Below are 56,322 nucleotides of genomic sequence, written 5' to 3'. Positions count from 1 at the left end.
GGTGTAGGTCACGCCCATGGCGGCCAGGTGCTCCTCCAGCTCGCCGACGAGGATGTCCCGCAGCGACATGGTGGTGGCCCCGATCTCGGTGCGGACCACTTTGAACTTGCCGGCGATCGCTCTTGCTGCTTGTGCCACCTGTGCGTTGCCCAGGGCGGAAAGCAGATCCGCGTGCTCGCAGATAGCGGAGATCACCGACATCAGGTGTGACTTACCGGTGCCGTAGTTGCCCACCACAAGCAATCCCTTATTATCAGCAGGTTGCTCAAACTGCATTTGAGGAATCACCATGCCAATGAGCTTCTCAGCCATCTCATGGGAAATGACATAACTGCTTACCAGCTGACGGGCAGCAGAGGCCTTATCGGCATCCCTTAACTGAACAATAGTTTCAATGGGGTTAAATTGAATCAAATTTTGATATTTCATCACACATACTCCCTTGTAGCTTCCTTGTTGTTCTATTTATTTCACATTTGCATTGACTACTAAAAAATTTTCAACCGAGTAACTACGGTACTCGGAGTGTTCTGGAGTTGCGTAAATCAAACAATTCTTCATCACATATCCGTTCCATGCAGCCACAATGGTCTTATTCCGAGATAGTTTCTGCAAAAGGTATAAGGGATTTTGCTTTAATTGAACATGAAAAAGCATCTCAATGTTGTCCAGTAAAACTACTTCACCTGCTACTTTATTCACAATTTCACTAAGTAGCTTTGAAACCTGTAACACTCGTTGGCGCTCGGTCAAATCCAGCATTACACGAGATAACTCTAGATTTACATTAATCAACGGTGCAGAGAGTTTTTCTGAGACCTCATTTAATACAGATGTTTTCCCACTTCTTCTCAAACCTACCAGCAAAATCAAGCGATAATAAAGGGAATATACTTCCTCGAACTTGAACAAAACCTGTTGAGCCAGAATTTCACTCTTAACCTGAGACATTTTTTCTATTTTAAAGTATCAATTATACTCAATTAAAAACCTTCCAAAAACAAACAATCCAAACCTTGATAGAATTCAGATATCTTGGATAGCCAAGATTATACCTAACATATTATACCAACTTTTAATTAACTATCTCCAATTACAAGCCATATTTTATTTTTCTGCTTTTGACAATAATAAGAGGGCTTAAAAATAGACCTAAAAATACTTACAATAACTATAAGTACTTTTTTTATTCAGGTTAACTTATTTTGGGGTATTGAGTTTACAGACAAAATTAAAAATTTTAGTCTTAAGACTAGACACTAAGAAGAAATATTTGACTGAAAAAAGCAAAAAACCCCGCTGTTTCCAGCGGGGTCTAGTGACTTGTTCTGGCTCCCCGGGACGGACTCGAACCGCCAACCTAGTGGTTAACAGCCACCCGCTCTGCCGATTGAGCTACCGGGGAGCAATGTGATGAGGAGTCCTTTTAAGGAAAACTCAACTGTTCGTCAAGTTTTTTTTCACAATTTTGCAGCAATGGGCATTCTCCAGCCCGTACCAAAGGCTCTATCGGTTATTTTTAGGCCTGGAGGCGCTTGCTTGCGTTTAAACTCAGCCAGCCGAACCATGCGATAAACCTTTTTTACCACCTCTTCTGCATAGCCCAGACTCACAATCTCTTCTACTTCTCTATTTTCTTCAATAATTAATTTTAAAATCTCATCCAAAAGTTCATACGGGGGCAAAGAATCTTCATCCCTTTGATTGGGAGCAAGCTCAGCTGTAGGTGGCTTGCTCAGTACTCTGGAAGGGATTATCTCTTTTTCCCTATTAACCCAGTGAGATACTTTATAGACCATGGTCTTGGGCAAATCAGAAATCACGGCCAGCCCTCCAGACATATCTCCATAAATGGTGCAATAACCTACAGCCAATTCTGACTTATTTCCAGTGGTAAGTAGAAGTGCCCTTAGCTTGTTGCTAATGGCCATCAACAAGTTGCCCCTGATTCTGGACTGAATATTTTCCTCAGTAACATCCCTGGGAAGGCCAGAAAACACCTCTGCCAAAACCTTATCAAAGGCCTGCATTAAAGAATCTATAGGTAAGGTATAGGTTTTTATCCCTAAATTTTTAGCTAACTCCAAAGCATCTTCTATGCTTTCCTTACTGGTAAAAGGAGAGGGCATAAGCACTCCCAGGACCTTTTCCCTGCCCAGGGCCCTGGTGGCAATCACTGCAGTCAAAGAAGAATCTATGCCTCCAGAAAGGCCCAGCACCACTTTGTCAAAGCCACACTTATGCACATAGTCCCTTACCCCTAAAACCAGGGCCTGAAAAATCTCCTCTTCTGAGCCTAAATTGTCAGCATATACCTTTTGCCTTTCCTGTAAATCCACCACCACTCTGTGCTCAGCAAAGCTTTTGGCCCGAAAAATCATCTCTCCTTGCCCATTCCAAACCATACTCCTACCAGCAAAAATCAAATCATCATTAGCTCCCACCTGATTTACGTAAACCAAAGCAAATTTATACTTCTGGCTGAGGTGAGCCAACATCTTTTCCCGAAGTTTTTGCTTGCCCAGGGTATAGGGAGAAGCAGAAAGGTTAATTAAGATATCCAGGTTTTCCCGGGCCAACTGCTCTACAGGGTTGGTAGGATAGAGTTCTTTTTTCCAGAATTCCTTGTCATTCCAGATGTCTTCGCAAATAGTAATCCCCATATTTTTGCCCTGAAAGTTAATTTTTTTACTGCCAGTAAAAGGGCAAAAATAACGCTGTTCGTCAAAAACATCATAATTGGGAAGCAAGGTTTTGCCTACCCAGGAAACAATTTGCCCCTTTTCCAAAAAAAGAGCTGCATTAAAAAGCTTATTGCCTTCACTCCAGGGCGTTCCCAAAAGTAAAGGAGCGTAACCCCTTAGGCTCTGGGCCAGCTTTAGAGCCACCTGTTTACAACGAGCTATAATACCTGGTCTCAGGAGCAAATCCCTGGGAGGATAGCCTATAAGGGCTAGTTCACTGCTGACTACTAAGTCTGCCCCTTTCTGGCTGAGTTCCTTAACTCCTGCTTCTATTTTGCTAGCATTTCCCTTGAGGTCATTTATCCAAGGATTTAACTGGATAATCCCAAGTCTCACTTCAGATACTCCTTTATTTTGGCCTCCAGAATATCCTTGGTAAAGGGCTTGTACAAAATATCTGTCACCCCTGCTTCTTTAGCAGCTTCATTGTCTGTAGCTTCGTTTTGAGTGGTCACCATGATAATGGTTAACTCTTCTGGCTTATAAATCTGCCTGGTCTTGGCTGTAAGTTCTATGCCGGTAAGCCCTGGCATATTTAAATCTGTAAACATTATATTGGGCTTATTTTCCTTTAACCACTCCAGCGCCTCTTCTGGCTTGGCAAAAAGCCTGGGTTCAAAGCCCAATTCAAAAAGACTGGCTTTGTAAATGGAGAGAATCATCTTAGAATCGTCCACAGCCAGGGCCACAGGTTTTTCTTCTTTTTCTTCCTCTGCCCTGGGTACTAAATCCTTGTAACCATACTTCTCAAGCAATTCAAAATAGTAGTTACGTAAATCTGGTGGACACTTCTTTTGTAAGAAGTCTAAAGCCAGTTTTTTAAAATTATCTTCAGGCAATAGGTTTAAAAACAATTCTTTAGTTTGGGCAGTTATAATGGCCTTGACTACATTTTTAACCTCTTCATCCTCACCTTTGACCATATTCCTAATGCCTGCAATCAAAACAGGACTTAAATTGCGCTCAATAGCAGAAGCAGCAGCAACTCTTACCTGTTCGTCTTTATCTGTTAAACCAGCAGCTAAAGTGTAAGCTCCCTTATCTACAGGTAAAAAGCCCAAAGCCTCATAAGCAGCAAAACGCACATTGGAGTCTTTGGGCTGATTACTTAAGAGCTTTCTAATGGGTAAAACTGCAGCCTCATCACCTATTTCACCCAACACATTTAGGGTATGAATCACCAGGTCTGGATCGTCAAAATTTAAATTTTCCACCAAAAAAGGAACCGCCTTGCTGCCAATACGTACCAGCTTATTCTTGGCATAGTTACGCAAGTGGGCATAATGAGAACTCAAGGTTTCATTTAACTTTTGTAAACTCAAGGTATCTTGAATCTGACTAAAAATATCCAGAATAAGTAAATCCAGATGAGTATCGTGCCCCATCTTTTCCGCCAGACGCTTAATGGCTGTGGGCGAACCTATCTTGCCCAGGGCATTAATGGCTGCCAGGATAAGGGTCCTGTTATTGGAGTATAAAAACTCACTAACCGGAGTAGTGGCTTGAGGATCACCAATATTGCCCAGGGCTTCAATGGTGCATTTTAAGATATTTTCCTCTTCTGTGCTGGTAAGTATTTCTGTTAGATAGGGAACCAGCTCTGGAAGTTTGGTCTCTCCTGCTACTTGAAGTAAAATTTCTCTGGGCTCCACCCCATTTTTCAAATAATCGCCCAGAAGATGAGGGTCTGCAAAGACCACTTCTAAAAGAGCTGTCTTAAATTCTGTATCTTCAATTAATTTTTTATCCTTTTGCAAAAAATCCAAAAAATAGGGTAAACTAAAATCTGGCTCTCCTGTGGCCAGAATCCTTAACACCTGTGCCCTGTGCTCAGGCTCCAAGTCAAAAAAATAATTTAAAACCAATCCTGCCTTAATCTTGTCCTTTCTTTCTACATTATAGGCTATTTCCTTAATCAGGTCCTGAGGATCAAAATCCAGCATTTTTCCTCCTCTTTTAAGGTAAGGCTTTAATAAAAGATACCAACAACCTAGACAATTGAACATTACTCTTTTTAGCCTGAGCCAAAATCTCTTCCTCACTGGTTTCCTGCATACAATCTGGCAAATTTTTATTGGTTAGGCAAGAAATACCCAAAATTTTTCTTCCCATATGTTTAAGCGCAATGGCTTCCAGAGAAGTGGACATACCTATGGCATCAGCTCCCAGAAAACGAAAGGCCCTGGTTTCTGCAGGTGTTTCCAGGCTGGGTCCTTTCACCTGAATATAAACCCCTTTATGCAGGGTAATCTTTTCTTCCAGGGCAACCTTTAAAGCCAGTTGCTGTAATTCTTTGGCATAAACAGCACTCATATCTGGAAACCTTGGTCCCCATTCACTTATATTTTCTCCCACCAGAGGACTTTCGCCTGTAAAATTGATATGATCCGTAATAAGCATGAGCTCTCCAGCCTCAAATTGAGGATTTAAGGCTCCAGCAGCATTGGTCAAAATAAAAGTTTTACAACCCAAAAGACTGGCCACCCTTACTCCAAAAACCACTTCTTGCGCAGAATAGCCTTCATAAAGATGAAAACGGCCAGCTAACACCAAAACCCTTTTTTCTCCCATTTTAGCCAGAACCAATTTTCCTGCATGCCCAGGAGCTGTGGACACAGGAAAGCCTTCTATTTCTGCATAGGCAAAGCTCCTATCCACCTTAAGACCATCCAGAAAATCCCCCAAGCCACTTCCCAAGACTACAGCTACTTCTGGCTGATAAGAAATATTTTTTAGTAGCCACTTATAAGACTTGAATATTTTTTCTTTTTGCATAATACTTCCTAAAATGTTAAAAGATTTTTTTATTGTTTGGCTCTAGGTAAACCTTAATTTTTGATTTTAAAGGGAAGTTATGGACATTGCAACTTTTTTTGGCATTATCGTAGGTTTTTCCCTGGTCATTGGAGCTATTTTTTTAGGGGGAGCAGTTGATATCTTTATCAACATTCCAGGACTGATGATTGTCCTGGGCGGTACCTTTGCTTCTACTTGCGTCAACTTTCCCCTTTCTGACGTGTTCAAAGCCATTAAAGCAGCCTTTTACATCTTTACCCGACGCAAAATCACTTCCAACCAGGTGGTAAACACCATGGTACGCATAGCTGAGATAAGCAGAAAAGAAGGACTGCTTGCCCTAGAACACGTGGAAACAGAAAACAAGGTGCTCAAAAAAGCCTGTCAGCTTATAGCAGACAATGCAGACCCCTTTTTAATCACAGAAACCCTTCGCATTGAAATCTCCTCTTTAAAAAGCAGGCACGCTATTATTCAAGATGTATTTAAGAAAATGGGCGCTTATGCCCCTGCCTTTGGGATGATTGGGACCTTAATTGGTCTGGTCCAGATGCTAACCAAGCTGGAAGACCCTGCCAGCATTGGGCCAGCCATGGCTGTAGCTATTTTAACCACCTTTTATGGAGCTTTGCTTTCCAATTTACTCTTTTTGCCCATTGCAGGCAAACTCAAAAGCAGAAGTTTAGAAGAAATTTTGCATCTGGAAATCATTTTCCAGGGAGCCAAAAGTATTTTGGAAAACAACAACCCCACTTTTGTTTATGAAAAGCTTTCCTCCTTTGTAGCCCCAGGAGAAAGAAAAGATGCTCGAAGATGATTTTTTACAAATAGAAGAAGAAAAAGAAGAAGAGGCAACCTGGCTGGTCACTTTTGCTGACCTGACCATGCTGCTCCTGGTGTTTTTTATTCTCCTTTTCTCCATGTCCAACTTAAACCAGGAGACCTTTAAGGAGACCTTATTTTCTGTAAAGCAAGCCCTGGGGCAGGCTAAAAAGGGCATTTTGAGTGTCACTCTGGGGCAGGAAGGCCCTGGAGTGTCTGTAACTGAAATCAAGCGCTATCGGGAAATGATTGAAGGCCAAAAAAAGGTCTTTTCAGACCTGCAGTACTTTTACACAGAAAAAGGCCTAGAAGGATTGGTAGGAGCTTACCTAGAATCAGGTAAAATTATCCTGCGCCTGCCTGCAGAAGTACTTTTTGAATCTGGCCAGGTGGAATTAACTCCTGCAGGGAAAAAGGCCCTGCAGGAGTTAAAGGATTTTTTTATTATGCACCCGGATCAAAAGATAAATATCATTGGCTATACTGATGATACTCCCCCCAGGCCTGGAGGAAGGTTTAAAGACAACTGGGAAATTTCTGCCCTGAGGGCCATCAATGTCTTGCGTTATCTTCTAAGCTTGGGCATAGAGCCAGAACGCCTTACTGCTACTGGTTTTGCGGATTTAAACCCCTTATATCCCAACAATAGCCCGGATAATCGGGCCAGAAATAGAAGGGTGGAGTTTGTTTTAGAAAAAATTATAACCCCCTAAAAGAGTGTAAATTATGGATGAATTTTTAGATGATTTTGAAATCAAATATGAAAGTAAAACTCCCAGAAAAGCTTATAGAGTGGCCTTAGACAATCTGCAGGTCCAGTTGGGGACAAAGCTTTTTAAGGCTAGAGATATTAGTGCAGCAGGAATATCCTTTTATTATTCTCCGGCTGAAGAGAGTTTTCAAAAGGGAGATATCCTGGAGATAGAAATAATTTATAATGAAAAAAAACTCTTAAAACTCAATGCTACTGTAGTGCGCATACGGGATGAATACATTGCTTGCGCTTTTGAAGATATCTCTTTAAGAGAAGAGCGCTTATTGGATAAGCTCATCCTGGAAGCTCAAAAGGAAGAAATAGAATTAAAAAAACTTGCTGAAAAGGAGTCCTCAGAAGACCATGAAAAAGCATAAAATTCTTGTAGCCAATAGAGGAGAAATTGCCCTCAGAATCATGCAGGCCTGTCTTAACCTGGGACATGATTTTGTAGCTGTGTACACAGAAGAAGACAAAGAGTCCTTGCACTGTAGATTTGCCCAGGAAAAGGGAGGAGAAAAAAGCCTGTTTAAAATTAGTTCCTATCAGGACGCCAATGAGATCTTGGCTGTAGCTGATTATAGCCAGGCCACAGCTATCCATCCTGGCTATGGTTTTTTTGCTGAAGACTATCGTTTTGCTCGCAGGGTGGTTACCAGGTCCAAGCCACTTATTTTTATTGGGCCCAACTGGAAAATCATCAAAGAACTGGGAGACAAAATTCAGACCAAAAGGCTGGCCAGAAAACTGGATGTCCCCACTGTGCCAGGTTCAGACCGTCCCATTTACGATGAACTGGAAGCAGAAGAACTGGCACGAGACCTCTTTATTTTCCAAAAAGAGCAGGGAATAGAGCATCCAGTCATCCTGATTAAAGCCTCTGCAGGCGGTGGAGGCATGGGCATTGAGGAAGTGGGAGATATGGACCGCTTCCGCAGCGTCTTAAGGCGGCTTAGAAACTATGCCCAACGCCAGTTTGGCAATGATGGGGTTTTGATTGAACAAAGAGTGTTTGACTTTAACCATCTGGAAGTGCAGATTGTAGCTGACCGCCACGGCCAGGTGGTCCATTTTGGCACCAGAAACTGCACCATTCAAAGTACAGGCAGACAAAAACGCATAGAAGTTGCCCCTGGTTTTTACCCCAAAACCATCAATTATGCCTTTGACGCCCAGAAGGTACTCCAGGATATCGTAAAATACTCTTTGCGCATTGCCAGAGAAGTAAAATACGACAACGTGGGCACCTGGGAATGGATTGTCAGCCCCACTGGTCAACCCTTTTTAATGGAAGTAAATACCAGAATTCAGGTGGAAAATGGAGTCTCAGCTATTATTTCCAGGGTTAAAGGCCAGGAAGTAAACCTCATAGAAGAACAAATCCGTTTAGGTCTGGGAGAAAAGCTAAACTATTCCCAGAAAGACATTTCTTTTCAGGGAGTAGGCATTGAGTATAGAATTATTGCCGAATCTCCAGAGGAGAACTTTACTCCCTGGGTAGGCACTATTACTCGCTTTAGCTATCCCAATTATCCCTGGCTCCAGGTCTTTAGCCATGTGCCTCAGGATAAACCCTATGAAATCCCCACTGACTTTGACCCCAACCTGGCCCTGGCCATTGTCTGGGGCAAAGACCTGGAAGAAGCCAAAAGGCATGGCTTAAAGTTTTTAGAAGAGGTGGTTTTGGAAGGCGAAAACAAAAAGGGAGAAAAGTTAAAATCCAATTTAAACTTCCTCAAAGCCAAAACTTCCGAAATTTTAGTCTTCTAAAAAACTCCTAAAAAAATAAAAAAGAGAGAGGCATATGTTGTTATTAGATATAGAAAAAGAACTACAGTTTTTAGAAGAAAAGCTTACTTACATTAAAGACATTTTTGCCCATAAACAAAATGAAAATATTCTTCTGCTGGAAAGCAAGTTAAAAGATTTTAAAAATTCTTATAAAAACATCAACCTGGAAGAAGCCAAACGCAAACTAAACTCTTTAAAAGACCTCTTTACTTTTCTGGAAAACAAGCTGGATCGCCAACTAACCCCCATGGACAAAGTACGCATTGTGCGCCACCCCCAACGCATTTGCCTTAAAGACATCCTGGAAAATGTGTATGACAATTACACAGAAATCGGTGGTCAAGACGAGTATAGCATAGACCCTTCCATGCTCATTGCCAGAGCCTATATTACCCGTAAGGTAGGGAAAAAAATCTACAACCAGCCAGTTATGGTTATAGGCCAGGAAAAAGGGCATGGAGAAGAATTTAGAAACGGTGGCTCAGTAAAGCCCTGGGGTAATGCCAAGGCCTTACAATACATGAAAGTAGCAGAAAGGGAAAACATCCCCATTCATACCTATGTCTTTACTCCCGGAGCTTATCCCATTGAAGACTATCCTGGGGCAGCCCAGCAAATTGCCCGCAACCTCTATGAAATGGCCGGGCTAAAGGTGCCTATCATTGCTGTCTTTTCTGAAGGCGGTTCTGGAGGGGCAGAAGCCATTGCCCTGGCAGATATGCGCCTTATGCTTTCCCATGGCTATTATTCAGTCATTTCCCCGGAAGGGGCCGCAGCTATTGAAGGTAGGATCAGGGGTAAAGAAAAAGCCAGTCCAGAACTCATTGAACAGTGTGCTTCCCAACTCAAAATGACTGCTGATGATAACCTGGTCATGGGTTATATAGACAGAATCATCAAAGAGCCACCCTTGGGAGCAAGGCCAGAACACTTTGATTTCTTTAAACAACTTAGAAATGAAGTCATTAAAGCCACAGATGAAGTGGTCTTACGGGTCAGAGGTATTAGCCTTTTTCGTTACCTGGTCTTAAGAAAGCTAAAAAATCCAGAGATTTATGTGCGCTGGGCCCTGGGAGCCAAGGCCAAGGAAAGGCTGCTGGAAAATCGTTATCGTAAATTCCGAAAAATGAGCCAACACGCCTATATTGATGGTCGCAACAACCTGACCAAAATCAAAGACAAAAGTGAAGAACTTTTCTGGGCAGGCTATAGTTTACTCCACTACGATATTTTACGCAGGCATAAACAGGTGGTTTCGCAACTAACAGAAGATATCAAAGGAGAAATCCATGTTCTTTTAAATAGAGCTAAAACTTCCTATCACAAGTTTATGTGCAGATTTTCCTGGTTTCATAAACGCAAGGCCAATGTCTGCCAATTACTGTCTCTTTCTGACTGGGATGGCCACAAACAAGAAACCACTCCCTACCTAAGCCCCCAGGCCAAGGTGGATAAAACCATTACCTGTCCCAATGCTTCTAAAGAAGGTTGCCTGGACCTCTGGGCCCCAGACCTCTTTGGCGAAATGGCTGGAGTGTGTAGTTATTGCGGCCACCACTTCCCCATGGAGCACGAATGGTATCTTTACAATGTCTTTGATGCTCACTCCTTGCGAGAATTTAACCAGGATATAGAAGCTACCAATCCCCTGGATTTTGCCAACTTTTCTCATAAACTGGAAACTGCTAAAAAGAAAACTGGCCAAAAAAGCGCCTGCTTGACCTTTGAAGGCAAAATTAAGGGCATAGAAGTGGTGGTGGCTGTGCTTACGGCCAAGTTTAGAGGAGGCACCGTGGGTGCAGCAGAAGGCGAAAAGTTTATCCGTGCCGTGGAAAAGGCCAGGCTCAAACATCGCCCCTTTATCGCTTATGTTCACGGCACCGCAGGTATTAGAATCCAAGAAGGCACCAATGGAGTTATCCAGATGCCCCGTTGCACCCTGGCCATACGCAATTACTTAGAAGCAGGCGGCCTTTATATTGTGGTTTATGACACCAATTCCTATGCTGGTCCTGTGGCCAGCTTTTTGGGCTGTTCGCCCTATCAGTTTGCCATTCGCTCTTCTAATATTGGCTTTGCAGGTCCTGGAGTAATCAAAGAAACCACAGGCCTGGAAATTCCTCCAGACTATCACAAAGCTTATCACGCCCTGAGCAGGGGCCATATTCAAGGTATCTGGGACAGAAGACAGATGCGGGCCAATCTCTACCAGGCCTTACTTACCATGGGAGGAAGATATCTCTATTATCGTTAACCTGAAGGAGCAAATATGAAGACAAGCAATATTAAAGAGTTGCTAGATAAAATAAAGGAAAATCCTTACAAGACCATTGTGGTAAAAACCCCTCATTGTGGCACCATTGAGTTTGTCGTGGGAGAAGGAGAAGAAGTAAAGGGACCCAGGGGCAAGTACAAGGAGCAACCTGGTACCCTTCTGGCCTACCTTACCAGAGAAAACAACCAAAAACCCCTCTATGCCCAGGAAAGGGGCATTATCTCCAAAATATACCCCTTTCAAAAGGGAGATTTTGTAGAAGCCAATACTCCTATCCTGGAGATTAAACACTATTTAACCAAAGAAGAGGTCCTGGAACTCATTCTGAAGGAGACCCTTTATCTTTTCCGGGCCCCAGAAAAGGGAAAGTATTATTTTGTCCCGGAAATAGATAAACGCATCAAAGCCAAGGGTTGTCAAAAGGTAAAACTACACCCTGGAGAGGAAGTACTCATCTTGAGCAGAATGAAAAGAGAAACCTTTTTACCCTATGAAGGACCAGAAGGGATTATTTATCACCTCTATTTTAAGCCAGGCCAGAGTCTTAATGCTGAAGACATTCTCTTTGGTGTCTGTCCGCCAGAAGACCTGGAAAGTATTAAAGAAGTGGTGCTCAAGGTAAAAAGCGAGTGGGAGGAAAAATAGCTTGGGAAGAGTACTACAAATAAGAGTCAGCGCTTATACCTTTGACCCTTCAGAGGTGGAAAAAAATTGGCCACATCTCTTTGAAGTAGTTTTTGCTCAAGATCAAAAAGTAAGTAATCCTGGAGTAAGAGAACTTCTTAAGCGTTTAAAAGAAAAAGTGCTTTTTGAAGATTTGGATCCCCGAATAGCAGCCTTTTTAGAGCCTCAAGTCAAGGAACTGGAATCCTGGCAAAAAAAATTAGATACAGCTCTAGCCAACTGGGAACCTCAAAAAGCCAATGAAATTTCTTACCTTTTAGAAGAAAAGTTAGACCAGATAGAACAAAAGCTAAAGGAAATTCTTTAAGAAACTGGCCTTTGCTTTTTTTAATTTTCTTGGCTAAGAAAATATTACTTTGTTTTTCAAGGAGGAACCTAAAAATGGCTGCAAGTCTAAATAAAGTGTTTTTAATCGGCAGGTTGGGACAGGACCCCAAACTTGCCTACACCACTTCAGGCATGCCTGTGGTTAACTTCTCTGTGGCCACAGATGAAGGCTACACAGATAAAAGCGGCAATAAAGTGGAAAAGACTGAATGGCACAGAGTGGTAGTTTTCAACAAACAGGCCGAGTTTTGTGCCAATTATCTAAGCAAGGGAAGATTGATCTTGGTAGAAGGACGGTTGCAAACCAGACAATGGCAGGATCAGCAGGGGCAAAATCGCTATACTACAGAAATAATCGCTTCTCGTATCCAGGCCTTAGATCCCAAAGGAGTAACAGAAAGCACACCTGATTCCCAACCCAAAGCAGAAGTTTTACCTGAAGAAGAAGATCTTGGCCCCACTTTTCCTTCAGAAGTAGCCAATCTGGATGATACGCCTTTTTAATTAAAGGGAAAGCACAATGGGAATGGTGATGGGGTCTCGGCCCAACACCTTTTTAAAAAACTTGCGCAAAACAGAGCGAATGCGCTCTTCCATCTTTTTGGGCTCATGCGGGGGGGTATTTTCATAAATATCCAGGATAATGCACTTGGCATCCTCTAAAATATGGGCAAAGTGTTGCTCAAAGACAAATCCTTTAGAAATGACTTCCGGACCATAAACAAGCTCTCCTGTGGCCTTTTCCAAAATAAGCAGACAAATCACCAGACCTTCCCCGGCTAAAATCTGTCTTTCCTTAAGCACTGTTTGCCCCACATCGCCAACACCCTTGCCATCCACATAAATGGCCTCTAAATCCAGCTTGTCCCCTGGACTAATTCCTTTTTCATCTAAAATGAGACTCTGCCCGTCTTCTAGCACTATGGCCTTTTCTGCAGCTACTCCTTCCTCCCTGGCCAATCTCGCATGCTTAACCAGATGTCTATATTCACCATGAATGGGAATGAAATATTCTGGCTTAACCAGCCTAATCATCTCCCGCAACTCTTCTTGATGGGCATGGCCAGAAGCATGAATGGCCCCTACCTTTTCATAGACCACTTCTGCTCCCAGGCGATAAAGGTCATTAATCACTCTCGTAATGGCCCTGGTATTGCCAGGAATAAAGCGGGAAGACATAATCACCAGATCACCTGGATGAACCTTTAATTGTTTATGCTCTTCTTTAGCCAGGCGAGTTAAAGCAGATAAAGGCTCTCCTTGAGAACCAGTAAGTAAAAATAAAACCTTATTTTCAGGAAGGGTAACAGCTTCTTCTAATGGAATATAAGTATCTTCGCCAAAATTCAAAAACCCCTGCTCTCTGGCCAGGTCTATGTTTACAAACAAACTTCGTCCACTCACAGCCACTTTACGACCAAACTCTTCTGCTAAATCAAAAACTTCCTGGATGCGCTGAATGTGGCTCGAAAACAAAGTAATTAAAACTCTTCCCCTGGAGCAGGCAATCAGTTCTCTTAAACTGGCTTTTACTTCTTTTTCAGTCAAGGCCCGACCTTCTCGTTCCACATTGGTGGAATCAGAAAGCAGGAGTTTTACCCCGTCCCGGGCAAACTCTTGAATGGCCCTGGTGTCTGTAAATTGATTGTCTAAAGGATTTAAATCAATTTTAAAATCTCCAGTATGAAAAATTTTACCCACTGGAGTCTCAATACCCAAAGCAAATCCTTCAATAATAGAATGGCAAACCGGAATAAAGGTAAAAGAAAAGTCTTTTATTTTCAGTCTATCATAACGCTTTACTTCTTTTAGGCGGACATAGCTTAGCAAGTTAAATTCAGTAAGTTTATTTTCCAGAATTTTTAAAGTAAATCCAGAACCATAAACAGGAGCATCTACATAAGGCAAAAGCCAGGGAAGTGCTCCCAAGTGATCTTCATGTCCATGGGTAAGGATAATGGCCTGTAATTTGTCTTTTTTGTTCAACACATAATTAAGACAGGGAATAACCACATCAATGCCAAAGAGATAATCGTCTGGAAACATCAAGCCACAATCTATCAAAACCAGAGAATCATCGGTTTCCAGGGCCAAACAGTTAAGCCCTATTTCACCCAGACCACCTAAGGGAATAAGTTTTACTTTTTTCATTTCAGCCCTAAAATCTTCTTAAAATCAAAGGTGTTAATTTAAACCAAGGTGAAGTTAGCATAACCTAAAACACCCCAAAGGACAAGCTAAATAAACAAAAAAGGGTCTCTTTTTTTGTAAAGAGACCCTTTTTAACTACAGACAAAAGATAAAACCAGTTTTTAAGCTTCTTCGCCTTTGCTCTCCGCAATAACCTTTTCTGCTATCTGACTGGGCACTTCTTCATAATGGTCAAACTCCATTGTATAGGTTCCCTGGCCACTGGTCATGGCTGTTAGGCTCTGGGCATAGGTAAGCATTTCAGCCATGGGTACCTGGGCCTTTACTTCTGTGATGCCATTTTGAGAATCAGAGCCCAGCACCTTTCCTCTACGGCTGGAAATATCACCAATTACATCGCCCATATATTCATCTGGAATGTAAACAGTAACATTCATAATCGGCTCTAACAACACAGGTTTACACTTTTCCACTGCCTTTTTAAAGGCCATGGAGCCTGCAATCTTAAAAGCCATTTCAGAAGAGTCCACACTGTGATAGGAGCCATCGTATAAGGTAACCTTAAAGTCCACCACTGGATAACCAGCCAACACACCCTTTTTAGCTGCCTCTTGAATACCAGCGTCTACTGCAGGGATGTACTGCTTAGGAATAACCCCGCCAACAATGGCGTCCACAAATTCGTAGCCGCCACCCCTGGGTAGGGGCTCCAGACGAATCCAACAATCACCATACTGGCCACGACCACCAGTTTGTTTTTTGTACTTACCCTGGACTTCAGCTTTACCTTTAATGGTCTCTCTATAGGGGATTTTAGGGGTTTTGAGCACAATGCCCACTTTATACCTTCTCTTTACCTTTTCCACAGTGGTTTCAATGTGTAGTTGCCCCATACCAGCTAAGAGCATATCTCCTGTTTCTTCATTGCGGGTAAGCTCCAGGGTAATATCTTCATCCAAAAGTTTTTGCACAGAGGCAAAAACCTTATCCTCTTCTCCTTGTTTTTCTGCAGCCAGGGCATAAGAAATAATACAGGGAGAAACTTCTGGTTTTTTCAATTTAAAGGGACTTTTTTCATCACAAAGGGTGTCCCCTGTGGAAGTATCTTTTAACTTGGCTACAGCTACAATAGCTCCTGGTCCCACTTCATCTTTTACAGGTACCTGTTTTTTTCCTTCAAAGGTCAAGAGTTGGCCCAGCTTTTCTTTACTATCCTTGTTCACATTGAGCACAGTCAAATCAGAGCTAAGTTTACCAGAGAGCACGCGCATTACACTGAGCTGTCCAGTAAAAGGGTCCACTATGGTTTTAAAAACAAAGGCAGCTAAGGGCTCTTCTTCTGAAGACTTGCGCTCACTACCATCTTCTCCTTCAAAAGGAGCGTGCTCTAAAGGAGAAGGCAAAAGCCAATTTATGGTATCCAGGAGAATATTTCCGCCTTTGTTCACCAGGGCAGCTCCCACAGTAACTGGAAAAAGCTCTCGGTTTAAAATACCTTTTCTCAGACCAGTTAAAAGCTCTTCCTTGCTTAATTCTCCTTCTTCCAGATACTTTTCCATAAGAGCTTCATCGCTTTCAGCAATATCTTCGATCAATCCCATTCTTAATTCTTCTACCTGGTCAGCAAGCTCAGCAGGAATATCGCCCTTTTTTACCTTGCCATCTTCTTCAAAAAACAGGGCCTTTTGTTCCAGCACATCCACTACGCCCTTAAAATCTGCTTCAGCACCTATGGGCAAAAACAAAGGTACAGCCTTAATCCCCAAAATAGAGCTCAAGCCTTCTAAGGCCTGTTCAAAGTTGGCCCGCTCTCTATCCATTTTGTTAATAAAAATAAGGGCTGGCAACTGGGCCTTTTCCACTTCCATCCACATCTTTTTGGTTAAAGGCTTTACTCCATCAATGGCGTCCAGCACAAACACAACCCCATCCACGCCTTTGAGTAAATACTGAATATCACCGTTAAAGTTGCCATCACCAGGGATATCTACCAAAAAATGGTCACTTTTTTGCCAGGAAAAATGGGCAAAACCAGGCTGAATACTTCCTCTTCTCTTAATCTCTTCAGGCTCATAATCCAGACAGGTGGTATCTTCTTCAATCTTACCCAAACGAGAAATCACCTTTGCTTGAAACAAAAGCATCTCGGCCAGAGAAGTTTTTCCACAACCACCATGGCCTACCAAAGCATAAGTCCGTTGTTTTTCTAATTTTTCCCGCATCAATTAGCCCCCTTTAGCAAATCTTTTTATTGCCTTGTTCAGGCTTTCTTCCTAAAAGCAGACAAATTACTTTTTTCACATATTATCTTTTAAGAGATTTTCGTCTATAGGAAGATAAAAGAAAAGATGTCAAGTAAAGGGATATGAGGGAAGCAGTTATGAAGGAGCCCAAAAGCCTAAAAATCCTTTCTCCTGAGGAGATAATTATAGATAATCCTTGGATTTTTTGGAAAGAACAAGGAGAAAAAAAATTTCTGCAGAACTTAAAAAAAATGGGGCAGCTAGAACCTGTCCTGGTCATCTGGCAAAAAGAAAATTACTTTTTAGTGCATGGCTATAAGCGAGTCCTGGCCCTCAAAAAGTTAGGGAAAAAGGTCCTGGCCCTGGAAATAGAAAAAACTTCGCCCAAAACCCTGGGGCTTATCTATTTTTTACTCAATGCAGAAAAGCGCAGTGAGTACCATCTGGTAAAGGCTCTGCGCTTTTTTTCTGCTGCTGACTCTACTCTGGCTAAAGAAGAATGGGCGCTTTTAGGCTTGAACCCTAAATCTCCCTTTTGGGACCATCTCCACTTCTGGCTTACCCTTCCTGAATACTGGGATGATTTGCTTCTGCAGGGACATCTGGAAATAAGCCAGGTGCCCTGGTTGAGCCAGTTTAGTACAGAAGAGCTGGAATTCTTTTATCCCTTCTGGCAAAGGATAAAATGGACCAAAAGCAATCTCCGCACCTTGCTTACCTTAAGTCTGGAACTAAAGGCCAAGGGACTCTTGGGAGCCCAGCTTAAACAAGAACTAACCCTTTTTTTAGAAAAAAAACTTTCTCCTCAAGACTTACAAACCAGCCTGCTTCAGCACTTGCGAAAGCTACGCTATCCTACCCTGACCCTGGCTCAGGAAAAGTTAGCCCGGTATCTTACAGAAATAAGTAAGGGAAGTGGCTGGAAAATCCAGCATCCCTACCATCTGGAAACACCAGGTTTAATCCTGCAAACCCAGGTAAACAATGCTGAAGAGTTAAACCAGGCCATCCAGGAACTCAAAGACATTCAAAAACAAAACCCCTGGCGCAAATGGGAGGACTTTTTACATGCCTAACCCTTCTCTTCCTGCCTATTTGCAAGCCATAAAAAAGGTTTTTATTGACCCAGAATTACCTTCAGATAACCCCATAGTGCAAAGGGTAAAAAAAACCTTACCCACAGCCACCTTGCTAAAGGGCCAGGCCCCCAAAAACCTTTCTTCCTCTGAACCAGTACTGCTTTTAAAAAAATTCAAGGGAAAGTTCCTGCGTTTTTGCCCGGGCACCAGGTTTTACAACTGTTGTGGCTATAAAATAATCCACTTTGGAGAAAACTGTCCTTTAGATTGCTCTTACTGCATCTTACAGGCCTATTTTCAGGACAAAATCCTCAAAATCTGGGGAAATATTGAAGACCTTTTTTTAGAACTGGACAAGACCTTAAAAGCCAACCCTAAGATGCGCTATCGCACAGGCACAGGAGAATTTACCGACTCCCTGGTCTTGGAGCCTCTAACAGGCTATGCCCATAAGCTCCTTGCCTTTTTGCAGGACTATCCCAACATAAAGATTGAGCTAAAAAGCAAAGTGGTGGACTTAAGCTGGGCCAAAAATTTAAAAAGAATAGACCACGTGCTTCCTGCCTGGTCTCTAAATAGTCCTAAGATAGTGGACACAGAAGAAAAGTTAAGCGCTTCTTTAGAGGAAAGACTCAAAGCAGCCCAAACCTGTGTGCAATGGGGAACCAAGGTAGCCCTGCACTTTGACCCCCTTATTTACTATCCTGGCTGGGAAAAAGGCTATCAACGCATTGTGGAGATGATTTTCGACTACTTACAGGCCAAAGATATTGCCTATTTAAGCCTGGGCTCCTTTCGGGGCATGCCAGACCTTTTTCAAAAAATCGCCCAAAACCATCCCCAAAGTAAGTACATCTACGAGGAATATGTGCCAGGCCTGGATGGTAAGCTGCGTCTCTTTTTACCCCTCAGGCTCAAGCTGTTTTCTTTTCTAATTAAAGCCCTGAAAAAAGGTGGGTTAAACCGCCAGATTTACTATTGTATGGAATCCAATCTGGTCTGGGAAAAGACTTTGGGTTATACTCCAGCCAGGTTGGGTGGCCTGGACAAACACTTAGAAAACCTGGCCTTTGCTTAAACGGGGACAATCTTCCTGCAGCCTGCAGACTTCACAACCTCCCTTATAGGGAAAATAGGTAAACACTGCATATTTATGACTCAGGGTGCCATTTTTCTTTATTTCCAGGCCTGTAGAAGCAATTTTGCGTCTAATTTCTTTATTTACCTTGGGAAAAGGAGCGCAACCCAGCTGGGCCAGCTGAGGCACAAACTCTTTTACGCCTGCCATGAGCATGGTCTTGGCCAGAGTATCCAGATACAGGGCTTCACTGGGACTACTTAACCACACACCTTCTATTTCCCTTTCTACTTCCTGGTCTAAAAAAATAGCTAAAAAACCTCTGGGCTCTCCCAGGGTATAGGCCTTAAAGTACTTAAACCACTTTTGCCAATAGGTAGTAATTTTACCCACTTCGCCTGGTTCTAAGGTGTCATAGCCACTAATTTGCAAATAAAAGGAAAGATCAATGGTTAAAAGCACGCCTTTTTTCTTTAATTCCAAAAGCTAACCTCCTCTCTTGACCCTCTTTAAATTCTACTTGCCCCGCAAAGCTTTTAATAGTAGAAAAAAATAAATTTGTTTGTCTAGGATATTTTTATGTCAGAAAAAAAATACTCTCTATCCCTAAATGAAGAACTCTATCAAACGGAAAAAAATCTTCTCAAACTTATCCAGAAACGGACGCGTTTACTTAGCAAAATAGCCAAAAATCGTTTCGAACAGGGCAAAAGTCCAGTAGATACCCTGGTGGAAAAAAAACTCTGGGACATCTGGAAAAGTAGTTTACAGGGAGAAAATCAACGCTTTTTTCGCCAGATCTTTTCCATTTTAAACAATACCAGTTATCTCAAAGCTGAGACCAAACAATTTGACAAACCCTTTTGCCTCTATCCACCCAGCAGTAAGGAGATAGATTTTCACACCGAGGCCCCTTTATCCAATTTTCAGGCCCGATTAAGTCTTATTTTAGCTACCCTTTCCACTACTGAAACCCATATCTCCCCCTTTCCCATAAATGACCCTCTAGTAGAACTAATCAAGGCTCTCAATCAAATGGGTGGAAGGGTTTCCTGGCAGGAAAACTCTTTGCACGTAGGTCCAGCAGACCTTTATTTTGAAGGTAAATCCATCTTTTTGGGAGAAGACGAATTTAACTTTTACCTCTTGCTTTCTTTATGCCTGACTCAAGCTGGTAGCTGCAAGTTAAATGGTGCTTCCAAGCTAAAAATGCTAAACCTAAAAGAATTGCAGGACTTTTTACCCACCCTGGGAGCCAGATTGACCTCCATTGAACCGCAAAGCTACAACTTGCCTGCCAGGCTAGAGTGTAGTGGGCATCTACCTTCAGAAGTAGTTCTTCCAGAAAGTATAAGTGAATACCTAGGTATTGGCCTTATCCTGGCCAGTTTTCTCAGGCAAAGGCCCTTAAAGCTTACCTGGAGCAAACCCTTTAGCAAACTAAAAGAACTGGAAAAATTGGCCAGGGATTGGAATCTTTCCCTAAGCATAGAGGAAGATACTATCCTGGTTCAGCCCCAGGAGATTAAAAGCCCTGCAAACTTTAAAATTGAGGCTGACCCGGTACTTTCCAGTTATGTTTTGGTCCTGCCCCACTTTTTAGGGGGTAAGATTCAACTTACAGGCCTCTGGCCTGCCTATTCCCTAGAAGCTCAAAGGGCACAAAAGATTTTTCAGGAAATAAATTTAGACTTTGATTCAGAAAATTTTCTGGCTCAAAAAAATAGGGAATTTTTAAAGGAACTTTCCCTGGATGTGGACCAGGCAGAGGATTTCTTACCTCTGGCCACAGCTCTGGTGCTTTCCTGTGAAAAAGGGGGCATTATCTATCACAATCTAAAGGGAGAGCCATTGGAATCTGCTCAAGAGTTGCTTTCCTTTCTGGGCTTAAAATACCATCTCCATCCAGAATATCTGGAAATTGAAAATTCTCAACTCAAATTTCAAAAACACAATGACAAGGTCTGGACCAGCCCTTCGCCCTTCTGGACCTTAAGTTATGCCTTAATTTCCTTTAAGTTCAAGGGCATCTGCCTTTCCAACCCAGGGATTATTACCCAAATCTGGCCTCGTTTCTGGAAACTTTTTCAAAGTTTACCCCTGGGGAAAATAGAAACCAAAGAAGAGGTAAAGAATGACAACCAGACCACCAAAAGACGAATCCGTATCCGCTGAGATAGAAAAACTTACTCAAGAAATTTTAAACCTAGAAAAGGAAATTAAAGAATGTGAACAAAAGATTCGGCAATTACGCGACCAAGAAGACCCCAGTAAAAATCTATTTTTCCCCCAAGAAATCTTTAATCTCCAGCAAAAAAAACTGATGCTAAAAACCGAAGTGGAAATCAGGCGTAAAAAGATAAACCGTCTTACCTTTACTGATTTTTAATCCCTAGCCATGCTTGGAAACTTTGCCCTAATTGGTCCCAGCAAAAAATTACTTAGCTTCATTAGAGCCTACCTGCGCTACCAGGAAGCCACCAAACCCATGGGCAATCTGGTAGCTTTAACTATAACCGATAGTAAACTGCTTAGCGTGGATTTTCCCCAATACTTTTCCTGGGAAGAAATGCTGAGCAAACACAATCTAAACAGTGTGCTCAATCTGGAAACTGACCCTGAGTTTTCCCTTCAGTTACGCAAAAAACTTCCTCCTACTATTCAACTTAGTGAAAATTCCCCTTCCTTTGCCTACCTTTCTCTCTATCTGGCTAAAAATCTCTATCAACAAAAAATTAGCCAAAAAGAATCTTTTTTAAGCCAAATCCTGGAAAACAGCCCTTTTGCTACCATTGTTTTTAACCGTAAAGGTGAAGTAATCTATTGGAACAAGGCCTGTGAAGAGCTTACAGGAGTAACCAGAAATAAAGTCCTGGGTAAAAGTAAGGTGGGTTTTGCCTTTTATGAACAGGAAAAACTCCTCCTGGGACAAAATGTTTTAAAATACAACCTGGAGACCTTAAAGCAAATTTATCAGGAACAGGACCCTTCTGCTTCCTTTAATGTCTTAAACAACGGAGTAGCTATTTCTGGTTTTTGGAATCTTAAGGGAAAATTAAAAGGTTTTTATCAGGTAATAGCAGTTAAGTTATCCCAGGGGAAAAAGATTTTAGGCTCTCTGGAAATAATTCACAACATCAGCAATATTTATGAACTGCGCTCTCAGGTAAGGGAATATCAAGAAGTCTTAGAAAGTTTACTCAATAATTTACCCTATCCCTTACTCTACTCCCTGAAAGATGGAAGAATTATTTACATCAACCAGGCAGCAAAAGAGCTTTTTAAGTCTCAACTTACCTCCACAGACTCCTTACACATAGCCAACCTCCTGGACTTATCTCCAATGGCATTAGAGCCAGGCAATTCTTCTTTTGAAGTAGAAATCAGTGAAGACCTCTGGGAAGTTATTAACATATCTTTAAAAGAAAAGGGCATGCTCTGGCTTTTTCGCAACTTAAGTGAAGAAGAAAGCAAAAATAAATTAAAACTGGTATTATCTGTGGCTGGCGCCATAAGCCATGAACTCTCCCAGCCTTTAACCGCAGTGGTCAATGCTGCTCAGCTTTTGGCCAAGAGTGATCCCAGCAATTTGGACCGTATCAAAAGACATCAGGAAATCATCTCCAAAGAAGGAGAAAAACTTTTCCAGATTTATACCAAATTGCGCAACATAGAAAAAGTAAACCTGTTACCCTATATCCAGAACGAACAAATTTTAGACCTAAAGGGAGGCAGTGAAGATTTTTTAAACCAAATTTTAGACCATAAAGGAGATAAAAGTGGGGCTTAGTATAGCACAAAAAATTATTAAACAACATTTAGTTAAAGGCGACCTAATACCTGGAGAGGAAATTGAGATAAAAATCGACCAGACCCTTACCCAGGATGCCACAGGTACCATGGCCTATCTGCAATTTGAAGCCATTGGTTTAAAAAAGGTGCAAACCGAACTTTCAGTAAGTTATGTGGACCACAATACCCTGCAAATGGGTTTCCGCAACCCTGATGACCATCAATACCTGCGCACTGTGGCTGCCAAATATGGCCTTGTCTTTTCTCCTCCTGGTACAGGCATCTGCCACCAACTCCACTTGGAAAATTTTGCCTGCCCAGGCAAAACCCTTATAGGTTCGGATAGTCACACTCCCACAGCCGGAGGCATTGGCTCTTTGGCCATGGGAGCAGGTGGTCTTTCTGTAGCTCTGGCCATGGCTGGCGAACCTTACACCCTTACCATGCCTAAAATTGTCAAAATTTACCTTAAAAACCAACTCCAGGGTTTTGCCTCAGCCAAGGATATCATTCTTTATCTCTTACAAAAATTTAGTGTCAAAGGTGGAGTGGGCAAAATCTTTGAATACACAGGGCCTGGAGTAAAAACTCTTTCTGTGCCAGAAAGGGCTACCATTACCAACATGGGCGCAGAACTGGGCTTAACCACCTCTATTTTCCCTTCTGATGAAAACACTTTGGCCTTTTTAAAGGCCATGGGCAGGGAAAAGGATTTCATTCCTCTGGAAGCAGACCCAGATGCCAGCTATGACCAGGAAGTGGAAATAGACCTGGCCCAGATTGAACCCTTAATTGCTACTCCCCATATGCCAGATAAAGTCAAAGCTGTTAGTGAACTGGCTGGCACCAAAGTAAACCAGGTAGCCATTGGTTCCTGTACCAATTCCTCCTATCTGGATTTAAAAAGCGTGGCCCTTATTTTAAAGGGCAAAAAAATCCATCTAGAAGTGGATGTACTCATTTCTCCTGGTTCCAAACAGGTTTTAAAGATGCTCATGGACGAAGATTTGCTCTGGCCCCTTTTGGACGCTGGAGTAAGGCTTCTGGAATGCACCTGTGGGCCCTGTATTGGCATGGGCGGCTCTCCCACTTCTGGAGGAATAAGTGTACGCACCTTTAACCGCAATTTTGAGGGTCGCAGTGGCACTCAGGATGCCAGGGTCTATCTGGCCAGTCCCATTACTGCAGCCTTTGCAGCCTTAAAGGGAGAATTAACTGACCCTGCTACCTGGGAACCACCTTTGCCAGCACTCAAACTGCCAGAAAAGTTTCCTTCCATAAGACACCTGTTTATTTTTCCTCCAGAAGATAATTCCAGGGTGGAAATATTACGGGGGCCCAATATCGTGCCCCTACCCCAATTTGACCCTCTGCCTGAAGAAATCTCTTTGCCTGTGCTCATAAAAGTGGGAGACAACATTACCACTGACCACATCTTGCCCGGCGGGGCAGAGGTCACAGCCTTGCGCTCCAACATCCCAGCTATTAGCGAATACATCTTTTCCAGGGTGGACAAGGAGTTCGTAAAAAGGGCTAAAAAACATAACCAGGGCATAATCGTAGGGGGTGAAAATTATGGCCAAGGCTCCAGCCGGGAACACGCAGCCCTGGGACCCAGGTATCTGGGAGTACGGGTGGTTTTGGCCAAATCCTTTGCTCGTATCCACCGAGCCAATCTTATAAACTTTGGCATACTGCCTCTTATCTTTAAAAACAAGCAAGACTACGAACTCTTAAAGGAAGAAGAACTTCTCCACTTTGACTTTAAAGACCTAAATCCTGGCGGAAGTTTAAAAATAAAAGGAAAAGAACACCTGGTGGAAGTGGAAAACGACCTTACAGCCAAAGAACTGGAAATTATTCGGGCTGGAGGACTATTGAACCTGGTCAAGAACAAACGAGCTTAAATAAAGGAGTGTTAAATGCTAGATAAAATGAGAAGTAATGCTCAGTCCTGGGGTATTAAAGTTCTTTTTGGCCTCATTATCATTGTCTTTGTCTTTTGGGGAGTGGGTAGCTTCCAAAGTAGACAGGCTTCTATTGTAGCAGAAGTAAATAACCAGCCCTTATCTTTGCAGGAGTTTACCTCTGCCTATGAAAGGACTGTGCAAAAATTAAGGCAACAAAATCCCAACTTAAGTGCTGAAACCCTTCAACAACTGAAGGTCAAAGAACAGGTCCTAAATCAGCTTATCAATGCTGAACTGTTAAGGCAAAAGGCTCAGGAACTGGGCATAGAAGTTACCCTGCCTGAGTTAAGTCAGGCTATTCGCTCCATTCCCTTTTTTCAAAACGAACAAAAACAATTTGACCCCAACCGTTACCAGCAAATCTTAAGGCAAAACAATCTTACTCCAGCTCAGTTTGAGGAAGATTTTAAGCACAACCTACTCATGGAAAAGGTAGAAAAGCTGGTTACCCTGCCCAGCAGGGTCAGTGCAGAAGAAGTTTTTGATGCCTATCAATTTGCCCTGGAAAAGGTCCAGATAGCCTATCTCAAGTTTAACTGGCAGGACTTTCTAAAGGAAGTCAAAGTGTCAGAAGAAGAGGTTAAAAAATATTATACAGACAATCAAAAGGAATTTATGCAGCCAGAAAAGATTGAGCTGGCCTACTTAGCCATTACTCCGCAAAAACTAGCGCCTTTACAAGAAGTAAGTGAACAGGAAATAGAAAACTACTATAAAACCCACAAAAACAACTTTTTTGAACCAGAAAAGGTAAAGGCCAGGCACATTCTGGTAAAACTTTCTCCAGAGGCCTCAGACCAGGAAAAAAAAGAAGCTGAGAAAAAGATTGCCGATATTTTAAGTAAGCTCAAAAAAGGGGAAGATTTTGCTAAACTGGCTAAAAAATACTCAGAAGGCCCCAGTGCCTCTAGAGGTGGAGAGCTTGGTTGGTTTGGCAAAGGCGAAATGATTAAGCCCTTTGAAGATGAAGCCTTTAAACTGAAAAAAGGCGAAATTGGCGGTCCTGTGCAAACTCAATTTGGTTTACATTTAATTCAAGTAGAAGACAAAAAGGCCGCGGGCTACCTTTCTCTGGAAGAAAGTAAGGATGCCATTAAGAAAATTCTGGCCCAGGAAAAGGCCTATGCCAAGATTCAAGACCTATTAGATACTGCACTTACCAGGGTAAATGCAGGCGAAAGCCTGGATAAGGTAGCTGAAAGTATTGGCTTAAAGGTAGAGACCACCCCTCTTTTCTCCCGGCAAAACCTTCCAGAAGGGTTGCAAGGCCTTAATCCCAAGGATATCCAGGCTCTTTTTGACCTGCCCTTACAAGAAACCACCAAAACTCCTCTGACTTTAAGAGAAGGATATCTTTTGGCTCAAAAAATAGAAGCTATCTCTCCTGCGCCTCTACCCTTTGAACAGGCCCAGGACATTATTCTTTCCAAACTCTCCCTGCAAAAGGCCAGGGAAAAGGCTCTAGCTAAGGCCACTGCCACCTTAAAAGAAATCCTGGAAAACAAAGCAACTCCAGAAACTACCCTATCTAAGCCCTTTGGCAGACAGGGTTTTATTCCTGAACTGGGCTTTAATGAAGAGCTGGCCAAACTGGCCCTGGAACTAAAAGATGGTGTGTGGATAGATAAACCCTTAGAAATAGGACAGGCCTATGTCTTGGCCAAGCCAGTTAAACACATCCTGCCCACAAAAGAAGACTTTGAAAAAGAAAAGGATAAATGGTTAAAAATCTATAGAGACTTTAAAGCCAAAGAGATGCTTTCTGCCTTTATTGAAAGATTAAGGCAAAAGGCCAAGATTGAAATTATAAACCCTCAATACTTAAAATAAAATACCAACCCAAAAGGCCAGGTAAATCCTGGCCTTTTTTATTTTTTCTCCCTTAATTAATAAACCTCTTTTATTTTTCATTTCTCTCTTGAAAATCTAAAAAAGATATGACATAATTATTCCTAATTAAGTTTTTTGTAATGTATTTTTGTTTTAACATCAAATACTAAAGAAATAGTTAATGCGGATAAAACTAAGCCTCATTTCAGAAAACAACACACTACAATTACCCCTCCACTATAATCACATTCTGCAGGGATTTATCTATTCACATCTAGCTCCAACCTTAGCTAACTGGCTACATGAAGATGGCTTTAAATACAAAAATAGAAATTTTAAGGCCTTTACCTTTTCCAGGCTTATTGGCAAATTTGAGATTAAAGAAAAAACTATATCTTTTAATGGTCCAATTACCCTAAAAATAGCCTCTCCTCACACAAAAATCTTGGAATCCCTTGCAGAGAACCTAATAAAATCACCCTATATTCACCTTGCCAATCAATCATGTTATCTTAAGGCAATAGAAATTGAGGCACCAATAAAACAAATCAATACAGCAATAATAAAGGCCCTATCACCAATAGTTATTTACAGCACGTTATTAGATCCTCAAGGAAAGAAAAAGACATATTTCTACACTCCATGGGAAAAGGAGTTCTCAAAACTTATAATAGATAACTTACAACGAAAATGGATGGCATTTTTTTCAACAGACATAGCTCCACCATTAAATGGGGCATACATAAAACCAGAAAAGGTCAATAATAAAAATTTGTCCATTTTAAACTTCAAAGGGACCATAATCAAAGGCTGGACTGGAATCTACAAACTCCACCTCCCCGAACCTTACTTTACTTTTGCCTATAGTGCAGGAATAGGATCCAAAAATAGCCAGGGTTGTGGGATGATTGAGGTTGTGAGGGAAATAAAATAGAAGGAGCTTTTATGTCACAAAAACAAATAAAAGTAACTTTTGAAACTATTACTCCTATTTGGACTGGGGATGCCTGGGGAGATAACAAAGAACTTAGGCCTTCGAGTTTAATGGGGAGTTTGAGGTTTTGGTTTGAAGTTATTTGTTATTTTGCGGAGATTACAGATAAGAGTAATTATAAAGATGGAAAATTAAAGGATGAAGTTAATGAAAAAAAATTTAAAGAAAAAATTGTAACTAATGGTAGTGATTTTGAAGGTATTGATAAAACACTTGCCCAAATGGGAATAAGTTTACCTTCAAGAATTTTTGGGTGTACGGGATGGAAAGGATGGGTGAGGATAAAAAATATTAAACCTAGTGATAAAGATTATTCTTTGGGAAATAGTTTAGACTTACCATATGCATTGATCCTCAATAAAAAAAATATCAATGAAATAGAAGAGTTTAAAACCAGAGAGAATTTGAATAAATTTATTGACTCACAATATGAAAATGGCAATTTGAAAGATAAGCAAAAGGAATTTAGAAAAGATTACTCAGTCTGGTATGTTGCAATGCCTTACTTTTCGGGAAAATTTGAAGTTGTTTTTGAAATTGAAGAAAATATTATAGAATCTATTTTTTATCCTCTTTTAACCTTTATGGAAAAATTTGGATTTTGGGGAGGGAAATGGAATATTGGATATGGAAGATTGAAAGTAGAAATAGTAAAGAAAAAAGAAGGTGAAGAATGGACAGAGATAAATGGCTGGGGAAATAAAAAATTTAAATTCAGTCATTTTTATAAAAGTTTAACAACAAAGTTTGCTGATAAGGAATTCTTAGAGACTAAAATAACTTTTGATGAGATACAACAAAAAAATAAAATTATGTATCTGAAAAATCAGGTTAATAATACTACAGATGTTAAGAAAATTATAAAACAACTGATAATAATGAAAACAGAGAGAAGAAAATATTATAGAGATAACATTAATGATGTTAATCTAAGACATCTTTTATTTGGAACCACGAAAAGCCCTCCTGATAAAAAAGACTTACCACAAGGTACAAAAATAATTCCATGGATTTATAAAGAAAAAGGGCAATTAAAAGGTGGATTTGTTTCTATAGCAGGAATTTTGAATTTGGGAGATTGAAATGGGGAAAAAAGATAAAACTTTTAAAAGTTTTCAAGAACTTGGCAAGGAGTTAAGAATGTCTGATGATAAAATGTGTTATGACGTATATCTCACAGATGTTGATTTAAAAATTACCAATGAAATTTTTTTCTTGAAAAAAGCTACAAAATATAATGTATTAGATGGAAGTAAAATAAAAGAAATGAACGATGATGATTTCAAGAGTATTTTCCCTTTTACTTCTGATGAGGATAAAAGCAATTTCAAAAACTCTAAAAATACAGAATTTGCACTTGCCTGGTTTAAAGAAAAAAACAAAAATTATTCTCCTCAAGAAGGTTATAAATCTCAAATAGAAAAAATAACAGAATTATTATCTGAAGATAATTTACAAAGCTATATTAACAACCTCATCCCTTACTCCTTTATCATTCATGCCAAAATAAAACTGACTGCACCATATTTCTCAAAAGACGATGATGAATTCTACCTTATCCAAAATCCGTGTTTAAAGGAAAAAGTATTTAAAGTACCGATGGTGAGAGGCAGCGGTTGGAAAGGTGTAATTGCAAAGGCATTTAGAGAATTGCTAAATGAAGGGAACGATAAAAAGGATAAAATTCAATCCTATTTAAGAATTTTTGGTACGGGATCTAATGAATTTAGGATGTTGGAAGAAACCATAAAAGGATTTGTGGAAAAAGGGAAAAATTTATCTAAAGATGATTTGATAAAATATTTTCTCTTTGAACTTGGTTTTAAACTGACAAAAGAGGATATTGAAAAGTTAAATAATGATAATGAAAGAGTAGAATTTATAAAAGAAAAATTCTGGTCGGAAATAGAGAAAAATTCAAATAAAGAATTACCGCATTACCTTACTACTCATAAAGGCAGGGCAATATTTTATCCCACATATTTTGATAAACTTTCTCTTGAAATAATTAATCCGCATAGCAGAAAAACAAGGGCAGGAACAAATCCCATTCATTATGAAGTTGTACCTAAAGGTACGACAGGGTTTTTACAAATGGTTTATATACCTTTTGACGGGGTATTGAGAAAAAATGAAGAGTTGAGAGCAGATGTAGAACAGGATATTAAGTTTTTAACTCAAGCAATAGAAAAAGCACAGAATATTGGAATAGGAGCTAAAGAAAAGTTGGGTTGGGGAAGGTTTACATTAAGTAATAAAAAATATTGTGCGAACAGTGAAATCGCTGATATTGAAAATTGGAGAAAATGTGAGGTTGAAAATGGGTAGTAATAACTTAAATCTTGGTAATTTAAAGTTACATAAAGATGATGTTTTAAAGACTGAGATTGGCGCTTTACTTTTTAATTTGGGGAAAACGCATATAGGGATTAGTAATTGGAGAAAATATTTTCCTTCAACTACTCAGCTGTTTAGCAGTTATAAAGACTATTATAAAAATGGTCATTTTGAAAATGAACTTGCTGGAGTAGATTTTAGATTAAAAGATTTTATCTTTAATGAAAAAGTAAAACTCCCTGACAATTCTGATAATGTTGATTGGAAAGAATTTTTTTACGGAGATTCTTCGAATGATGACTTTATAAAAAAAATTTTTTTTCGAGGTTGTGAAAATATCAATTCCGGGATTGATAAAGGTTCTCCTCAAGATTCAAATCAGTTAGAAACATTATGGATATCAAATGCATTTGGAAGTGTAATAAGAGGTGAGATAAAAGAAGATGATTTTGACAAATCAAGATTATGTTTTTTTCAAAAATTTCACAGATTTCTGGAAGATAAAAAGTATTATAATTCTCCTGATTGGATAGAAATTAGAAATTTTATTTTTCCGGAAATTAAGAGTTGGTACTCAATGTTACTTAGTGATTCCCGTTTTCCTGTAAATGATGTTACGCTATGGGATCAGGCATATATGACTGCCTCTATGTTTAAAGCAACTCTTGCCGGTTTGTATCTTGATAATTCAAAACAACAGGATTTTATTAATAATCCTCAAAAAATCAAATGGTCAATACTCGGTATCCAATACGATAAACTCGGCCTTGCGGAAAAAGGATTAAAGGCAGCATCAATAAATTGGTATAGAGAAAAATCTAAAGAGGTTGATAAAAAAATTAAAGAATTAATTGAAATAGAATATCCTCTTGGCAATGAAGTTTACAGGGATGAAACAGGTATTTATTTTGTTGTTGCGGAAAATATTATAGGAGAAAATGAAGGAGATTTTTATAAATTACATAGTGACTTATCAAGCATTAAATCTGAAATCCAAAAGATTTTTACAGATGAATTTGGTGGTGAAATTTATCCTACAATCTTTTTAACAGAACCTTCACGCGGATTAATGAATCTGGGGCATCTTATAGAAAGAGCAAAAGAGAACTTTTTAAAAGCAGAACTACCTGCAAAATTTGAAGAAAATTTAAAATCACAGTTTGATGATAATCCAAGTGGTATCTGTCAGATATGTAAAATGCGACTTGCCAATAATGGTGGTACAGACAATTTAATATGCGATGTTTGCTCTAATAGAGCAGATGGCAGAGTGAAAGAATGGCTCAATAATTCTAATGCAGAAACAATCTGGCTTGATGAGCTTCAGGATAAAAACGGAAGAGTTGCACTAGTTACTTTGAAATTTGAATTGGATAAGTGGATTAATGGGGATTTGGTTAATAGTTTTGTAGTCAAAAGTGAAGAGTATGATGTATTTTTATTATCTTTTATAGCAATAATTTCTAATATTAGTAATACGAAAAATTTGGAAGATTTAGACACTTTTTATGATAGATCTTATAATAAAATTGAAGTTTTTATTTCCCTTTTTGATAAGAATGGAATACAAAAACCATTTGAAAGTTTATTAAAAGAAAAAATTCTGAAAAAAATTCTTTGTCAACCTCAAAGCAATTTAGCAGATAGGGAAATTGGTTTAAAAGATTTGTTTTTTAGGTCTTTAAATGTAGGATTAATTGTTTTAAGCAAACAGGTTAGTAATTGGATAGAATATATTCAGGATAAATTTTCTAATGATCCAAAATTTAATTTTGACGAAAATAGATTTAAAAATCAGGCAATTTTTAATAATTCTAGTTTCTCAAATTTCATAAAATCATCTTTTGTTTTTGGCTTTATAATTCTTCAAATTTATCAATTAATTCTTGAACGTTCAATTGGTTCAAAATGGGAAGAGTTTATTAAAAATAGTTTATCAAATAGCTCGGCAATTAATTTTGATAATAGAGAAATAGATTGGGGTAAATTAAACAATAATGATATAGAATTTTTATCTCAACTTCTTTTCCAATTTCTCCTTCGCAAAAATCCATCTCCTGCAAGATTAAGAAGAGTATGGGAGACAACACAAGAATTCTTTAAATATTTGGATTTGGGCTCAAGGATTCTTAAACTTGCAGAAATTCCCGAAGAAAGACAGAAAAGATTGGTATGGAAGAATGTTGATATTGAAGATGGAGAATATCAAGACAGTGATATTTTATTTTGGGCTAAAGATAATAACGTTTATTTGATATCTTCTGTTGATAAGATTTACAATAGAGAGGAGTTTAATTTAAAAAAGTATGGTGATAATGGAAGTGCAATAAAGACTTTAAAAAAAGATAAAGCCAATGAGCAATCTTACAGACCTTATTTCTCTATCCTTTCTCCTACACCTGTAAGCTGGCAATTTATTATCCCCGCAGAATATGTACCTAACCTTATTAAAAATATTCAGGAGGAGTATTACAAAAATTTCAAATGGGTTTACGGAAAATTGCCTTTGCACATTGGGGTAATTATTCAAAACTATAAACGGCCACTTTATGTTGGAATTAAAGCACTAAGAAAAATAAGAAGAGATAAACAGAATTGGGTAGATTTAAGGATTAAGTTGCCGGCAAAGGATTTTAAAGCAAGGCAGAAAACAGCTTTTTATTATCAGCAAAATCCTGAACATGTAGCTAATTGTGAAAATTTCTATTCTCTTTTTGAGAGAGCGGATAATGTAGATAAAAAGTATGAATTTTACCTGTATCCTAATAATGGAACGAAAGTATGGATTGATACCACTCAAAATGCAACTGATACTGATAAATTCTATTTCTACCCCAATACATTTGATTTTGAATTTTTGGATACAAATGTAAGAAGAAATGATATCTATTATGAAAAGTCTAAGAGACTGATTAAATATAAACAGATGAGGCCTTATGATTTACATGGTTGGCAATATTTTGAGGAATTTGAAAAATATTTCTCGGAGAAAAAATCTTCTTCAAAACTTCAAAAGTTAATCTCATTAATCTATTCAAAACTTGAAGATTGGGGAGACGGTAATCTTGAGGCATTAAAGCAGTTTATGATTTCTGCTTTTGTAAATATACTTGAGTTGAAAGATAAAGATAAAAATGAATTTGCCGCCATACTTGAGGTTAATAGCTTTGAAGAATTAAAGAATATAAAAGGAAATAATTTTAGAGATAAATTATTTATGCTTATAGATATGTTTGAATTCTGGCATACATCATTAAAATTTGAAAATTTTAAGGAGGAATAAGAATGAGTGATAACGATGTTGTAATAAAAAAAAGTATTTATGCAATGGCAACGGATCCTGTTTACATAGGAACAGGTGGTTATACCATAGGAAGAGTTGATAATACTATTGTAAGGGATCCGATTACAAAAATACCTAAAATACCGGGAAGTTCTCTTGCTGGGACATGGAGGTATTATGTAGCATTGGAATTGCAGTCTGCATTTAAAGATGAGTATAAAAAAGATTTGAAAAAAAGGGAAGAAAAAAAAGATAATATAGAAGAATTGTTTAGTAGCCCTAAGAACTGGATGAAATATTCTGGTAACAGATTTGCCAGGATTAAATGTGCCGGGAAGGATGATGAGCCTCAAAGTAACGATGCAGGCCATTGCGGACACTGCATTGTTTGTAAATCATTCGGGTATTCAAAAAACAATAATTCCTGGCAGGGGATGTTATTCTTCTCCGATTTAAATATTTTGTTTTTTCCTGTTTATACGAGATTGGGAGTCAGGTGGATAAGTTCTCCGTCATTGTTAAAGGAAATTTCAATAGATGTAACCGTATCAGATAATAAAATAAAGACTAAAGTAGGGAATGAAAAAACACTAAACCTGGGATGGTTAAATTTAGAAGTTGAGGGTGGTTATACTATTGATGAAAGTAAAATACCGCAAGAAATAAAAGATAAAGTTGATATTAATAATATTATCATTGTCCATGATTCTCTTATTTCTCAAATTATCAATTCTAATCTTGAAGTGAGAACTTCCGTTTCAATCGATCCAATAACAGGAGCGGCAAAAGACGGAGCATTATTTACAAGCGAAGCAATACCGAGGGGTACCATTTTTTATGGTAATCTTAGAGTTTTTGATAAGAAAAGTTTTGGAGATGATAACTTACCATCAAAAGATGGTATTCTTGAAGCACTTGAAGATTCAAAAAAGTATTATGAAACACTTGGTATTGGTGGAATGACAACAAGGGGATTCGGAAGGATGAAGGTTGTTTTGAAAGATAAAGATGCTCAGCCAAATAGTGGAACTACTCAAAATACTGAATCTACAGAGGAGGCAAAAAATGGTACAAAATCTTGATGCTGTAATAAATAATATTGGTTATCAAATTGTTGAAAAGATAAAATCAAAAGGTAAAAAGGATAAAACGAAATATAAGAACGAAATAGACAAATCTCTTGGCGTATTATCTAATGACGGAGTTTATGCTTATTTTGTTTATGTTAAGTCTAAAAAAGTTGATGATATATTTCTTAATGAGATTAAATCAATAAGTAAATTTGTAGGAAATGATAATACTGAGAAAGAGTTAAATCAAGAATTCTTTGAAAAATTATCAGAAAACCTCTCTGAGATTCTCTTTTTCCGTGAAATCCTTGAAAAAATCCTAATTTATGCCCGTTATCATGCAAAGGCAATGGGAGATTAAAATGAGTAGTGAAAAAAAATGGTATAAACTTGTTTTTAAACAAATACAGCCTATTCATATTGGTATGGGCAGTTACGGCGTAATAAATGAAACACGCATTTTCATTCCCGGCTGGACAATGTGGGGTGCGTTAACTAAAGCATATAATTTAAAAAATGGGAAAGATTTGTCAAAAAATCAGGAAAAATTTGAAAACATATCCTGTTTCTGGCCCTGCTTTGATGAGAAGGGTGAAAATGTTTTATTTCCGAAATATAAAAATGGTGAATTTTATCTTGGAGATTATTCGGAAGAAAAATTTAGAGCAATGTTTGTGGATACATTTGTTTCTACTGCAGTAATTCCGGGCAGCAGAATGGCAAAGGATGAATCCCTACACGAAATAGATGTAATTTTACCTCAATTGAAGGCAGATTTTGTTTCTGAAAACAATAAAAAACAACTCTACTGGATTGGAATTATTAAAATTGATGAAAACATTAGTAGTTTTCTAGAAGTTGGAAAGTTAAAAATAAGTGTTGGTGGAGACATAAGATATGGACTGGGTCAACTTCTCTTGACAAACAAAAAAGAGCTAACAAACGAAGAAAATTGGTCCAGCAAAGAAAATATTGCAAATTTTGTTCAATTTAGATCAACAAACTTAAAAGCAGGTCAAATAGAACTTATCGCTGAAATGGATTTTACAAGAGGTAAACCAATTATAAATGAAGCAAGTTATTATTCTAGAGTAGGTAGCAAAATAACTATTGAAGTTAATATAGACTCATTAAACAAAGGAAAATATATTTAAAAATAAATTTCTATCTAGAACCCGTCTGAGACCAACCCAAAAGGCCAGGTAAATCCTGGCCTTTTTGGTTCCTTGTTTCCAAAAACTTTTACCTGGGCTCTCCTGCAGAAAAGTTCAATACCCTTTGCACGTAGCCTTTGTCTTTAAGATAATCGATAATGGTCCTGGAACCGGTAAGAATGACCTTTTTGCCAGGATTTTCTTCTAAAATTAAGGTGGGAACTCCAGTAAAACCTTGAGCTAAAAAGTATTGCTGGACCTTTTTAACTTCACTGGCCAAATTGGGCGCAACCTTTTCCTTACTTACATCCACTTCCCCTGATTCTACCTTTAAAATTTCCAGAAAAGGATTACCTTTGGTACCTTCAGAGTTTAAAACATAGCTTAAGCGCTTAAAATCAGCTTCTTTGCTATCCAGGGGAAAAATGTGCCAGCTTATCTCAGCCACTTTGGGGTTTACAGCCAGATTGGCCAGGACTTTACTGCAGTGCTCACAGTGAAAACTCATAAACAAATAAGCCCTGGGGAAAAGCGGAGCATCTTCTTTAGCCCAGGAAATCAAATTTAACTCTTCTAACTTTAAGGGCTTAAGAGCATCTTGTTTATTAGCAGGTAAAGATAATAAAGCAAAAGAGCCTATAACCAGTCCATATAAACTACAGCCTAAAAGAAAGGAAAGGTACTTTTGCTGGCTAAAGGTAAAGCTAAACCAGCTAATAAGTAAAATCCCGGCAAAAATAAAACAAATTTGACAGAAAGTTTTGATAATAAAAATTTGAAATCCCAGAAGGACTCCATCTACGATAAAACCTGCACAAAAAAGTCCATATATTATCTTTTTTAAGTAAGTTTTATCTGGAGAACGAAAATAAAGAAAATGAAAGAGAAAAAGAACAAGTAAAAAAACAAAACCCAAAGCAATTAAATATGTATCTTCAAAGCGAATATAATTTCCCACCAGAGAACAGCTTTCAGTGCTACAAAGACTTTTTCCCTTATTAAAACGCCAGAACAATTCCACACCCAAAAAAAGAGCACCCAAAAAGGGGAAAATTTGTCCTAAAATCCTTTCCCAGGTCTTCATACAAGCTCCTTTTCTATGTTTGCCTTCCCATAATAAACTTTTTCTAAATTTACAACTAGGAAAACTTGAAACCAGCTTCCAAAGAAGAAAGGAAAAAAAATCTTCTCATTGACAAAAAAACTTTCCTTTTCTAAAATCAGATAAAAATCTCTTTTTAGGAGAATCCCATGCGTCTATCCATAAAAACCAAACTCCTGGCCTTAGTAATTTTAGGGATTTTAATTCCAGTAGTTATTAGCTTTAGTATCTTTAGTTACCATCTCAAAGAGCTCTCCCTAAATTCCTTTAAAAGTTCTGTAAACAATATCCTCACTCAGTTTGATCAAAATATAAATCTATTTTTTCAGGAGTCCAAAGCCAATGTAGACGCCATTACCAAATTTCACTTAATGCAAAAAATAGATGATACTATCACTTCTCTGGTGGACACAGAGCAAGCTACCAAATCCATTCCCAGAGAGGACGACAAATTGGGACAAGAAATTGTTCTTTTTATGCAATCCTTGCAAAAGAGCCATCCCAACTATCTGGATGTCTATATAGGCACCAAATATGGCGGTTTTTTATTGGCCAGGGTGGATGAGCTTCCAGCCCATTATGACCCCAGGAAGCGCCCCTGGTATCAAGAAGCAGTGGCCAAACCTGGCCAGGCTATTATTTCCAAGGCCTATCTCTCCACTACAGGCGGAGCGACCTTAAGTATTGCCAAGACCATTACAGCCAATAATGGAGAAGTTCTGGGCGTAGCAGCCATAGATATTTCCCTGGAAGTTTTAACCAATATGGTAGCTAAAGCCCAAATAGGCAAAACAGGATACATTATTATGCTCCAGGACGATGGAGTGATTTTAGCTGATTCGCAAAATCCAGAACACAACTTTAAAAAAGTGGAAGAAGTAAATGCTGTTTATGCCAACCTTTTCAATACATCTAAGGACTTTACAGAAGTAACCATTAAGGGCAAACCTTATTATGCCAAAGTATTTACCTCCCAAGCCCTGGGCTGGAAATTTTTTGCCTTTATAGAAAAGGCAGAAATCCTTGCTCCTGTTTATAGCTCTATTAAAACCGCCCTCCTTTACTCCAGCCTGGTGCTCTTGATTATGATTGTTTTAACCCTGTTAGTAGCCCAGAAAAACATCCTGGCGCCCCTGGCCAAGACCGTGAGTTTTGCCCAGGAAATTGCTCAAGGCAATTTAACTGCCCGCATAGAATTAAATTCTAAAGACGAGCTAGGCACTTTAGCTCAGGCCCTAAACAACATGGGCACCAAGCTAAAAGAAATGTTCAGGATAGACGACCTTCGCCATCTGGCTGAAGTACTTACCTCTTCTGCTGGCTCCATGGATTCCATGTCTGAAGAGTATTCTAAACGCTCGGAAAACATTGCTTCCAGGGCCAACACAGTGGCTACAGCAGCTGAGGAAATGAGTGTAAACATGCAAAATGTAGCTCAGGTCATGGAAAGTTCTGCTGAGGCTACCTCTACCATTGCCACTGCTTCAGAAGAGATGAGTGCTACCATTTCAGAAATAGCCACCAACACAGAAAAGGCCAAGGTAATGACCAATGAAGCTGTAAATAAAGCTGTAAACACCACAGAAAAGGTCAATGCTCTGGGTGAGGCTGCCAAGGAAATCTCCCAGGTAACAGAAACCATTACAGCCATATCCTCGCAAACCAACCTCCTGGCCCTGAATGCTACCATTGAGGCAGCCAGGGCAGGAGAAGCAGGCAAGGGGTTTGCTGTAGTGGCCAATGAAATTAAAGAATTGGCCCAGCAAACAGCCAAGGCCACTGAAGAAATCAAGGAAAAGGTGAAAAATATTCAACAAGCCACAGAAGTTACTGTAACGGATATTGAAGATATTTCTTCTGCCATTAGCGAAATTGATTCCATTATTTCTACCATTGCTGCAGCAGTAGAAGAGCAATCTGTAACCACCAGAGATATAGCTCAAAACATTGGAGGTGTTTCCCAAAACATTGGGGAAGTAAATGAAAATATCAACCAGAGTTCTCAGGTAGCCGGGGAAATCGCTCAAGATATTGCTACGGTAAACAATGAAATCAATGAAATGGCAACCAGTTCCAGCCAGCTCAAACAAAGCGCAGAACAACTCATTCAACTGGCAGAGGAGTTAAAAAAGATTATCCAAAACTTCAAAGTCTAGGAAAATCCAGGTTGGTACCTTTCTCCTGCGCACATTTTTAGTGCAAAAAATTGCACTAAAAAATTCCTTTTCTCTTCCAAGTTAAGGGTTTAATAGTCCTTTTTTTCTGGCCCCAATCTTGTATTCTATTCTCAAAACCTAAAAAAGGAGAATTTTCCATGAAAAGTAAAAATCTCTTGGTCATTTTTATTGCCCTGGTAGCTGGAGCCTATATTGGCTTTGTGGTTTTCAGCTTGATTATGCCAACCTCAAACCCACCTGCTCAAGCACCTGGCAGTTCTGAGCCAGCTATTCCTGCAGCCATGCAACAAAGAATTCAGGAACTGGAAACTCAAGCCCAAACCGATGTAAACAATGTGCTGCTTTTTACGGAACTGGGCAACCTATACTTTGATACAGGTCAATATCAAAAGGCCATAAAAGCTTACAACCGCTCTCTGGAACTAAACCCTCAAAATCCCAATGTCTGGACTGACTTAGGCGTTATGTACAGAAGGACAGGACAGTTTCAAAAGGCCCTGGAAGCTTTTAATAAAGCCTTAAACATAGACCCAAAACATCAAACCACCCTTTTTAATAAAGGAGTAGTGCTTTTCTTTGACCTCAATCAAAAAGAAGAAGCCCTCAAATCCTGGCAAAACCTGGTAAAGATTAACCCCAACTACAAGACCCCTTCTGGCGATTTGCTTAAAGATATCATAGCTAACTTAAAGGCCAATTAGCTCTTTTTAGAAAGCCAGATGAAAAAGAGGGGAGTAAAAAAGAGCATTAAGAAAATGCCACTAAACATGCCAGCAATGACTGCTATCCCCAGATAAAAACGGCTGGCAGCTCCAGCTCCAGAAGACAGGAGTAAAGGCACCACTCCCAGGATAAAAGTAAAGGCAGTCATTAAAATGGGACGAAAGCGGAGTTTGGCAGCCTCACAGGCTGCCTCAAAAGGTGATAAGTTTTGTTCTTCTACCAGGACTTTGGCAAATTCAGCAATCAAAATGGCTGTTTTAGAAGTAAGGCCAATTAACAAAATTAACCCCAATTGAGTGTAGAGGTTTACATCCAACCCCAGAAGAAAGTAAATACCTATCAAACCCACAAAGGCAAAGGGCACAGAGAGCATAACTGCCAGGGGCAAGGTCCAGCTTTCATACAAAGCACACAAAATTAGGTAGGCAAAGAAAGTGGCCAAGAGGAAAATCTTGCCAGCCTGGCCTTGAGTAGCCTGCTCTTGATAAGACATGCCTGTCCACTCATAACTATAGCCCAAGGGCAGATTTTCTTCCAAAAAGGACCCAATCTCCTTGAGCACTATTCCTGTACTAAAACCTGGTTTTAAATTCCCACTAAGAGTAGCTGCTGTTTTCAAGTTATAGCGGTGTACCAGCTTGGGACCCACTGTTTTTTGCAAACGCACTAAACTTCCCAGGGGAACCCTTTTTCCCTCTTGATTTAAAACCTTTAAACCTAAAATATCTTCCAGTTTATCTCTACTGGTGGGATTCCCAGCCACTCTAATCTGGTAGTTTTTACCAAACTTATTAAAATCATTTACATAAGCAGAGCCAAAGACCACAGACAGGGTGGTAAAAACATCATCAATATTCACACCCAAACTATTGGCCTTAAGACGGTCCAGGTTAATAAAAACCTGTGGGTCCTTGGCCTGATAAGAGGTAAAGATGGAAGCAATGCTGGGTTTTTGATTAAGCCCAGCCAGGACTTTATACACAGTATCTTCCAGTTCTAAAGGCTTTAGCTCTCCTTCCTGTTGGAGTTCCAGTTGAAAGCCCCCCACTCCGCCAATGCCAATAATGGCTGGAGGAGGAAAGGCAAAGACATTGGCCTCTTCAACCTGATAGGCTAGTTGCCACAATCTGGTGATAACAGCTTGCAGGCCAAGTTCTGGAGACTTTCGCTCTTCCCAGGGTTTTAAAATGAGCCACATGGCCGCACTATTGCTGGCAGGAGCACCGTCTAAAAGGGAATAGCCAGTAACACTGACAAAACCAGAAAGGGCAGGTTCCTTTTGCAAACTCTTGTTGATTTTGTCTACTACCTCTTGGGTTCTCTGCTTAGAAGCACCATTGGGAAGCTGAATGGCCAGCATAACATAGCCCTGGTCTTCTTGAGGCAAAAAGCCCGTGGGCAAAGACACAAATCCTTTGTAAGCGCCAAAAAGCAAGAGGAGAAAAAATATTCCTCCTAAAACAGATTTTCTCAAAAATAAAACCAGTACTCGCAAATAACCATTGCGAACCTTTACAAAACCCTGGTCAAAGAGGCGAAAAAACCAGTTCTTTTTGCCTTTGGGCCGCAAAAAAACAGCACACAGGGCAGGACTCAGGGTAAGGGCATTGATGGAGCTAAATACGGTGGCTACAGAAATGGTCAATCCAAACTGGGTAAAAAGCTGCCCGCTAATACCCTCTAAAAACACAGTGGGCACAAAAACAGAGAGCAACACCAGGGTGGTGCCAATAACAGGGCCTGTTACTTCCTGCATGGCCATTAGACTGGCTTCTTGAGGGGTGAGTTGATTTTCTTCTATGTGGCGCACCACATTTTCTACCACTACAATGGCATCATCTACCACAATCCCAATGGCCAAAACCAGACCAAAAAGGGAAATAAGGTTCAAACTAAACCCTAAAAGGTGCAACACCAAAAAAGAGGCAATCAGAGAAACAGGAATGGCTATGCCAGGGATAAGAGCTGCCCGCCAGTCTTCTAAAAAGAGAATCATGGTCAAAAAGACCAATAAAAAGGCAGAAATAAAAGTAAACAAAACCTCTTCAAAAGCTGCATTAACAAAGCGAGTGGAGTCAAAAGGAATGGTATATTTTAAACCTGGAGGAAATTTTTGGGCCAGTTCTTTCATCTTTTGCTCTACTAAAGTAGCGACCTGCAGGGCATTGGCAGAAGGGGACTGAAAAATGGCAATGGCTGCAGCAGGAATGCCTTTGTACTGGCTGGAAATGGAATAGGTAACTGCACCCAATTCCAGGTTGGCCACATCCTTAAGACGAATCAAACGGCCATCTGGCCACTTTTTGATAACAATCTGGCTAAACTCTTCCAGTTCGCTCAAGCGCCCTTTTACCTGCAAAGGCAACTGAAATTGCTGACCAGCCGGTGCAGGTGGATTGCCTATACTACCTGCTCCCACCTGGACATTTTGAGATTCTATAGCCTGAATTACTTCAGGGATGGTTAAGTTCAACTCCTGAATCTTTTCTGGATTAAGCCATACCCGCAAGGAGTATTCACCAGCGCCAAAAACCTGGACATCTCCTACCCCGGGTAAACGCTTAAGTTCATTTTTTAGGTGCAATACAGCATAGTTGCTTAAAAAAAGCTCGTCCAATCCCTTATCTTCAGAAAAGAGGCTAATAAACATTGGTAGTCTGCTTCCTGAGCTCTAAACCCAGCTTTCGCACTTCCTGGGGTAAAAAGGGCTCTGCTTTGGAAAGACGGTTTTGAACCTGGACCATGGCCTGGTCCAAATCAGTGCCTACCTTAAAGGTAATGGTTAGACGGTATTCTCCATTATTGGAGCACACAGAAGAAAGATACAGCATGTTTTCCACGCCATTTACTTCCTCTTCAATGGGCCTGGCCACATCTCTGGCCACATCCAGGCTATTGGCTCCAGGATAGTTGGCAGAAATTACCACACTGGGGGGCAAGATGTCAGGATACTGGGAAATGGGCAATTTAAAAAAGGCCAGCATTCCCAGGATAACCAGGACAATGGAAATAACTGCAGACAGGATAGGTCTTTTGATAAAAAAACTACTAAACATCTCTTACTCTGCTTGCTTGGGTATTACTTGCATACCAGGTCTCACCTTGGCCAGGCCAGAAACCAACACCTTATCTTCAGGCCTTAAACCCTTTTCCACTACCACTTCCTCTCCTTGCTCAGGCCCCAAGTTGACTTTACGCACTGCTACCAGATTGTCTTTGTCCAGTACGTAAACAAAATTGGCATCCTGTAAGTTAAATACAGCCTTTAAAGGCACTACCAGGGCTTCCTTTTGCTCCAGCTTTACTCTCACCTTAACAAAAAGACCTGGTTCCAGAGAAAAGGAACTATTATCCACTATTGCTCTAAGTTTTACTGTGGCTGAAGATTCATCCACCTGAGGAGCAAAAAACTCCAACCTTCCCCTATAAGGGTAGCCCTCATCCTCGCTCGTGCCAATGTCCACCTGAAAACCTTTAGCAACATCCAGTTTTTCCTTTAACTTCAGCCACTCTGTTTCACTGGCATAAAAAATCACATACAAGGGATTGTCTTGAATGATGCTAACCAGAGGAGTTTTGGCTCCTAAAACACCTACCAAATCTCCTTCATCTACTCTGTTGAGATCTGTTTTCCCATCAATGGGAGCTTTGATTTGGGTATAGGAAAGATTTATTTGAGCCTGTTTCAAGCTACTTAAAGCTAGGGATAAATTGGCCTTGGCCTGCTCATAATCACTTTTGGCCCGAATAAATTCCAGTTCACTGATTCCACCCTGCTTAAACACCTTTTGCATACGCTCAAAAGTGGAACTGGCCTTAAACAACTCTGCCCTTCTCACTTCTACCAGGGCCTGTGCTTCCTCCACCTTTGAACGATATAGGTCATCTTCCAGTAAAAATAAAAGCTCTCCCCTCTTTACCCTCTGCCCAGGCTTAAAAAAACATCTTTTTCACCTTAGCTTCCACTCTGGCCTTTACTTCCACTGCAGCAAAGGGTTTGGTCCGCCCACTAAAATAAAGGTAGTAAGTAACTTCCTTTTTCACAGGAAATTGAAACTTTACCTGAGGAGGCGGAGGTGCAACTACCTTTTGTTCCTGTCCCTTGCAGGCCACCATAAAAAACAAAAACACCAACAGTAAAAAAGTTTTTTTATTCATAAGCGCTCTCTTGCTGAAAACCTTTAAAAATACTCCTTAAGCCTATTTTTAAATAATCTAAAATCCTTTCATTCTTTTTATCTTCTGGATGGGTCAGATAAAAATTTAAAAGCCCTCCCACAAAACATTCTACTACATGCACCACATCAGCTACCTCTAAAGAGAGCCTTATCTTATTCTCTCTTTTCAACCTGTCCAGAATTAACAAACTCACCTCCTCTGGACAAAGCATTACCTGGCAGGCCTCTTGCTTTACACTGGCCAAAATTCCTGGCAACCAGGCCATACGATAAACAACCTTTAAAAACTTTAATAAAAACTCATCTTCAATAATCACCTTGACCAGAAGCACATAGTATTCTTCTAATTGAGCAAGTGAGTTTATCTCCTTTTGCTGAAGGGCAAGCCTGGCCTTTAAACGCAAAAGAGCCTGCTTTACCAACTCTACAAGCAAAACCTCTTTATTCTTAAAGTGCCAATAAACTGCTCCCTTGCTCAAGTGCAAACTTTTGCCAATATCACTAAAGGATACATGCTCAAAGCCCCTGCTGGCAAACAAATCCAGAGCCCTGGCCAAAATTTTTTCCCTGGTTCTTAAAGCCTTTTCTTTGCTACTTCGTCCCATGGTAGCTAAAATACATACTGACGGTAGGTATGTCAAACCTTCCCAAAAAAATGCAGGACCCTGAACCGCACCAAGCAGGTTCAAGGCCCTGTCAGGGGAGGTGAAGATAAATTTTATTCTATCCAGTCGTCGCCTTCATCAATAGGAGCAAAACCACGACGCATGGTATTTTCAGTGGTACAACGAGGATCCATAAATTGCAACAAGTAATCAGGTCCTCCTGCCTTGGAGCCCACACCAGACATTTTAAAACCACCAAAGGGCTGTCTCTCCACTAAAGCGCCTGTAATACCTCTATTTAAGTAAAGGTTACCCACTCTAAACTCTTTTTTGGCCTTTTCTAAGTGCCTTGGGCTACGGGAGAAAATGCCGCCAGTCAAGGCAAAGCGGGTGGAGTTGGCCCATTCAATGGCCTGGTCTATATCCTTGACCTTCATTACAGCCAACACTGGGCCAAAAATCTCTTCCTGGGCCAAGCGATGCTCAGGAGTAATGCCTTCCACAATGGTTAAAGGCACATAGTATCCCTTCTTGGGTAAATCATCCCTAATAAGCAGGACCTTACCTTCCTGTTTGGCCAGCTCCACATATTCCAGGATCTTTTTCTGAGCCTTTTCATCAATAACTGGCCCCATGTAGTTGTGAGGATCTTCAGCAGGTCCAATGGCAATGGAATTGGCTGCTTCTACCAGACGCTTTACAAAACGATCATAAATTTCTTCCAGGACAATAACCCTGGAACAGGCAGAACACTTTTGTCCCTGGAAGCCAAAAGCAGAATAGATAATGTGCACAATGGCTTCATCCAAATCAGCGTCATCATCTACAATAATGGCATTTTTACCACCCATTTCAGCAATGACTTTCTTCACCTGTTCTTGCCCAGGCTGAACTTTGGCTGCCTTTTCAATAATTCTAAGCCCCACTTCCATAGAACCAGTAAAGGCAATCAAGCTGATATCTGGATGCTCTACCAAGTAATCGCCAATCACACTTCCCCTACCTGGCACAAAATTAAATACTCCCTTGGGAATGCCTGCAGCAGCATAAATCTGGGCCAGGGTATAGCCCACTACAGAAGAAGGACCTGCAGGCTTATAGAGTACGCAATTACCTGCAACCAGGGCAGCAGAAGTCATGCCACAGGAAATGGCCAGAGGAAAGTTCCAGGGAGCAATAACTGCAGCAATACCCTTGGGTTGATAGAAAAGGTGATTTAATTCTCCAGGTGCTCTTCCCATTTTTCTGGGACTACCCAGCCTTAACATTTCACGCCCATAGTATTCCAGAAAGTCAATGGCCTCACCCACATCAGCATGGGCCTGATCCCATTGCTTACCCACTTCTAAAACCTGCCAGGCTGCCAGGTTAAAGATATTTTTACGGGCATAATCAGCCGCCTTAAAAAGATAGTTGGCCCTTTCTTGAGGGCTCAAATCCCTCCACAGGGGAAAAGCATTTTTAGCTGCATAAATGGCCTGGTCAATTTCTTGGGTAGAAGCCTGGCAAACATAACCAATTACTTCATCCGGGTTGGCCGGGTTGACAGAGGCAAGCTTGTCTTCAGTAAAGACTTCTTCCCCGTTGATAAGTAAAGGATAGGTCTTACCCAACTCCTTTCTCACTTCAGCAATGGCTCTAGGAAAGGCATTGCGCTCAAATTCCTTGGTAAAATCTGGAGCAGGGAAATTGGTAAAAGGAGGAATCTCTCCTTCTGCCTGAGTTTTTTGTTGTTTTTCCTTGCGCTTGGCCTTTTCTTCTTCTGCTATAATCTCCGGATCTTCCATTAACCTGTCCAGAGCAGCCCCTTCCACAAAACTCTGGCGCAGGAAGGATTCATTGGCAGTGTTTTCCAGCAACCTTCTGACCAGATAGGCCATACCAGGAATAAGGTCGCCATAGGGAGCATAAAGGCGTACCCTTTTGGCCACATTTAGCAGCCCCTTGCGCACAGGCTCAGCCATTCCGTAGAGCACCTGGAATTCATAGCGCTCTTCTGGAACGCCCAAAGCCAGGGCTGTTTCCAAAACAGCAGAAATGGTCCGAATATTATGAGAGCCACAGGCAAAATAGCAAATATCGTGATTTTCCAAAATCTTTTTCGCCTGTCTTTCAAAGGCAGCATCACTTTCAGCCTTAATAGTGTAAACAGGAATCTCCCAGCCCCTTTGCTTGGCAATCACAGTCTCATAATCCCAATAGGCACCTTTTACCAGACGAATGGAAATCTTGACCTTTTCTCTTCTCGCCCAATCCAGAAGTTCATCCAGATCCCTGTCTGTATCCTTTAAGTAGGCCTGTAAAACCACAGCTAATTCATCAAAATCCCTAAACTCTGGATCCATTTTTAAACGACGATACACCTCCAAGGTAATATCCTTAAAGAGATATTGCTCCATATCAATGCAGAGGTGTCCGCCAATCTCCTTTATTTTGCGCACAATGGGTTTTAATCTCTCGTAAATAACCTGGACTGTATTTTCAAAGTCCACAGGCTTAGCCTGGGAATAAAGGGCAGAAGGCTTAATGGAAGCATTTACTTTGGGAGCATATCCCCAGTCCAAATCTCCTCCACTTATTAACCCCTTCCACTTTTTGGCTTCTTGGGCCAGGGCATCTAATAATTCCAGGTAGCTATTTTGATAAAAAATACCTTCTTCTTCACTTACTGTAGCTTCTCCTAAGATATCCACAGTAAAAGCAAAATTGTCTTTTCTAAGTTTATTTAAAGTTTTAATAGCCTGTTTGGTATTTTCACCAATAATAAACTGCTTGGCCATGGACTCCAGGTTGGAACGAATGGTCTTGGCCAAAAGCTTACCAGCCAGGCCCTTGCCAAAACCAGCAGCACCTTTGGCCCCCCATTTTAATACTGCTGGCAAGTCATTTTCCTTACCCGTAAAGTACTCTTCAATATGCCTGGTCAAAGACTCTGTGCTATCCAAGTAGGGAAGTACATCTACAAATCTAAAGAGCTGGACCTTAAAGTTTTCATTTTGCATGGCCCAGTCCATTACCTTACCTGTCCACCAGCTTTTATTAAAAACTGAAGGAGCTTCTCCCTTTATGCTTGCAAAAAACTCCTTGCCTCTGCTTTTAATTTTTTCGTTCAATACCTTTTTATCCAGCATCTTATATCCTCCTTGCTTATTCTTTACGCTTACGCCTATTTTTCCTTTCCTTTACTTCGGATAAATCCAGCCTCAAAGTCTCCAAAATTTCCTGCAAGACCAGAGTGGTCCTGGTATCAATAACTCCCTCTATTTTCCCGAATTTTTTTAATAACTCGGTTAGGGCATCTGTGTGAGAAACCCTGGCCTTTACCAGGTAGTTGAACTCGCCAGCAATATAAAAGACTTCCTGCACTTCCTCTATTCTGGCAATCTCATGCCCGATGGCTGTAGAGCCAACAGGATCAGCGGTCTTAACTAAAATAAAAACCGTTAAAACCAACCCCAGCTTTTTATGGTCCAAGCGCACTTCATAATTTTCAATTATACCACTACTTTCTAGCTTGCGAATTCGCTCCAAAATCCCTGAAGGAGCCATCTTTAAACGCCTGGCTATCTCCGCATTGCTCATGCGCCCATTTTCCTGGAGCAAGTTCAGGATCTTCTTATCTATTTCGTCAATCATTCTAAAAAACCTCTTTTTTTATGGACATAATTCTTTTTTAAAGCAAAAGTCAAGAACAAAAATAATTTTTCTCCTTTGAAATTGTTTATTCCAGACCAACTTTTTACTCAAAGATAAAACTGGTAAAAAATCTTCCCTTTTGCTACAAAGGGTGGGGTAGAAAATAAACAATAATTGGAAAAACAAAGGGAGAAAGTTATGAAAATACTGGTACTCTATTACTCTCTTTATGGCCATGTCTATCAAATGGCCAGGGCAGTACTTAAGGGAATAGAGCAGGTAGAAGGAGTAAAGGGTGTACTCAAAAAAGTACCTGAAACTTTAAGTGAAGAAGTGCTAACCAAAATGAACGCCCTGGAGTTTAAACAAAAACAGGAGAATGTCCCTATCTGCACTGTGGAGGAACTGGCTGACTACCAGGGAATTATTTTTGGCACTCCCACCCGCTTTGGCAATATGTGTGCTCAAATGCGTCAATTTTTAGATGCCACAGGCAAACTCTGGGCCAGGGGGAGTTTAATAGGCAAGGTGGGGAGTGTATTTGTAAGTACAGCTACCCAGCATGGTGGTCAGGAAAGCACCATTTTGAACTTCCATACTACCCTTTTACATCACGGCATGATTATAGTAGGTCTTCCCTATTCCTTTCAGGAACAGATGGGCCTGGAAGAAATCATGGGCTGCTCGCCCTATGGTGCTTCCACAATTGCTGGCGGGGATGGCTCCAGGTGGCCCAGTGACAAAGAATTAGCAGGAGCAACTTTTCAAGGAAGCTATGTAGCCAAGATTACCAAAAAACTTTTTAGCTGATGAAATCCCTTTTCACCTCTTCCCTCTCTTACCCCTTTATTTTACGCATCCGGGCTTCAGCTGGAGCAGGCAAGACCTATACCTTGATGCAGGCTTTCCTCTGGCATCTAGCCCAACTCGAGCCCAGCTTAGAAAACTTAAAGTCCCTGGTCGCCTTAACCTTTACCAACAAGGCCACCAAGGAAATGAAATCCAGAATCATTAAAGGGCTAAAGGAAATAATCCTGGGCACTCCTGCAGGTAAAAAACTAGCTCAAGAAATAGGTTTTTCTTCTTCCAAGGCCCAAAGATGGCTGGAACTCATCTTTGAACACTATGCAAGCTTTCAAGTCAAAACCATTGATAGCTTTCTCTTTTCCCTTTTAAGCCTGCTGGGCTTGGACCAAAACTGGCCCAAAAACCTCTTTGTAGAGCTAAAAGAAACCCTTATCCTAGAGCAACTAATAGACAATTTTTTTAGAAACAAAGCACCTCAAAGCGAAGAGCTTTTCACTTCCTATTTAAACATAGAAAAACCTTCTGGCTTTTATTTACAGCCCAAATTAAAAAGCCGGATAATGGACTTAATCACCACCCGCCTGGCAAACAGGGTAGAAAAAAAAGAAGGAACAGAGGTAGACCTGACCAGTTTAGAACAAAAATTAAACACCCTGGGGCTGGATTTAGTAGAAAGCATTTACCAAAAAGACTCTAAGGCAGAATGGAAATATTCCTGGAATAATAATCTAAAAGACCCTCTAACAAACCTGAATAGTTCCTGCTTCTCCAAGTCGAGTGTAAAGGAACTATTGAAAAAGGACTATCAAGGCCTGGTAGAAGAGAGGGAAGAAACACTTTTTGCCCAGATTAAAGAAACCAGAAATGCCTACCTGCTTGCTTTGGCTAAAGCAAAAGTAAAAAGTTATACCCAGATATGTAACTATTTAGAAAAAGAATTAGCTAAACTACAATCTCAAGAAGGATTTCTTCTTCCTTCCAAATGGTACGCACCTCTTTTAACCTGCCTGGAAGAATTTAATCTTCCCCATATCTTTTGCTTGCTGGGAGAAAGGTGGAAACACTTTCTCCTGGATGAGTTTCAAGACACCAGCCTAGAACAGTGGCAAATCTTAAAGTTTTTTATTGAAAACAGCCTGAGTGAAGGTGGAAGTTTAATTTTGGTTGGAGACAGTAAACAATCCATTTATATCTGGAGAAACGCCAATCCAGAAATCTTTAACCAGATAGAAAGGGACTTTTCTCTGGAAGTAAAAGATTGCCTTTTAGAATACAACTGGCGCTCAACTCCAGAAGTTATAGAGTTTAACAACAATTTGTTTAGCCAGGTAAGAGAAAAACTTGACCTTATATTAGAAAATTTAGCAAAAGATAACAACGAACTAAAAGAAAAAATACAGACCTTTTTTGCAGAAGTAAAACAAAAACCAGCCCCCAAACCTACCAATATCCAGGGAAAAACTGTTTATCTGGCCCTGGAAGAACAAGAAGAAATAGAAAGGAAAGTAATTTCCACCCTAAAGGAGCTACAAAAACATTATTCCCTGAAAGACATTGCCATCCTGTGTCGAAGAAACCAGGAGGTAAGCCACTTTACCTCCCTGTTATGGCAAGCAGACCTTCCAGCTATTTCTGAAAACAGCCTGCTCCTGGAGACTTCCCGGGTCATTAGAGGCCTAATTAGCTGGCTATCTTTTCTAGATTCTCCCCTGGAAGACCTCTATTTACTGGGCTCTTTTTTCTTGCTCAAAGAAAACCCAGATGTTTCCCTCTACAGCCAGAAGGAGTCAGATAAACCTTTGCTTTTAGCCCTTAAAGAAAACCATCCAGAGTTATTTGATAAATTGGCCTTTTACTTAAATCAGACCTCTTATCTCAGTTGCTATGACTTAGTGCAGCTCTTTTTAACTGAAGAAGATATTTATGGACGGTTTCCAGAGCATCTGCCCTTTATTGAATACTTTTTGGAGCTTATTTTTACTACCAACCTGGATTTTCTTCCCCTTTCTTCCTTTCTTACCTTTTGGGAAGAACGAAAAACCGAGCAGTTTCTGGAAGTGCCAGAAAATTTAGATGCCCTTCGCCTTTTAACCATTCACAGCGCCAAGGGACTGGAATTTCCCGTAGTTATTGTTCCTAAAATAGACTGGGAACCAGAAAAGGTTCAACTGCTCTACCTGCCGCAGGAAGGATTGGTGCGCATAAAAAAACCTTATGCTGAAGAAATCAAACCCTATCTGGAGAAAGAGCAGGCCCAAAAAGCCATTGAAAGCCTCAACCTGCTTTATGTAGCCCTGACCAGGGCAGAAAGGGAACTTTACTGTTTTTATCAGGACAGGGGCGTGGGTAAAATCCTTAAAACCCTCCTGGAGAAAGAAGCATGTTAAAAAAATATTTTCTTCAGGAAAATACCAAAGCACCTAAAAAATACATTTTACTGGGAGATTTTTTACATCTTATCCTGTATTTTTTACCTCAGCTTAAACCTGACCAATCCAGCTTAGACCAGGCCCTGGAAAAGGCCTGGGCCTTTTTTGCTCAAAAGCAAAGCTTACTCTATCTCCATAAAGAAAAAAACATCCAGGATTTAATCCAGCATAAACAAATAAGGGAAAAGTTTTATATTATTTTAACTTTACTTCAGGAAAAAAATTTTACTGCCTGCACTAAGGAGCTAAAAGAGCAGGAAGTAATAGATGCTAGAGGGAATATCTATCGTATAGACAGAGTGTTAGTATTTCCTGAAAAACTAGTAATTCTGGATTTAAAACTTTCCAAGCAAGAGGATAGTGAAGAAAACCATAAAAAACAGTTGAAAGTATATCAGCAGTTGCTTCAAAATATATTTAAAAAGGAAACAGAAGCTTATTTAATCTACTTTGAAGAAGAAGAATTAAGGCCAGTTTTATGAGTGCAAGCTATCTTATCCACCCCCAGGAAAACTTCTTACAAACAATAGCCAAATTACTTGCCCAAGAAGAAAACTTGGCTCACCTGCAAATCATTCTTCCTTCCAGAAGGTCCGGGCTTTTTTTACGCTATTATTTAGCGCAGGAAATAGCCAAACCCTTTATTCCTCCTCAAATTTACAGTTTAGAGGATTTTGTTTTTTTAAAATTTATTCAAATCCATCCCTATTCCCTGATCAATTACCTGGAGTTTATCCACCTTACCTATCCTTACTTTCAAAACTTTCTTTCCCTGGAAAATTACCTGGAATGGTCCAACTCTTTCTACGAACTACTGGAAGAAACAGATAAAGAACTAATAGATATCCCCAACATCCACTTAAGTCTTCAAGCAAACACCTGCACAGAATACATCTTAACTCACCTAAAAGAGATAAAAGAAGATTTGGAGAGAAAATTTCACCAACACCGCCTAACCACTCCAGGCTTTTGTTTTCGCACCCTGGCTAACAATTTACAGGTATTGGACTCAGACCTGCAAACCTGGCTGGTTGGCTTCTTTGCCCTTACCCAGAGCGAACGGGTTATTTTTAGTTATTTAAAAGACCAGGGAGCCAGGTTCTTTTTTGAAGATGACCCCAAAGAAATACATCCCATTTTAGTAAGAGAGCTAAAAAAATTAAAGTTAACTCCTCAGACTTTAAGTAAAAAAGACTATCCAGAGCCCAAATTTTCCTTTGTCTTTGCCTCTACTTATCATGCCCTGATAAAAGAAATAAAACACCACCTGGCAGAAAATCCCAGCCAACCTGATAAGATAGCCCTTTTAACCACAGTAAACGACACCCTAAAGCCTCTTATGTTTGAACTTAAAGACAAAAAAGTAAACTTTGCTCTGGGCTATCCCTTAAAATATTCGGTAATATTTTCCTTCTTACAAATTATAAAAAACTTAATGGAGCATAGGCAGGAAGAATATATTTACCTTCCCTCTTTTCTGGATTTCATCAAACATCCCTTTATTAAAAACAACAAACTAAAGGGAAGACTGCTGGAAGAAGATATTTTTCAACTTGATTTAAGACTAAAGGAACAGGGAAAAGCCTACTTAACCCTGGAAGAAATAAAAAAAGTAAAAATTCATAACCCCGACCTAAAAGAAGCTCTAGATTTTATCCTATCCCTTTTTCAAAATTATTTAAATTACCAACCAGCAGAAAAAACCACAGTAAAAAATCTGGTAAAAACTTTCCAGGAACTGTTTAAAGCTTTACACCTTACCCAGCAGGCTACCAGTTTAGAATTAGAAGAGCCTACGGGCTTAAAATCCCTTTTAGTTTGGCAGGAACAGGTCTTAAGCCAGCTAAAATTATCTCCTTTACAGGAGCAGAGCCTGTCCTGGAAAAAGGGGCTGCATTTAATCTTAAACCTCACTCAAAAAATTTTTCTTCCCCTTAAAGGAGAACCCCTGGCCGGAATCCAAGTCCTGGGACTTTTGGAAAGCAGGCTCCTGGCCTTTAACAAGGTCCTGGTCTTAGGCGCAGAAGAAGGCAATCTTCCCCAATCAAGCTCTCCCAACCCTCTTTTATCTGGCGAAATCAGGCTTCTTTTAAACCTTCCCCAACAGGAAAAACAGGAACAAATCCAGGGCTATCATTTAACCAGGTTGCTTAAAGCCAGTAAAGAAGTGTATTTTTTGCTTACTACCAGTGAAAAAAAAGATTTTTTAGGCGGGAAAAACATTCCCAGCAGGTTTGTAGAAAAGATAATCTGGGAACTGGAAAAACAAAAAAAAGAACCAGCTTTCAAACAACTATCTACACCTCTAAGCTCTAGTGCCTTAAACACCAAGACTTCCTTGCCCAAAACAAAAGAGCATAAAGAAAAGATAAAAACACTTCTTCTCCAGGGTATTTCTCCTTCTCATCTAAACACTTACCTGAAATGCGAACTACTCTTTTATTTTAACTATATCTTGCAATTAAAAGAAGAAAGGAAACTGGGCACTTTTGACTCGGCCTTACTGGGGTCAGTAGTTCACAAAACCCTGGAAGTATTTTTCAGGCCTTTTAAGGGTAAGAAAATATGCATAGAAGATAAATACATAGAAAACTTAAGGGAAATTTTAGATGAAAACTTTAGACAGATGGGATTGCTAGAAAAGCTGGATAAAGATAAAAAACTATTTTTAAGACACATTACCTATCATAAACTAAAAAAATATATCCAAACCATAAGCAATACTTATTCTGGATATGAAGTTGAAGAGCTTGAAAAAAGGGTAGAGTATAAATTAACTAATAATATCTATCTAAAAGGTAAAATAGATAAAATAATAAAAAATGCCAATCAGCTCATAGTCCTGGATTATAAAACAGGTCAGCAACTTACTTCCACTGCCAAAATAAGGGAAGTAATTACTAAGTATACAGATTTGACTTCTTTAAAAGAGAAGAAATTTGACTTCCAGATTCCCTTTTATATTTTTCTTCTAACAGAAACCCAGGATAAGGATATCAATGGTGGCTGGGTTTACCTGGCTCCCTACGAGCCCAAAATAACTCTTTTATTTACAGAAAAAAACCTCAAGGAAGAACAAGAACTCTTAAACCAAAATCTCCCTCTACTTTTAAAGCTGGTATGTACTGATATGCTGGAAAAAGATTATTTTGAACCCAGCTTAAGCCAGGAACCCTGTTCCTTTTGTGCTTATCGCAAGATTTGCCCCAGTCCTGTAATATAAAATTATAATACCTGGGTTTTAGTATGGCTGATGGTAATTAACAGAGCAAAAACTGCAGCCATAACTCCTATTAATACATCATAATAAATAGGTGCAGTTAGGCAAAGGCGCATAAGCAAAGTAGCCACAGCATAACTAGAATTTCTAAATATATCTCTAAAAGCTGGAAAAAACCTATGGGAAATCAAAACAATCAAAATATCACTAAAGATTAAAATGGTATAAAACTCATTAAAAAAGGCAATAAGACCTTTATGCATTATTAAGGCATAAAGATTATAAACACCTAAAAGAATGAAAAGGCCCAAAAGGATTAGAGAAACGAATTTTTTAGCACCTACAAAAAGGAATATCTTTTCTCCCTTGATTTGTTTGGAGGAAGATTTTTCCTTTTCCCGCCCAATTATCCTGTAATACCACAAAATAATTACATAAATAGACAAAGCACCCAGCCCATACACACCTATTTTTAAAACCAGGTCCAGATGCCCTTGAAAACTTATGGGTTCATTTAAGGAAATGAGTAATTTAAAGCAGTTTCTTAAAAAAATAAGGGATAAAATCTCCAATTGTTTACCCACTGCTTTGGACACAGAGCAGGGTAAAACAAAGATAAAGCTTATCACTTCAAAAACAAGCAAAAGGGAAAAGGCCAGATGCACAGCCCAAAAGGGATTGGCCTTTATCCAGGGAGAGAAGAAAAATTCAGGAAGTAAACCCAGTCTTTTTAATTCACTTAAGGATAAACTGATTAAAAAAGTTAAAACCAAAACCCCTGCAATTTTTTGTTGAAAAACCTTTCCCTCCCATAGACGATGCAAGGGGTCAAAAACATAATTGGCTAATTCTGTTAGCTTGTAAATCATAAAAAACTATAAAAATTAAGGGTTATAATTTACCTTTAGTCTATCCTCATTTTCTATGCAAGCAAGCTCCAAAAAACACCTCCTGCCTGGAACAATCTGGCAAGATTTGCTTTTCTAAACTAAATTGCGGATAAGCAGTTAAAAACTCTGCAATCTGGAGTTCATTTTCTTTCCTGGTTAAGGTGCAGGTAAGATAATAAATTTTTCCTCCTTTTTTTACTCTGGATGCTACTTTACTTAAAATCTTTTTTTGAATCTTAGCCAGATTTAAAATATCTTCTTCCTTTCTTTTCCACTTTATATCCGGCCTTCTCGCAATAACACCCAGACCAGAACAGGGAACATCCAGCAAAATACCTTCCACCTGCGCACAGGGCAAGGCATAAGCACTTGCTCTAAGCACTCCCATTAAAGTAAATCCCAAACGCTTGCTTTCCTTTTTTAAAAAACAAAGCCTTTTCCAGTTTATATCTGACGCAATGACCTTTTTATTCACTCTGGATAAAATAAAAGACTTGCCTCCACTTCCAGCACAAGCATCCCAAACCAAATGGTCCTTTTCCTCCAAAAGGCTTAACAAAATCTTCTGACTTTCAATACTTTGATTATAAAAAAGACATTTTTTAGCCTCTAAAAACCTAAATACTTCTTCTTCTCTGCCTTTCTTTATACTAAAGCCTACTTCTGTATTTTCCTCAATAGCCTCTCTTAAGGCAGATAAATCACAATTTTTTGCCAATAAAACAGAACTAAGGGGCCTGGAAAGGGAACTGGCAAGAAATTTTAAGGCCTTTTCTTCTCCCAAATCTTTTAGTAAATAGCGAACCAGCCAGGTGGGAGCAGCATATTTGCGGCTTAAAAAAGTAAGGGTATCTGCTTTATCCTGTTTAAAAAAATCCTCTTCCAAGCTAAGTTGAGAGATTTTTCTCAAGACTGCATTAACTAGACCGGCTAACTTCTCTCCATAGTTTTGCTTACTAAATTCAACACTCCAGGAAATAACAGCATAAGCAGGAATTTTACTTAAATACAACAGCTGATAAACAGCAGTACTTAAAAGGATATTGATTTCCAGGGGTAAATGGGCACTTTTTTTTATAAACCGCTGCCAGATAAATTCCAGTTGATTTTTATACCTAAAATAACCATAACTTAATTCTGTAAGTAAGGCCTTGTCTCTTGTATCTAATAGTTGAGATAAGGTATTATCCAGAGCAGCCTGAAGGTCTTCTCCCTTTAAAGTGGATTTTATAACCTGGATGGCTTTAAATCTGACTTCTTTTTTAAGGCTCAACAAAGTACTTGTCAATGGCCAAAAAATTTAATCCATTTTCGGACAACAAAATTGACCCACCTGCCCACTCCCTAGTTTTCCAATTTTTCTCTCAAGCGGTAGCTCTCA

The 56,322-nt window shown here is 39.8% G+C and carries 46 protein-coding genes and 1 tRNA gene; 28 read left to right on the top strand and 19 right to left on the bottom strand.

The annotated features are described in order from the left end of the window. From ACTCIM_RS09225 to ACTCIM_RS09200, 6 genes are all read right to left on the bottom strand, one after another. A partial coding sequence (locus ACTCIM_RS09225; RefSeq protein ID WP_472315158.1) for a DUF6079 family protein occupies positions 1-429 on the bottom strand: 429 nt, incomplete at its 3' end. 36 nt (positions 430-465) lie between these two features. Beyond that, positions 466-951: a BREX-3 system P-loop-containing protein BrxF gene (brxF, locus tag ACTCIM_RS09220; protein WP_464278657.1), complete on the bottom strand. Its 486-nt coding sequence runs from the start codon at positions 949-951 to the stop codon at positions 466-468. Between the two features lie 378 nt (positions 952-1,329). After that, positions 1,330-1,405, bottom strand: a tRNA-Asn gene (locus ACTCIM_RS09215). Between the two features lie 55 nt (positions 1,406-1,460). Further along, complete coding sequence (locus ACTCIM_RS09210; RefSeq protein WP_472315155.1) at positions 1,461-3,080, bottom strand: NAD+ synthase; 1,620 nt, start codon at positions 3,078-3,080, stop codon at positions 1,461-1,463. Beyond that, on the bottom strand, positions 3,077-4,687 hold the full coding sequence (locus ACTCIM_RS09205; protein WP_029966809.1) for a response regulator: 1,611 nt from the start codon (positions 4,685-4,687) through the stop codon (positions 3,077-3,079). Before ACTCIM_RS09205 ends, ACTCIM_RS09210 begins: the two co-directional genes overlap by 4 nt. 13 nt (positions 4,688-4,700) lie before the next feature. Next, the gene (locus tag ACTCIM_RS09200; protein ID WP_464278660.1) at positions 4,701-5,519 is read right to left on the bottom strand and encodes a purine-nucleoside phosphorylase; all 819 of its coding nucleotides are present in this window, start codon (positions 5,517-5,519) and stop codon (positions 4,701-4,703) included. Positions 5,520-5,598: 79 nt separating this feature from the next. Here ACTCIM_RS09200 and ACTCIM_RS09195 point away from each other — a divergent pair, with 79 nt between their 5' ends. From ACTCIM_RS09195 to ACTCIM_RS09160, 8 genes are all read left to right on the top strand, one after another. Beyond that, entirely contained in the window at positions 5,599-6,357 is a 759-nt protein-coding gene (locus ACTCIM_RS09195) for a motility protein A (protein WP_029966800.1), read from the top strand. Further along, a complete protein-coding gene (locus ACTCIM_RS09190) occupies positions 6,344-7,075 on the top strand; it encodes an OmpA/MotB family protein (RefSeq protein ID WP_029966796.1) in 732 nt (243 codons plus the stop codon). Before ACTCIM_RS09195 ends, ACTCIM_RS09190 begins: the two co-directional genes overlap by 14 nt. Before the next feature lie 13 nt (positions 7,076-7,088). Then, positions 7,089-7,493 carry a PilZ domain-containing protein gene (locus ACTCIM_RS09185; RefSeq protein WP_029966793.1) on the top strand — a complete coding sequence of 135 codons (405 nt, stop codon included), beginning with the start codon at positions 7,089-7,091 and terminating at the stop codon, positions 7,491-7,493. Then, a complete protein-coding gene (locus ACTCIM_RS09180) occupies positions 7,480-8,886 on the top strand; it encodes an ATP-binding protein (RefSeq protein WP_464278663.1) in 1,407 nt (468 codons plus the stop codon). Before ACTCIM_RS09185 ends, ACTCIM_RS09180 begins: the two co-directional genes overlap by 14 nt. Positions 8,887-8,920: 34 nt before the next feature. Next, on the top strand, positions 8,921-11,161 hold the full coding sequence (locus tag ACTCIM_RS09175) for a carboxyl transferase domain-containing protein (protein WP_472315152.1): 2,241 nt from the start codon (positions 8,921-8,923) through the stop codon (positions 11,159-11,161). A 15-nt stretch (positions 11,162-11,176) separates the two neighbouring features. After that, on the top strand, positions 11,177-11,827 hold the full coding sequence (locus tag ACTCIM_RS09170) for a biotin attachment protein (RefSeq protein ID WP_472315148.1): 651 nt from the start codon (positions 11,177-11,179) through the stop codon (positions 11,825-11,827). A gap of 1 nt (position 11,828) precedes the next feature. Next, complete coding sequence (locus ACTCIM_RS09165) at positions 11,829-12,173, top strand: hypothetical protein (RefSeq protein ID WP_029966783.1); 345 nt, start codon at positions 11,829-11,831, stop codon at positions 12,171-12,173. Positions 12,174-12,247: 74 nt separating this feature from the next. Further along, the gene (locus tag ACTCIM_RS09160; protein WP_464278665.1) at positions 12,248-12,697 is read left to right on the top strand and encodes a single-stranded DNA-binding protein; all 450 of its coding nucleotides are present in this window, start codon (positions 12,248-12,250) and stop codon (positions 12,695-12,697) included. On the opposite strand, the gene ACTCIM_RS09155 is transcribed toward ACTCIM_RS09160, so the two are convergent. Both ACTCIM_RS09155 and fusA read right to left on the bottom strand, forming a co-directional pair. Continuing rightward, the gene (locus ACTCIM_RS09155; protein ID WP_472315145.1) at positions 12,698-14,344 is read right to left on the bottom strand and encodes a ribonuclease J; all 1,647 of its coding nucleotides are present in this window, start codon (positions 14,342-14,344) and stop codon (positions 12,698-12,700) included. It lies immediately after the preceding gene. Positions 14,345-14,505: 161 nt separating this feature from the next. Continuing rightward, complete coding sequence (gene fusA / locus ACTCIM_RS09150) at positions 14,506-16,566, bottom strand: elongation factor G (RefSeq protein ID WP_472315143.1); 2,061 nt, start codon at positions 16,564-16,566, stop codon at positions 14,506-14,508. Positions 16,567-16,724: 158 nt separating this feature from the next. Between fusA and ACTCIM_RS09145 the strand changes: the two genes are divergently transcribed. Further along, entirely contained in the window at positions 16,725-17,663 is a 939-nt protein-coding gene (locus ACTCIM_RS09145; protein ID WP_472315141.1) for a hypothetical protein, read from the top strand. Next, a complete protein-coding gene (locus ACTCIM_RS09140; RefSeq protein WP_472315139.1) occupies positions 17,656-18,744 on the top strand; it encodes a spore photoproduct lyase family protein in 1,089 nt (362 codons plus the stop codon). Before ACTCIM_RS09145 ends, ACTCIM_RS09140 begins: the two co-directional genes overlap by 8 nt. Here ACTCIM_RS09140 and ACTCIM_RS09135 read toward each other — a convergent pair. Further along, entirely contained in the window at positions 18,721-19,227 is a 507-nt protein-coding gene (locus tag ACTCIM_RS09135; protein WP_472315136.1) for a hypothetical protein, read from the bottom strand. The two genes, ACTCIM_RS09140 and ACTCIM_RS09135, sit on opposite strands and share 24 nt — an antisense overlap. A gap of 96 nt (positions 19,228-19,323) precedes the next feature. On the opposite strand from ACTCIM_RS09135, the gene ACTCIM_RS09130 reads away from it, so the two are divergent. From ACTCIM_RS09130 to ACTCIM_RS09075, 12 genes are all read left to right on the top strand, one after another. Next, a complete protein-coding gene (locus ACTCIM_RS09130) occupies positions 19,324-20,919 on the top strand; it encodes a 3-phosphoshikimate 1-carboxyvinyltransferase (protein WP_472315133.1) in 1,596 nt (531 codons plus the stop codon). Next, positions 20,879-21,133, top strand: a complete 255-nt coding sequence (locus tag ACTCIM_RS09125) for a hypothetical protein (RefSeq protein WP_029966764.1) — start codon at positions 20,879-20,881, stop codon at positions 21,131-21,133. The genes ACTCIM_RS09130 and ACTCIM_RS09125 overlap by 41 nt, the downstream gene beginning before the upstream one ends. Before the next feature lie 9 nt (positions 21,134-21,142). Continuing rightward, positions 21,143-22,534, top strand: coding sequence for a PAS domain-containing protein (locus tag ACTCIM_RS09120; RefSeq protein ID WP_029966755.1), 1,392 nt, complete (start codon positions 21,143-21,145; stop codon positions 22,532-22,534). Further along, positions 22,524-24,443 carry an aconitate hydratase gene (locus ACTCIM_RS09115; protein WP_472315130.1) on the top strand — a complete coding sequence of 640 codons (1,920 nt, stop codon included), beginning with the start codon at positions 22,524-22,526 and terminating at the stop codon, positions 24,441-24,443. Before ACTCIM_RS09120 ends, ACTCIM_RS09115 begins: the two co-directional genes overlap by 11 nt. A gap of 15 nt (positions 24,444-24,458) precedes the next feature. After that, positions 24,459-26,336 carry a SurA N-terminal domain-containing protein gene (locus ACTCIM_RS09110; RefSeq protein ID WP_472315128.1) on the top strand — a complete coding sequence of 626 codons (1,878 nt, stop codon included), beginning with the start codon at positions 24,459-24,461 and terminating at the stop codon, positions 26,334-26,336. A 181-nt stretch (positions 26,337-26,517) separates the two neighbouring features. Next, entirely contained in the window at positions 26,518-27,270 is a 753-nt protein-coding gene (gene cas6 / locus ACTCIM_RS09105; protein WP_464278677.1) for a CRISPR-associated endoribonuclease Cas6, read from the top strand. A gap of 11 nt (positions 27,271-27,281) precedes the next feature. Next, the gene (cmr1, locus tag ACTCIM_RS09100) at positions 27,282-28,412 is read left to right on the top strand and encodes a type III-B CRISPR module RAMP protein Cmr1 (protein WP_464278678.1); all 1,131 of its coding nucleotides are present in this window, start codon (positions 27,282-27,284) and stop codon (positions 28,410-28,412) included. A 1-nt stretch (position 28,413) separates the two neighbouring features. Beyond that, entirely contained in the window at positions 28,414-29,658 is a 1,245-nt protein-coding gene (locus tag ACTCIM_RS09095) for an RAMP superfamily CRISPR-associated protein (RefSeq protein WP_472315125.1), read from the top strand. Next, positions 29,651-32,950 (top strand): CRISPR-associated protein Csx11, encoded by a 3,300-nt coding sequence (locus ACTCIM_RS09090; protein ID WP_472315122.1) that lies wholly within the window; start codon positions 29,651-29,653, stop codon positions 32,948-32,950. The genes ACTCIM_RS09095 and ACTCIM_RS09090 overlap by 8 nt, the downstream gene beginning before the upstream one ends. A 2-nt stretch (positions 32,951-32,952) precedes the next feature. Next, on the top strand, positions 32,953-34,032 hold the full coding sequence (locus ACTCIM_RS09085; RefSeq protein ID WP_472315119.1) for an RAMP superfamily CRISPR-associated protein: 1,080 nt from the start codon (positions 32,953-32,955) through the stop codon (positions 34,030-34,032). Further along, on the top strand, positions 34,016-34,381 hold the full coding sequence (locus ACTCIM_RS09080) for a hypothetical protein (RefSeq protein WP_464278684.1): 366 nt from the start codon (positions 34,016-34,018) through the stop codon (positions 34,379-34,381). The genes ACTCIM_RS09085 and ACTCIM_RS09080 overlap by 17 nt, the downstream gene beginning before the upstream one ends. 1 nt (position 34,382) lies before the next feature. Next, on the top strand, positions 34,383-35,174 hold the full coding sequence (locus ACTCIM_RS09075; RefSeq protein WP_464278685.1) for a hypothetical protein: 792 nt from the start codon (positions 34,383-34,385) through the stop codon (positions 35,172-35,174). 88 nt (positions 35,175-35,262) lie between these two features. Here ACTCIM_RS09075 and ACTCIM_RS09070 read toward each other — a convergent pair whose 3' ends face one another. Next, positions 35,263-36,258 carry a thioredoxin domain-containing protein gene (locus ACTCIM_RS09070; RefSeq protein WP_472315116.1) on the bottom strand — a complete coding sequence of 332 codons (996 nt, stop codon included), beginning with the start codon at positions 36,256-36,258 and terminating at the stop codon, positions 35,263-35,265. A 167-nt stretch (positions 36,259-36,425) separates the two neighbouring features. On the opposite strand from ACTCIM_RS09070, the gene ACTCIM_RS09065 reads away from it, so the two are divergent. Further along, positions 36,426-38,432 carry a methyl-accepting chemotaxis protein gene (locus ACTCIM_RS09065; protein WP_472315113.1) on the top strand — a complete coding sequence of 669 codons (2,007 nt, stop codon included), beginning with the start codon at positions 36,426-36,428 and terminating at the stop codon, positions 38,430-38,432. Positions 38,433-38,590: 158 nt separating this feature from the next. Next, on the top strand, positions 38,591-39,154 hold the full coding sequence (locus ACTCIM_RS09060) for a tetratricopeptide repeat protein (RefSeq protein ID WP_464278689.1): 564 nt from the start codon (positions 38,591-38,593) through the stop codon (positions 39,152-39,154). Here ACTCIM_RS09060 and ACTCIM_RS09055 read toward each other — a convergent pair. The 7 genes from ACTCIM_RS09055 to ACTCIM_RS09025 all read right to left on the bottom strand — a co-directional run bounded on the left by ACTCIM_RS09055 (position 39,151) and on the right by ACTCIM_RS09025 (position 47,595). After that, positions 39,151-41,826, bottom strand: a complete 2,676-nt coding sequence (locus ACTCIM_RS09055) for an efflux RND transporter permease subunit (RefSeq protein WP_472315111.1) — start codon at positions 41,824-41,826, stop codon at positions 39,151-39,153. The two genes, ACTCIM_RS09060 and ACTCIM_RS09055, sit on opposite strands and share 4 nt — an antisense overlap. Then, entirely contained in the window at positions 41,816-42,232 is a 417-nt protein-coding gene (locus tag ACTCIM_RS09050; RefSeq protein ID WP_472315109.1) for an efflux RND transporter permease subunit, read from the bottom strand. Before ACTCIM_RS09050 ends, ACTCIM_RS09055 begins: the two co-directional genes overlap by 11 nt. A gap of 3 nt (positions 42,233-42,235) precedes the next feature. Next, entirely contained in the window at positions 42,236-43,069 is an 834-nt protein-coding gene (locus tag ACTCIM_RS09045) for an efflux RND transporter periplasmic adaptor subunit (protein WP_464280240.1), read from the bottom strand. A gap of 40 nt (positions 43,070-43,109) precedes the next feature. Then, the gene (locus tag ACTCIM_RS09040; RefSeq protein ID WP_464278690.1) at positions 43,110-43,334 is read right to left on the bottom strand and encodes a hypothetical protein; all 225 of its coding nucleotides are present in this window, start codon (positions 43,332-43,334) and stop codon (positions 43,110-43,112) included. Continuing rightward, positions 43,327-43,995, bottom strand: a complete 669-nt coding sequence (locus tag ACTCIM_RS09035) for a TetR/AcrR family transcriptional regulator (RefSeq protein WP_464278691.1) — start codon at positions 43,993-43,995, stop codon at positions 43,327-43,329. Before ACTCIM_RS09035 ends, ACTCIM_RS09040 begins: the two co-directional genes overlap by 8 nt. 77 nt (positions 43,996-44,072) lie before the next feature. After that, positions 44,073-47,090, bottom strand: coding sequence for an L-glutamate gamma-semialdehyde dehydrogenase (gene pruA, locus ACTCIM_RS09030; RefSeq protein WP_464278692.1), 3,018 nt, complete (start codon positions 47,088-47,090; stop codon positions 44,073-44,075). 16 nt (positions 47,091-47,106) lie between these two features. Further along, positions 47,107-47,595: an Lrp/AsnC family transcriptional regulator gene (locus ACTCIM_RS09025; protein WP_464278693.1), complete on the bottom strand. Its 489-nt coding sequence runs from the start codon at positions 47,593-47,595 to the stop codon at positions 47,107-47,109. A gap of 198 nt (positions 47,596-47,793) precedes the next feature. Here ACTCIM_RS09025 and wrbA point away from each other — a divergent pair, with 198 nt between their 5' ends. The 4 genes from wrbA to ACTCIM_RS09005 are packed head-to-tail and all read left to right on the top strand — an operon-like array spanning position 47,794 to position 54,054. After that, on the top strand, positions 47,794-48,405 hold the full coding sequence (gene wrbA, locus ACTCIM_RS09020; RefSeq protein ID WP_464278694.1) for an NAD(P)H:quinone oxidoreductase: 612 nt from the start codon (positions 47,794-47,796) through the stop codon (positions 48,403-48,405). Next, the gene (locus ACTCIM_RS09015) at positions 48,405-50,789 is read left to right on the top strand and encodes a UvrD-helicase domain-containing protein (protein ID WP_472315106.1); all 2,385 of its coding nucleotides are present in this window, start codon (positions 48,405-48,407) and stop codon (positions 50,787-50,789) included. Before wrbA ends, ACTCIM_RS09015 begins: the two co-directional genes overlap by 1 nt. Next, positions 50,783-51,313 carry a PD-(D/E)XK nuclease family protein gene (locus ACTCIM_RS09010; protein WP_464278697.1) on the top strand — a complete coding sequence of 177 codons (531 nt, stop codon included), beginning with the start codon at positions 50,783-50,785 and terminating at the stop codon, positions 51,311-51,313. The genes ACTCIM_RS09015 and ACTCIM_RS09010 overlap by 7 nt, the downstream gene beginning before the upstream one ends. Continuing rightward, complete coding sequence (locus ACTCIM_RS09005; protein WP_472315104.1) at positions 51,310-54,054, top strand: PD-(D/E)XK nuclease family protein; 2,745 nt, start codon at positions 51,310-51,312, stop codon at positions 54,052-54,054. Before ACTCIM_RS09010 ends, ACTCIM_RS09005 begins: the two co-directional genes overlap by 4 nt. Positions 54,055-54,056: 2 nt before the next feature. On the opposite strand, the gene ACTCIM_RS09000 is transcribed toward ACTCIM_RS09005, so the two are convergent. Further along, entirely contained in the window at positions 54,057-54,920 is an 864-nt protein-coding gene (locus tag ACTCIM_RS09000) for a hypothetical protein (protein ID WP_464278701.1), read from the bottom strand. A gap of 46 nt (positions 54,921-54,966) precedes the next feature. Continuing rightward, entirely contained in the window at positions 54,967-56,214 is a 1,248-nt protein-coding gene (locus tag ACTCIM_RS08995; protein ID WP_464278702.1) for a transcription antitermination factor NusB, read from the bottom strand. Positions 56,215-56,322 lie beyond the last annotated feature (108 nt).

Source organism: Desulfonauticus sp., from assembly GCF_055126295.1.
The sequence above is the reverse complement of the archived record's forward strand: the minus strand, read 5'-3'. Positions and strand labels throughout refer to the sequence as shown.

Bases quoted from the DNA above. Each gene is read 5' to 3' on its own strand.
- brxF (WP_464278657.1), bottom strand. From the start codon at position 951: ATGTCTCAGGTTAAGAGTGAAATTCTGGCTCAACAGGTTTTGTTCAAG.
- ACTCIM_RS09205 (WP_029966809.1), bottom strand. From the start codon at position 4,687: ATGCTGGATTTTGATCCTCAGGACCTGATTAAGGAAATAGCCTATAAT.
- ACTCIM_RS09200 (WP_464278660.1), bottom strand. From the start codon at position 5,519: ATGCAAAAAGAAAAAATATTCAAGTCTTATAAGTGGCTACTAAAAAAT.
- ACTCIM_RS09195 (WP_029966800.1), top strand. From the start codon at position 5,599: ATGGACATTGCAACTTTTTTTGGCATTATCGTAGGTTTTTCCCTGGTC.
- ACTCIM_RS09190 (WP_029966796.1), top strand. From the start codon at position 6,344: ATGCTCGAAGATGATTTTTTACAAATAGAAGAAGAAAAAGAAGAAGAG.
- ACTCIM_RS09185 (WP_029966793.1), top strand. From the start codon at position 7,089: ATGGATGAATTTTTAGATGATTTTGAAATCAAATATGAAAGTAAAACT.
- ACTCIM_RS09180 (WP_464278663.1), top strand. From the start codon at position 7,480: ATGAAAAAGCATAAAATTCTTGTAGCCAATAGAGGAGAAATTGCCCTC.
- ACTCIM_RS09175 (WP_472315152.1), top strand. From the start codon at position 8,921: ATGTTGTTATTAGATATAGAAAAAGAACTACAGTTTTTAGAAGAAAAG.
- ACTCIM_RS09170 (WP_472315148.1), top strand. From the start codon at position 11,177: ATGAAGACAAGCAATATTAAAGAGTTGCTAGATAAAATAAAGGAAAAT.
- ACTCIM_RS09160 (WP_464278665.1), top strand. From the start codon at position 12,248: ATGGCTGCAAGTCTAAATAAAGTGTTTTTAATCGGCAGGTTGGGACAG.
- ACTCIM_RS09155 (WP_472315145.1), bottom strand. From the start codon at position 14,344: ATGAAAAAAGTAAAACTTATTCCCTTAGGTGGTCTGGGTGAAATAGGG.
- fusA (WP_472315143.1), bottom strand. From the start codon at position 16,566: ATGCGGGAAAAATTAGAAAAACAACGGACTTATGCTTTGGTAGGCCAT.
- ACTCIM_RS09145 (WP_472315141.1), top strand. From the start codon at position 16,725: ATGAAGGAGCCCAAAAGCCTAAAAATCCTTTCTCCTGAGGAGATAATT.
- ACTCIM_RS09140 (WP_472315139.1), top strand. From the start codon at position 17,656: ATGCCTAACCCTTCTCTTCCTGCCTATTTGCAAGCCATAAAAAAGGTT.
- ACTCIM_RS09130 (WP_472315133.1), top strand. From the start codon at position 19,324: ATGTCAGAAAAAAAATACTCTCTATCCCTAAATGAAGAACTCTATCAA.
- ACTCIM_RS09125 (WP_029966764.1), top strand. From the start codon at position 20,879: ATGACAACCAGACCACCAAAAGACGAATCCGTATCCGCTGAGATAGAA.
- ACTCIM_RS09120 (WP_029966755.1), top strand. From the start codon at position 21,143: ATGCTTGGAAACTTTGCCCTAATTGGTCCCAGCAAAAAATTACTTAGC.
- ACTCIM_RS09110 (WP_472315128.1), top strand. From the start codon at position 24,459: ATGCTAGATAAAATGAGAAGTAATGCTCAGTCCTGGGGTATTAAAGTT.
- cas6 (WP_464278677.1), top strand. From the start codon at position 26,518: ATGCGGATAAAACTAAGCCTCATTTCAGAAAACAACACACTACAATTA.
- cmr1 (WP_464278678.1), top strand. From the start codon at position 27,282: ATGTCACAAAAACAAATAAAAGTAACTTTTGAAACTATTACTCCTATT.
- ACTCIM_RS09095 (WP_472315125.1), top strand. From the start codon at position 28,414: ATGGGGAAAAAAGATAAAACTTTTAAAAGTTTTCAAGAACTTGGCAAG.
- ACTCIM_RS09090 (WP_472315122.1), top strand. From the start codon at position 29,651: ATGGGTAGTAATAACTTAAATCTTGGTAATTTAAAGTTACATAAAGAT.
- ACTCIM_RS09085 (WP_472315119.1), top strand. From the start codon at position 32,953: ATGAGTGATAACGATGTTGTAATAAAAAAAAGTATTTATGCAATGGCA.
- ACTCIM_RS09080 (WP_464278684.1), top strand. From the start codon at position 34,016: ATGGTACAAAATCTTGATGCTGTAATAAATAATATTGGTTATCAAATT.
- ACTCIM_RS09075 (WP_464278685.1), top strand. From the start codon at position 34,383: ATGAGTAGTGAAAAAAAATGGTATAAACTTGTTTTTAAACAAATACAG.
- ACTCIM_RS09070 (WP_472315116.1), bottom strand. From the start codon at position 36,258: ATGAAGACCTGGGAAAGGATTTTAGGACAAATTTTCCCCTTTTTGGGT.
- ACTCIM_RS09065 (WP_472315113.1), top strand. From the start codon at position 36,426: ATGCGTCTATCCATAAAAACCAAACTCCTGGCCTTAGTAATTTTAGGG.
- ACTCIM_RS09060 (WP_464278689.1), top strand. From the start codon at position 38,591: ATGAAAAGTAAAAATCTCTTGGTCATTTTTATTGCCCTGGTAGCTGGA.
- ACTCIM_RS09055 (WP_472315111.1), bottom strand. From the start codon at position 41,826: ATGTTTATTAGCCTCTTTTCTGAAGATAAGGGATTGGACGAGCTTTTT.
- ACTCIM_RS09050 (WP_472315109.1), bottom strand. From the start codon at position 42,232: ATGTTTAGTAGTTTTTTTATCAAAAGACCTATCCTGTCTGCAGTTATT.
- ACTCIM_RS09040 (WP_464278690.1), bottom strand. From the start codon at position 43,334: ATGAATAAAAAAACTTTTTTACTGTTGGTGTTTTTGTTTTTTATGGTG.
- pruA (WP_464278692.1), bottom strand. From the start codon at position 47,090: ATGCTGGATAAAAAGGTATTGAACGAAAAAATTAAAAGCAGAGGCAAG.
- ACTCIM_RS09025 (WP_464278693.1), bottom strand. From the start codon at position 47,595: ATGATTGACGAAATAGATAAGAAGATCCTGAACTTGCTCCAGGAAAAT.
- wrbA (WP_464278694.1), top strand. From the start codon at position 47,794: ATGAAAATACTGGTACTCTATTACTCTCTTTATGGCCATGTCTATCAA.
- ACTCIM_RS09015 (WP_472315106.1), top strand. From the start codon at position 48,405: ATGAAATCCCTTTTCACCTCTTCCCTCTCTTACCCCTTTATTTTACGC.
- ACTCIM_RS09010 (WP_464278697.1), top strand. From the start codon at position 50,783: ATGTTAAAAAAATATTTTCTTCAGGAAAATACCAAAGCACCTAAAAAA.
- ACTCIM_RS09005 (WP_472315104.1), top strand. From the start codon at position 51,310: ATGAGTGCAAGCTATCTTATCCACCCCCAGGAAAACTTCTTACAAACA.
- ACTCIM_RS09000 (WP_464278701.1), bottom strand. From the start codon at position 54,920: ATGATTTACAAGCTAACAGAATTAGCCAATTATGTTTTTGACCCCTTG.